The organism is Ruegeria spongiae, from assembly GCF_023502395.1.
Classification (GTDB): Bacteria; Pseudomonadota; Alphaproteobacteria; order Rhodobacterales; family Rhodobacteraceae; genus Ruegeria_C; species Ruegeria_C spongiae.
The window spans coordinates 1-55,725 of sequence record NZ_JAMFMB010000020.1 but is presented as its reverse complement, the minus strand read 5'-3'; the positions used below and the strand labels follow the sequence as shown (position 1 = coordinate 55,725).

The following is a 55,725-nucleotide window of genomic DNA, read 5'->3' as shown; positions in this document are numbered from 1 at the left end:
ATGGGCAAGACGATCAAGGGCAGCTGCGGCGGGCTGAACGCGATCTCGGGCGCTGACAAATGCGTTGTCTGCCAGAAGGATGTCGATCCCGACAGCCCCCTGCGCGACAAGCTGCAATGCAAACGCGCCCGCAAAATGATCGAAGAGATGGAGCGCGCGGGCTGATCCCTAGCGCTTGAACCGCGCCATACCGATCGCTTCGATCAAGGTTTGGCGCACCGGGTCGGGCTGCGCCTCGACCGCGCCCAGAACCTCGCGCAACTCGGCCCGCAACCCGTGCATCTGGTCGATGAGCGAGATCATCATCGACAGCGCATCCGCCTCCATCTCGTATTGGTCGTGCAACTCGCAGGCCAGTTCCAGCCGCGCCACATCAAGGCTCTGATAGATCAGCCCCTGATCGGACTGGGTCGGGATCACGATCTCGGCCGCGAGGTATTCGGTCAGACGGTCGGGCGTGAGCCGTGTAATCCTCGCCACAAGCTGGGTTTCGGTATAAATGCGGCTCATGACGGCATCCCCGCGCGTGGATCATAGCTGTGGGCGTCGCGCCACGTCTCCATGAACTGTTTCAGATCCTTGTCGATCTCTTTTGGCATCACCACGGTCAGTTCGATCAGTTGATCGCCGCGATCCGAGCTGCCGCGCTTCCTGACCCCCTTGCCCCGCAATCGCAGCGTGCGGCCACTGCTGGTGCCGGGTGGAACCGAAACATTCACCTTGCCGTCTATCGTGGGCGCGGGAACCTTGCCGCCCAGGATCGCCTCATCCAGCGAGATCGGCAAGCTGATGCGGATGTCATCCCCCTCGCGCTGAAACAAAGGATGGGGCGCGACGCTGACACTGACCAAGGCGTCACCCGGCGCGCCCTCGCCCATCCCCGGATCGCCCTTGCCGCGCAACCGGATGGTTTGGCCATCGGTGATCCCGGCGGGGATCTTCACCTCGACCCGGTCGCCATCGGGCAGGGTCAGCTTTTGACTGGCGCCATAGACCGCATCCAGAAACGATATCTGCAGGGTATACTGGCGATTGCGACCCGGCGCGTGAAACTCGTATGGCTCGCGCTGCCCGAACCCGCCCTGCCCGCGCCCGCGCATGAACTCCGAGAATATGTCGGACATATCCGACTGATCGCCGAAATTGGAACCCGAGCGATAGGGGTTGCCCGCCGCCTCGGCATAGTCGCGGTAATAGTGCTGCTGCGGCTTTTCCTGCCCCGAGGCATCGATCTCGCCCCGGTCAAACCGCGCCCGTGTCTCGGCATCCTTGAGCAGGTCATAAGCGGCAGCGGCGGATTTGAACCTCTCCTCCGCCTCGGCATCACCGGGTTTCAGATCCGGATGGCATTCCTTGGCGATGCGCCGATAGGCTTTCTTGATTTCGCCGTCAGAGGCGTCTTTTGAGACACCCAGCGCTGAATAGGGATCGTCGCTCATCCTCGCCTCGCTTTGTCATGGCCGTCAGCGGGTCACCGGACCGCCCTTAGCCAAGTTTTATCACGCGATTCCAACCGGTCAAATCGGAACTGCCCTCCCACGCGGCTATGCTGCGCCGCGTTCTGCAAGCACAGCTCGCCGATGTTATCAGGGCTTGAGCGCGGCAGTGACGATGATCTCAACCTTCAGAACGTCACGGGCCAACCGCGCCTCGCCACACGCGCGCGCGGGGGCGTGCCCTGCAGGTACCCAGGCATCCCAGACCGCGTTCATCTCGGCGAAATCGGCCATGTCACGCAGCCAGACAATGGCTTGCAGGATATGTTCACGGCCCGAGCCCGCCTCCTCCAGCAGCGCGTCGATCCGGGACAGGCAATCGCGTGTCTGTTCGGCCACCGTCTCGCCCGCGCCGACCTGACCACATAGATAGACAACGCTGTTATGGGTGACGATCTTGCTCATGCGGGCAGAGATATGTTTGCGGTCGATCATGTAAGAACCCCTCGCTGTCAGCAGGTATAGTTGAGGCCAAGCCGCCCGCCATCCACATAGATGGACTCACCCGTCACATAGCTGGCCTTTTTCGAGCACAGGAACGCGACGACATCGGCGATTTCGCGGGCGGTCCCTGCCCGTTTCAGCGGTGTGCGCGACAACACCGTCTTCATCGCGTCGGGATTGGCGTTCACGCCCGCCATCATCTCGGTGTCGATCGACCCGGGGCCGACCGCGTTCACCCGGATATTATGCTGCGCCAGCGCCAGCGCCGCCACTTTGGTCAATTGCATCACTCCACCCTTCGAGGCGCAATAGGCCGGGATTGCCGGGATCGCAACCTGCGCGTTGATCGAGGACATGTTGACAATGGCGCCTTCGATTCCCTTGTCGACCATGGTGTTCGCCGCCCGCTGCGTGGCCAGAAAGACGCCGCGCAGGTTGATATCGATCACGCGCTCGAAACTGTCGAGATCATAGTTCAGGAAATCACCCGGCGCAGCGATGCCCGCATTATTGACCAGGGCGGCCACCGGGCCATGGTTGACCTCGATCTGGTCGAACATGGCCGCAATCGCTGCCGCGTCGCCCATGTCGCAGATCATGCCCGCGCCGCCCAGCGTCCGGGCAGCGGCATGAACGCTGTCCTGAATGTCGGCCAGAATCACAAAATAGCCATCCTCGGTCAGCGCCTCGGCGCAGGCATAGCCTATGCCCTGGGCGGCACCGGTCACGAGCGCAATGGGTTTGTCTGTCATCGTCAATCTCAATCCTTGTCTTCGATGGCCGCACCGGCCTGTTCCTGAGAGATATCCTCCACCGCAGCGGGGAACGTGTCTCTTATGTGCTCATGTCGTGTCAGACGCTCCTGATCAACTGGTTTGCGGTGAAGGCCGCGTCATATACCCGCGAAAGAACCTGACCACCCTTCACCGGGTTCGGCGCGGTGACCGGCAGCGGCAGTTTCTTGCCCGGTTTGCCGGAGATCAGATCGGCCAGCGCCCGGCCAAAGAGCGTTCCGGTGGTGATGCCCCGCCCGTTATATCCGATCGGCGTGTAAAGGTTCTCGGCCAGTTCATGAATGCGCGGCAGGTGATCGGGGGTCATGGCGATCTGGCCCTGCCAGGCCTCTTCGAACATGACCTCGGCCAGCGCCGGGAACAGCCGCGCGAGGCGCTTGCGCGCCCAGCGGTGCGACAGGCCCTTGTCGGCGCGACCGATCACCCTGCCCATGCTGCCAATCTGCAGCCGACCCCCGGCGTCACGGCGCAGACTGGACATGATCCGCCCGGTATCCCACAAACCCTGTCTGCCCGGCAGGATATGCGCCGCCTCGGGTCCCAGCGGCGCAGTTGACAGCTGGAAATAGTTGATCCTGGTGAACACCCGCTTCAGGTCGGGCCACAACGCGTCGGTATAGGCATTGGTGCCCAGCACCACGTACCGCGCCCGCACAACACCCTTTTCGGTTTCGACGATCCAGTGCGCACCATCCCGGCGCAATGCAGTCGCGCGCGCGCCGGTTCCGATCCGCGCACCCGCCGCAACCGCAGCCCGTGCCAACCCCCGACAATAACCCATCGGGTTGATTGTGCCCGCGCGCCGGTCCAACAGCCCGCCATGAAACACATCCGTCCCTGTCAGCCCGGACATTTCGGCGCGCGACAGCAGCTCAACAGGTTCGCCCAGACGCTGCCAATCCGCGTGGCGTGCCTGCAGGTCCCGCAGCCCGCTCGGCGCATGGGCGGCGTGGATGGTGCCGGTCTGGGTAACCTCGCAACGGATCTGGTGCTTTTCGATCAGTGAAAAGACATAGGACGGGCCCCGGTTGAACAACTCCACGAAACCCGGCCCGTGACCCGGTCCAAGCGACTCGGCCACCTGGCGCGGCGGCAGCCACAGCCCCGCATTGACCAGCCCGACATTGCGCCCTGACCCGCCATAGCCGATCTGCTGCGCCTCAATCACCTGCGCCGACAGGCCCGCCTCGGCCGCGTGCAGCGCGGTCGAGAGCCCGGTATACCCGGCCCCGACAATCGCCACATCCACGGCGGCATCGCCGGCGAAAAGCTGATCCGTCTCCGGCTCCTGCGCAGAAGCCTCCCAAATCGAGATCGGTGAATCGACACTCATGCAGGTCACGCTCCATCCGGCACCCGGATTCACGTTGCAGGCCACCGTTGCCAGTGTCAATTTACGATATCGCTGTTCAGCTAATCGAGACACGGAGCCATCATGACCCAATTGAAACGTTCTTCCGCCCAGATGGTGGCCGAGGCCCGCGCCCGTATCGAGGAGGTCGAGACACCAGACCTGATCGCGATGGTCGACACCCCGGATGTGGTCATTGTCGATATTCGCGACCCGCGCGAACGCCAGCGCAGCGGGTTCATCCCCGGCAGCGTCCACGCCCCGCGCGGGATGATCGAGTTCTGGGTCGATCCCGACAGCCCCTATCACAAGGATGTCTTCGCCCAGCCCGGCAAAAAGTATGTGTTCCACTGCGCCTCGGGCTGGCGCTCGGCCCTCACAGTGGCAACGCTGCAGGATATGGGGTTCGAAGCTGCCCACCTGCGAGAGGGGTTCTCGACCTGGGAGAAGCAGGGCGGCCCAGTCGCATTCCCGGCCGAGCCGGACTGAGAGTTCAGCCCCGCTATGTCGCGCGCCAGCGATAATGCGGCGCCCGTTCGCCGCGCAGATAGCGCACCACATCCGCCGCGTCGATCACCAGCGACACCGTGTTGAAGCCAATCAGCACGACCACCCACCAATAGAGCGCCGGGTCGGTCTGCCGGTCGGGCAGTGACGCAGCGAACCAGATCAGCATCGGTATCCAGAACACATGCCCGATGCCCAGCAGTCTCACGAAGCCCAGCCTGCTATAGATCACCATCATCACCGCGATCCCCGTCAGCGCGGCCAGCAAGGCAACGAGGCCATAAGTGGTGTCGAGAAAAAACAGCGCGCCCAGATTGATCGCAATCAGACAAACCGCCCAGATCCGCGGCAGCGGCGCAAAGCGAAACAGCACGATCCACAGGATCTCCAGGACATACATGCCATGACCTCCCTGTTGTCCGCTCATTGGACGCGACCATGCGCAATCCGGCAAGAGTTTTGATGCGTGGTGGGACCCCGGATTGGACCGAAGACCCTGAAATCGCTTAGACTGGTTGCACAACCCTCGCAACAGGGCGCTGACAGGATGAGACGCAGACGCTTCATCGCCAATATACTCCGCACCGCCGCGCTGCTTGGCACGGTGCCCCGCGTGGTACTTGGCCAAAGCCAGGAAGGGGACAGACCCATGTCACTCACCGATCCCGAGGCCGAGACCCTGTCGAAATGGTGTGATCTGCTGGCCCCCGGCGCGGCGCGGGCCGGGGTGGCGCGCTATGTCGACCAGAACATCTCGGGGCGTTTTGGCGAGTCCATGCTGCTGCTGCGCTATCTCGACAGCGGCGCGATGCTGCCCTTCTATCGCGGTGGCATCGCCGGAATCGAACAGGAAAGCCAGCATCGCTTTGCAATGGGGTTCGCCCGGCTTGACCCGCAGCAAAGCGGAGAGATCGTGGCGGCGGCGGCCCGGTCGAAAACCGAAGCCTGGACAACCCCCGACCCCAATTTCTTCTACTTCATTTCCCGCAGCGACGCGGTGGATATGGTCTATGGAACCGAGGCAGGCTTTGCCCAGCTCGACATTCCCTATCTGGCCCATATCGACCCGCCCAAACCATGGTGAGCCCATGACCGATCACACCCATGATCCCGTCGACGTGGTCATCGCCGGTTCCGGCATCGCGGGCAGCACCATGGCCGCGGAACTGGCCGAAGCGGGGTTTTCGGTTCTGGTGCTGGAGGCGGGGCCAGAGCGCAAACTGTCCGAGATGGTCAGCTCGCAAATCTGGTCCCGACGGCTGCGGTGGGCGGGCCCTGAGGTGATCGAGACCGGCGATCTGGTGGGGGCTGCGAACTTCGCCATGGGCTGGGGTACGGGCGGGGCGGGGCTGCATTGGTATGCCAACTGGTACCGGCTGCACCCGGATGATTTCCGGGTCAACACGCTGCACGGCAAAAGCCTGGACTGGCCAATCACATATGACGACCTGCGCCCATGGTATGACCACGCGCAGACCTATTTCGGTGTCTCCGGCGATGCCAAAGCCGACCAATGGTCACCGCAGAGCGATCCCTATCCGATGCCGCCCCTGCCCCTCTCGCGCCAATCGCAGGCGCTGAAGAAAGGGTTCGATGCAGTGGGGCTGGCGCTGGTGCCGAACTCGCTGGCAGTCAACAGCCAGAGCTATGACGGCAGAGCGGGCTGCATTCTGGACGGCTGGTGCGATGCGGGTTGCCCGATCGGTGCGCTGGCCAACCCTCTGGTGCTGCAATGGCCCAAGGCGTTCAAGGCCGGGGCCAAGCTGCGCCATCATGCCTATGTCAGCAAGATCACCACCGATCCCTCGGGCAAACGCGCCACCGGAGTCGAATACCTCGACGAACAGGGCGCGCGGCATGTGCAGCCCGCCGCGATCGTGATCCCGGCCTGCCACACGATCTGGAACGCGCGCCTGTTGCTGCTCTCGGCCAATGACCAGCACCCGGACGGGCTGGGCAATGGCAGCGGGCTGCTGGGCCGGCATTTCACATCGCACGCGCTGACCACGATCCACGGGTTATTCCCCGACGAGACCGAGCCCTATCGGGGCGTGACCGGGGCCAATACGCTGTGTCTTGAGGGCTATGACGACAAGACGCCCGCCAAAGGCGCCTTTGGCAGCCGCGCCTGGCTGGCGGCGCAGGCCACAAAACCCAACGATCTGCTGGGGCTGGCGCTGGCCCGGCCCGAGCTTTATGGCGCGGCACTGGACGACTATATGCGCCGCGCCGCCCGGCATTACGGCAACATGACCGTGCTCTGCGAAGAAACCAGTATCCCGGAAAACCGGATAGAGCTGGACAGCCAGAAAGACCGCTTTGGTCTGCCTGCCGCTAAGGTCACCAATACCCTGCCCAAGGACAACGCCGCGCGCTCTGATCTGGCCAGGGCCGAGGGGTTGAAGATATTCAAGGCGGCGGGGGTCAGCGCACCCTGGGCCGGACAACGCGCGCCGATGCATATGATGGGCGGCACGATCATGGGCGACGATCCGGCGACATCGGTGACCAATTCCTTTGGCCAGACCCATGATGTCGAGAACCTGTTTCTGGCGGGCGCAAGCCTGTTCCCAACCCCCGGCGCCGTGAACCCCACCGCCACGCTCGCTGCTCTGGTGTTCCGCACCGCCAAACATATCAGCGACAACCGTGCCGCGTTGCTCAGATGAGCTTGGACTGACCAAATAGATTGAAACCTCCGGTTGCTATATTGATCCGTTTCGCCAACTGGATTGGTTTCGAACGATCTCGCTGCAAGCCGCTGCTTTGGGCGTGCACAGCAAAACCTTGATCAGAGCCCTAGCAAGCTAATACCGACGCTGAACAAGCGACCGATTTGAAGCGCAGGAACCACTATTGAAGAATTCTGAGACAACAGTCATTCTCCCCAAAGCAGAGCCAAATAGTTTGAGGATGAAGTTGGGCCTAAGATCGTGTGGAGTTCGCTGGTATCCTGCATTGCTAGTATTGTCGTGCCTCTCAACCGGTTTGAGCGCCGAGATAGAGCAATACTTGCCTGCCGAAGCACATGACCCGTCACAGGCATGGTGCGAGGGGGATCTGGGGCTATCTCCAAGTGCGGAACCATTTCTGCCAGACGGTGGCCTCATAAAAATCGGCGACATCATCATTCGCGTTTGCCAGCCACCGACAAGTGATCGCGGTCCTGACGAACGCGTCATGCGGTTGTTCGTGAACCCAAGGCGTGTTGAAGATCTGCGATATGATAAATCCGTATCCGGGGTGAGACTCGTGTATGTGGCACGCTCTGACCATAAATTAGATACAATTATTCAGCGAAAACAAAAAGTTGGAGACGCCCGTTTTGGCGGCTCAGCCTACGACATTTACAAATACTACAGCCCGGAAACCTCTGCCTTCGTTGATGCTCCGGCCTTCGTATACACGCACCAAGTCGATGGCTCCGATGCCCCCCCACCTCACGTCATAACATGCAGCAAGAGTTTTCCTCGCCATCCTGAAGCTCTGTCCTTTTGCCGTCTCTTTATTGATTACAAGGGAATAAGGGTGCGCTTGCTGTTCGCCGGCGGTGGTCCGGTTGCCCCGCCGCTTCCGCTCGAGTTGTTTCCCGAGTTCGCAAAAGATCTGGTCCGCGTGATGGAAGCCGTTGATGTCACCGCAGACGCAGAAGATTTGCGGAAAAACCTGCCTTATTGGGACCAACACGAGCAGTGAGCGATTAATTTCGTTTGGATTGCGTCTAGCCTATCTGGCAAGGCACGTCAGCGGCGGCAGGTCCCAATGGGCGCGTGGCGGCTGCGCCCGGCCCATGCCATCAAAGGCATCCAACAGCGCGTCGAACCAGCGCTCCAACGCCGAGCCTTGCGGCCAGAAGTGCCGCCGACTGACCACCCGCGCCCACTGAAACGTACCAAACAGGATATAGTCCCCATAATCAGGCGCATCACCCCCCAGATAAGGCGCAAGGGAAAGTGCATCCTCAACCGGGACCAGTGCGTTGCTGACCAGCGCGGCGGCGGGGTCGGGATCTGCACCGATCTGCTCGACGCTCTGGCCGAACTTCATCAGCGTTCGCTCCAGGTAATACGCCTTGTCGATCTCGGCGGTCAGCGGGAACTGCTCGGCGATCACCGCGCGGAACAGCGCCGGATGCAGCGTGCCATCCGCCCAGCTGTTCAGGAAACGGCATCGCGACAGGGCGGCGGGACCGGCCATAAGCGGGTGCGCAGGATAGGTCTCCTCAAGATAAAGCGCGATCTTCCAGCTGTCGCGCAACCACCGTCTACCGTCCACCAGCACCGGCGCGGTGATTCCACCCGATGCGGCGATGCGGTGTTTTTCGGTGATGCGCCAGGGCTGCGGCTCAAAACTCAACCCCTTATGGGCCAGTGCCATCCGTATTCGCCAGCAATAGGGGCTAAGGCGGCACGCGGGATCCTCTCCGATCACCTCGAAAAACCTGCGGGGTCCCGCTTGCCCGGACATCGCGCTGTCTCCTCCTGCCCCGCATGGCCCAATGCACATAGACCGACAACAGCTAAACCCGCAAAATAGCTGGTTTTTGGGTGAACTCCAAGCTTCCCCAAAGCGGCTGTGATGTGCATGGTTGTCACATGCAAGGTGATGTTCACGTCAGGAGATTCCGTGATGACACAGACCGGCCCCGCAAATCTGCACTATCTGGCCAACCCCCTGCTGAACAAAGGAACCGCCTTTTCGCAGGCCGAGCGTGACCAGCTTGGCCTCACGGGCCTGCTACCACCGCATATCGAAACACTCGACGAACAGATCATCCGCGCCCATGCCGCGTTCCGGTCCCAGGCCTCGCCCATCGAACAGCATATCTATCTGCGCAACTTGCAGGACGACAACGAGGTTCTGTTCTATGCCCTGCTGATCCGCCATCTGCCCGAGATGATGCCGATCATCTACACGCCCACCGTCGGCGATGCCTGCAAGCAGTTCAGCGAGATCTACCGCCACCCGCGCGGGCTGATCATCCCCTACCCCGAGCGGGACCAGATCGAACAGATCCTCGACAATGCCATCAACACGGATGTGCAGGCGATCGTGGTTACCGATGGCGAGCGCATTCTGGGCCTTGGCGATCAGGGCGCGGGCGGCATGGGCATCCCGATCGGCAAGCTGTCGCTCTATTCCGGGGCCGGTGGGGTCGACCCGGCGGTGACCCTGCCGATCCTGCTCGATCCCGGCACCAACAATCAGGAACGCTTGGACGATCCGATGTATATCGGCTGGCGGCATGAGCGCATCTCGGGAGAGGAGTATTTCGAGTTCGTCGATCTCTTCGTGCAGGCGGTGAAACGGAAATGGCCGCAGGTACTGCTGCAGTTCGAGGATTTCGCCCAGCAGCACGCCGCCCCTTTGCTTGAGAAATACCGCGATCAACTGTGTACCTTCAATGACGACATTCAGGGCACCGCCGCGGTCACCGCTGGCACGCTCCTGGCGGCGGCCAATGTGACTGGCGTGCCCCTCAAGGACTCGCGCATCGCCTTTCTGGGCGCGGGATCGGCAGGTGCGGGCATCGCCGAAGAGCTGATCCGGCTGATGGTCAAACAGGGACTGAGTGAGGCAGAGGCCCGCGACCGGGTTTACATGGTTGACCGCCACGGGCTGCTCACCGATGCCATGCAGGGCCTGTTGCCCTTCCAGCAACCGCTGGCGCATCCCGCCGCAAGCGTGAGAGACTGGGCCGCAGGCGACATCTCGCTGCTCGACGTGATCACCCATGCCAAACCGAACATTCTGGTTGGCGTCAGCGGTCAGGCCGGGCTGTTCACCGAAGAGATCATCCGTACCATGGCCGCAGACAGCGATCACCCGATCGTGCTACCGCTGTCGAACCCGACCTCGCGGATCGAGGCCACACCTGAACAGATCATCCACTGGTCCGATGGCAAAGCCATCGTCGCCACTGGCAGCCCCTTTGATCCGGTCAGCTACAAGGGTGACACCCACCACATCGCCCAATGCAACAACTCGTACATTTTTCCCGGCATGGGTCTGGGCGTGCTGGCTGCAAACGCGACACGGGTGACCGAGACGATGTTCATCGCCGCCGCCGAAGCGCTGGCCGCGCTCTCGCCCGCGCTGGCTGATCGTCGCGCCAGCCTATTGCCGGATGTGTCCGATATCCGCGACGTCAGCCGCCAGATCGCGCTGGCCGTTGGGCTGACCGCGCAGGCCGACAGTGTTGCCCCAAAGACCAGCAGAGACGCGCTTGAGGCTGCGATTGCCGCCAAATTCTGGACCCCGCATTACCAAGACTACGCAACCGGAGACGCATGATGACGTTCGACCTGAAAAGCTACCAGCCCCGTGGAGACAAGAAGAACTCGGACTTCTTTACCGAGTATCTGCCCCGCATCTACGAGCGTCGCCAATCCTCGGGCATTTCCGATCAGGTCGGAAATATGCGCGCCGTGGTCCAGCAGGTTGAACCGGACGCGATGCTGGACACCATTGTCGAGCTTTACGTGATGACCCCCTACCGGCACACGGCCAGCTATCTGGGCCGCACGCACCGGTTCTCGGTGCTGCATTCCCATCCCGACTACCCGGCGCTGATCCTGATGGCGCCGCTCAGCGACGGGTTCGAGGATTTCATCCCCCGCATCAACCGCATGTACCCGCTGGCGCGCAAGCTGCCGCAGACCCGTTATGTGGGCGAGATCTATGCCGCGACCGACCTGAAATTCCTGCGCGACACGCTGGAGGATCAGAACATGCGGTTCGAATATGCCGGTGACACGGAAAACCCGTTCTATACCGGCAACGGGTTTCTGTTCTCGACACCGTCGGATTTCACCGCCAATCGGGTGGGGTATTCCAATCTGGATTTCAACAATCCCAACTCGCTGGGCCTGGGCGATGTGATCGAACTCAGCACCGAGGAACGCACGCGTCTGGACAAGGCCGCCGCCTTTGGCGCTGACAGCAATATCTCGCCGCTGATGCTGGGGCTTGACCACATGGCGACGCGCATTCTGGCCGGTGAGCGCGAGGATGCGATCCTCGAATTCCTCACCATGGTGCCCTATTATTTCTGGGGCGCTTACAACATTTCGGACATGAACTCGTCCACCAATGTCAACCGCAACCCGCATGTGGATGACGACAAGAAATCGCCCGCCAAGGTCTTTACCGCCAACAACACGCCGTCTTTCGTGAACTCCTTTGACCAGCTACCGATGCCGACCGAGGATTTCGTGCGCAATTTCGGTCGCCGCCTGCATCACATGGCGGTCGAGATCAAGGATGGCGACCATACGGGCGGCGAAAAGAACGTCGATTTCGTGGTCAACACGTTGAAGGACGAAGGCGTGCCGTTCCTGGCCCATGTGGTTGGCGAATGCAAAGACGATCCGAACCTGAAACAGATCTTCTCGAAACACTCGCGCTACACGCTGCTGATCACCGAATATATCGAGCGCTGCCACAAATATGATGGCTTCTTCACCAAGGACAATGTCGCCGCCCTGACCGCTGCCGCCGGGCAGGATGAGCAGTATCAGCATGGCCATGTCTTCGACTGAGCGGCACAGGATTTAGACAGAACCGCGTTTGCTGCTATGATCTGGCGATGATCTACCGGTTCGGGGCGTTTTCACTGGATAAAGCGCGGCAGGAATTGCGCCGCGGCGATGCGCTTGTCGAGGCCGAACCTCTGGCGCTGGCGCTGATCCAGCACCTGATCGAACACCGCGACCGGCTGGTCGGCAAGGACGAGCTGTTCGATGTACTCTGGGACGGGCGGGCGGTGTCGGATGCCGCCCTGTCCACCTGTATCAAATCCGCCCGTCGCGCAGTGGACGATTCCGGCACCCTGCAGGCCGCTATCAAGACCGTGCATGGCAAAGGCTTGCGTTGGGTCGCCCAGCTCGAAACGCCCGGCCCCGCCACCACGCAGGAACGCCAGACCGATCTGGACCAGCCCGAGGAAGAGTGGATCGCAGCCTCGCGCCGCCCCTCTCTGGCGATCCTGCCTTTTGATATCCTCGGCGGTGACATGACCGCCGCCACCCTCAGCGAGGCGATCCCGCATGAGCTGATCGCCGCCATCTCGCGTCTGCGCTGGATCTCGGTGATCGCGCGCGGTTCATCCTTCCGGTTCCGCTCTGGCAACGGCAATCTGGTCGAAATCCGGCAGAAACTGGGCGTGCGCTATTGCCTGACCGGTAGCGTCGAGATGATCGGGCGGCAGGTCTGCATCAGCGTGGAACTGGCCGAGACCTCGGACGGTCAAGTGATCTGGGCCGAGCGGTTCCAGTCACCGCTGGAGGAGGTGCACCAAATCCGCGAAACCATCGTGGCGCAGGTGATCTTTGCGGTCGAAATGCAGATCCCGCTGAGCGAGGCCGCCAAGGCCCGGCTGCAATCACCCGAGAACATCGACGTCTGGGCGACCTATCACCTGGGCCTGCAATCGCTCTATCGCTTTGACCAAAGCGACAATGCCCGCGCGATTGCGATGTTCGAAAAGGCCATCGCGCTGGACCCCGGCTTTGCCCGCGCCCATGCGGCGCTGTCCTTCGCCCATTTCAAGACCGCCTTCATGCACTACGGCACCAACCGCGACGTAGCGGTCAACGCGGCGCGTGGCTCTGCCGAACGCGGGATCGAGCTGGACCCGATGGACCCGTTCACCAATTTCAACATGGGGCGCTCGCTGTGGCTGGTCGACGACCTGACCGGCGCGCAAAGCTGGCTGGGTCGCGCCACCTCGCTCAGCCCCAGCTTTGCGCAAGGTCTCTATGCCCGCGCGTGGACCGAAACCGTATCGGGCGCAAGCGATACGGGTCGCCGTCTGTCGGATGAGGCCCGCGCGCTCAGCCCGCTGGACCCGATGCTGTATGCCATGTTGGGCACCCGCGCGATCAGCCTGTCGCAACAGAACCGCGACTATGAGGCGGCGAAATGGATCGAACGGTCCGCCAACGCGCCCGGCTCGCATTACCTGATCAAGGCCATCGCCGTCGCACTCAACGACATGGCCGGCAAACCCGGTGAGGCCGCCAGCTGGGCCGAGCGGCTGCTGCAACAGCGACAGGACATCACTCAGGCGCAGTTCTTCCGCTCATTCCCGTTTCGCGACGACACCTATCGTGCGCGGATGGCCGAAGCGCTGCGCCGACATGGCATCGAGTGACCGGGCCAGAAAAGAACATTTTCCACCTTTCCTCAGGCTTTCCCCAGACAGCCCTCAAGACATTGCCGATATCTGCGCATAGCTTGGAGCGACAAACCGGGCTTCGGGAAGACAGACCCAGACCCATTTAGGAATTTATTGAATGCCAAAGAAGGGGCGCATTATGACCACCGAGACCGTCAGAACCACCAAGGGCCACGGCCACACCTATGACAGTGTGCTGGAAACGATCGGCAACACACCCGCCATTCGGGTGAACAATATCGCCCCTGACCATGTCGACATGTACGTGAAATTCGAAGCGTTCAATCCGGCAGGTTCGGTCAAGGACCGGCTGGCGATCAACATCATCGAGGCCGCCGAACGCAGCGGCGCGCTGAAACCCGGCCAGACTGTGGTCGAGGCGACCAGCGGCAATACCGGTATCGGGCTGGCGATGGTCTGCGCCCAGAAGGGGTACCCGTTGGTGGTCACCATGGCCGACAGCTTCTCGGTCGAGCGGCGCAAGCTGATGCGGATGCTGGGGGCAAAGGTGATCCTGACGCCACGCGCCGAAAAGGGCTTTGGCATGTATCGCAAGGCAGTGGAGCTGGCCGAGAAACACGGCTGGCTGCTGGCCCGCCAATTCGAAACCGAGGCCAATGCCGATATTCACGCCGCCACCACCGCACAGGAAATCCTGAGCGATTTCGAGGGCAAGCGGCTGGATTACTTCGTCACCGGTTATGGCACCGGCGGCACGGTCGCAGGCGTGGGGCGGGTGCTGCGCGAGGCGCGCCCCGAGACCAGGATCATTCTCTCCGAACCCGCCAACGCGCAACTGATCGGCAGCGGTCACGCGCAAGAGCGCGGCGCCGACAACGCCCCTGCCGCCAGCCATCCCGCCTTTGAACCGCACCCGATCCAGGGCTGGACCCCGGATTTCATCCCCGCGGTTCTGCAAGAGGCCATTGATGGTGGCTACTATCAGGACCTGCGCCCGGTCCCCGGCATGACCGGTGTGGAATGGGCCAAGAAACTGGCCGCACAAGAAGGCATCCTGACCGGCGTGTCGGGCGGGGCCAGCTATGCCATCGCCATGGAAGTGGCCGAGCAGGCCGAGCCGGGGTCGACCATCCTGTGCATGCTGCCCGATACCGGCGAGCGGTACCTGTCGACCCCGCTGTTCGAGGATATCGCGGAGGAGATGACCGAGGAAGAGATCGAGATTTCGGCCTCGACCCCCGGTTATCACATGCCCTGACATGACCGGGCCTCTCGCAGAACTGGAGTTGGCCTGTGCGCAGGCCCTGTCCTATCGGCAGGGTCTGACGGGCGCGCCCTGCACTGCGGCGCGCGACTATGCACAGATGCTGGCCCACTATGACACGCCCCTCCCCGAAACCGGGGACTCCGGCGCGGCCGTCATCCGTGATCTGGCCGAAACCGCGACGCAAGGCCTGATGCCGATGGCACATCCGCGCTTTTTCGGCTGGGTGCTTGGTGGGTCCGCCCCGGTGGGGGTGGCCGCCGACTGGCTGGTCAGCGCCTGGGGCCAGAACGCGGCCTTTCACACCAGTTCGCCCACGGTATCCGCACTGGAACACGTGGCCGAGCGCTGGCTGCTCGACATTCTGGACCTGCCGCGCGAGGCCGCTGTAGGCTTTGTCACCGGTGCGACAGTGGGCAATTTCACTGCACTTGCGGCAGCGCGCGGCGCGGTGCTGCGCCGCCACGGCTGGGACCCCGATCAGGACGGCCTGTTCGACGCGCCGCCAGTTAAGGTGTTTCTGGGCGACGACGCCCATACCTCGGTCTTTTCGGCACTGGGCTATCTCGGCTTTGGCCGTCGCCGGGTGCAGCGGATCGCCACTGATGCCCAGGGTCGGATGGACCCAAGCGATCTGGCAACCCAAACCGCGCAGCACCCCGGCCCGTCCGTGGTCATCGCGCAGGCCGGTCAGATCAACACCGGGGCGTTCGACCCCTTCGAGCCTATTGCCGATATTGCAGCCGCGCATGGTGCCTGGCTGCATGTGGATGGTGCCTTTGGCCTTTGGGCGCGGGCGCATCCGGACTACCGCGCGCTGACCCACGGCCTCGAGCGCGCCCAGTCCTGGGCCGTGGACGGGCATAAATGGCTGCAAACTCCCTTCGACAGCGGCTATGCCATCGTCCGCGACCGCGCTGCGCTTGAGACCGCGATGGGCATCGACGCCAGCTACCTGCCCGAACGTATCGAGCAGGACAGAATCCCCTCGTTTCTGGTGCCGGAACTGTCGCGACGGGCGCGTGGCGTGCCAACATATGCAATGCTGCGCAGCCTGGGCCGTAAGGGCGTCGCCGACATGGTGGCCCGCCATTGCGGGATCGCCCGCCAGATCGCCGACCGGCTGACCGGCCAACCCGGCATCGCGGTGTTGAACGACGTGGACCTCAACCAGATCATCCTGCGCTTTGGCGCAGGCGCAGGCTGCGACATGGCAACCGAGCAGGTCATTCAGACCCTGCGCGATCAAGGGGCCCTGTTTGCCGGCGGTGCCCGATGGCGCGAGAATTGGGTCATGCGCCTGTCGGTGATCTGCGACGCCAGCGCCGCCGAAGATGCCGACCCCGTCGCCGAGGCCATCCTTGCCGCCTGGACTCAGGTGCGGGCCGGGCTCTGACAGGTGGAAATCATCTTGCGCTACAATGTATGCAACAGTATACATTTTTGAGACCCAAAGGCCCGCCCGCCATGACCCTCTCCATCCTGCGCACGATCGCCATCGCCCTTACCGGCGTGCTCGTCTTTCTGATCATCGGCCTGCCCCTGCCCTGGTTGCTGGGGCCGATGTTCGCCTGTCTCGTCGCCGCGCTGCTGGGTCTTGATTTGCGCGCACCCGAGCGGCTCTGCGCCGGGATGCGCACGATCCTGGGTGTGGCGGTTGGCGCCTCAATCACACCCGCCGTCGTGGTGCGGCTGCCGGACATGGCGGCCTCGATCGCGCTGATCCCACCCTTCGTCCTGTTGATCGGGCTGATCGGCTATCCCTATTTCCGCAAGCTTTGGCGATTTGATCCGGCAACCAGCTACTATGCTGCCATGCCCGGGGGGTTGCAGGACATGCTGGTCTTCGGCGAAGAGGCGGGCGGCTCGGCCCGGGTGCTCAGCCTGGTCCACGCCACCCGCGTTCTGGTCATCGTCAGCCTGCTGCCGCTGTTTCTGACCGAGGTATTCGATCTCGACCTGTCCAACCCGCCCGGCAAACCGCTGGCCGATGTGCCCTACCGGCAACTGTTCCTGATGGTCGTGATTGCCGCCGCCGGGTGGCGTGCAGCCGCCGCTATGGGCATGTTCGGGGCCTCAATCCTCGGTCCGATGATCCTGGCCACCATTGCCAGCCTCACCGGCCTGATAGATCAGCGCCCGCCTGCCGAGGCGATCCTGGCGGCGCAGTTCTTCATCGGACTGGCCGTCGGCGTGCGCTATGTCGGCCTGACCCTTGGCGAGTTGCGCAGCATCGTGGTTGCCGGTCTGGGCTTTACCCTGATCCTCGCCGCGCTTTCGGTTGTGTTCATGGAAATCGTGATTTTGCTGGGCCTCTCGGACCCGGTCGATGCGATCCTCGCCTTCGCGCCGGGTGGACAAGGAGAGATGACGGTCATCGCGCTGATCGCGGGCGCGGATGTGGCCTATGTGGTCACCCACCACCTGACCCGGCTGGTCACGGTGATCATCGGCGCGCCGCTTGTCGGGCGCTGGTTGCGCTGAGCCGGGGCATACTGGTCGCCTGCGCCCCCTGCTGATATAGCCGGATGTGAACATGTTGGAGTGCCTCACCGGTGTCAAACCTGCTGATCTCGCGCAGCGCCGATATTCCGGACCCGTTGCGGGTAGCTCGGGCCAGAAGCCTGCCCAACCTGGGGCCGCGCCTGCTGTTTCTCAGCGGCGGCAGCGCGCTGAATGACATCGCGCGGCGGCTCAAGCTCTATTCCCATAACTCCATGCACCTGATCACACCCTTTGACAGCGGTGGCAGTTCACAAGTGCTGCGGCAGGCTTTCGACATGCCCGCCGTCGGCGACCTGCGCAGCCGGCTGATGGCATTGGCGGACGAGACTGAGCTGGGCCAGCCCGACATTTTCCGCCTGTTCAGCTACCGCTTTCCCAAGGACGCAGACGAAGCGGCGCAAGAAGAGGAATTTCGCGCGCTCCTGTCCGGCGAGCATCACCTGATGCGCGCCATCACCCAGCCCATGCGCCGTCTGATCCTGGCGCAACTGCGCGCCTTTGCCGAACATCGCCCGCACGGGTTCGATCTGGCTAGGGCCAGCACCGGCAATCTGATCCTTGCAGGCGGCTACCTGACCCATGACCGCGCGCTCGAGCCGGTGCTGTTCCTGATGTCCAAGATGGTCGACGTGCGCGGCACGGTACGGGCCATCGTCGACGACAATCTGGGTCTGGGCGCGGAGTTGCAGGATGGTCAGATCGTGCTAGGTCAGCGCGACCTGACCGGCAAAGAACTCGCGCCAATCACCGCGCCGATCCGCCAGCTTTTCCTGACCCGCAACGGCCAGCGCCTGCCTGCTGCCTCGGTACTGCTGCCCAAACGCAACCGGCGCCTGATCGAACGCGCCGATCTGATCTGCTATCCGCCCGGCAGCCTCTATACCAGTGTGCTAGCCAACCTGCTGCCCGCAGGAGCGGGCCGCGCCATCGCTGCACGAAACGTGCCCAAAATCTATCTGCCCAGCCTCGGCCACGACCCCGAATGCCTTGGAATGACGCTGCCCGATCAGGTTGCGGCCCTGCTTGCCTGCCTGCGCGCCGATGCGGGGGAGGATTGCCCGGCAGAGGCGCTGCTCAATGCGGTGATCTGCGATGCCGGAGCCATACCGCTGGAGCAGCGACAGGCGGTCGAGGCCCGGTTCTCCCTCCCCTGCCTGCCCCTCGCCCTGACCCGCAGTGAGCACCCGGACCGCTATGACCCGGACCCGCTCTGCGAAACGCTGATTTCGCTGATCTGAAAACCTGCCTTTCGCGGCAGTGCACGGGCTGAGCATCCAATCCTCAGGGCGAATAATAGTTCCAGTTCTGCCGCACCCGGCGATAGGCGCGATCCTTCCACAGGCGATCTTGCGGCACATCCTCGGCGGCCTCTTCGTTCCAGAATATCTTGAGAGCCGACCCCTCGGGCCGCGCTTCCAGCACGATAAGCTCTTCGCGGGCATCTCCGGCAACGTCGGCCGCGTAGGTCCGCGCCGCCTCGGTCGGCCAGACCCGCAGGAATTCGCCTGTCAGCGCATCCACCAACGCGATCTGGCCGTCGACATGGCGTTCGGTCACGAATAACAGCTGCTGCCCGTTCCCATCCCAATGCACCGGGCGCACGAGGTCGATTCCGTATTCGCCGCGGCGCGGGCTGCGCCCGCCGCGCAGATCCACCCGGATACGGTCGGCCAAGCGCTGGAGGAAACTCGCCTCCGGGTCAAAGCGGCAATCACCCACATGACACCAGCCTGGCGGAGCGGTGTCGCTTACCGACCATGACGCAATTACATTGCCGTCCCCGGCCATCACCCAAGGATGGTTGCCGCAGGATGAACGAGCAAAGACTTCCTGGCCGGGACGATCCGGATCGAATTCACCCACCGCCAGTTTATCGGGGTCTTCTCCGTAACGGCATTCACCTATGGCCCAAATGCCGCCCGGTTCGTGATACCGCCACCAGCCCGGCTCGGTAGCACCTATCACGATCGTCTCATCATTGCCATGCTGCTCGGCCAGTGCGACCTCAAGCCCCGGCACGGGCAATATGTCACCCACCGCCAGACTGTCAAAACTGTTCATCTTGGTGCCTTCACGCGCCGCCGAGCGCAGAAACTTCCCCTCCGGGTCCAGCATGATCGGCCCCAACACCTCGTCCCGACCATCCCCATCAAGATCCAGCGTGCGGACGATGCCATGTTCGACCCCCATCCAATCCGTCACATGCCAGAGCGTTTCCCCGTCCTCCAGATTTATGGCCTGCAATTCGTTCTGAGAATATTGCAGCACCGCGTCGCGGTCGCCCGTACCGCGAAAATCGGCAATCGCCAGCCCCTGTGCACCCGGAAAATCGTAGCTGCGTTCGATCTGACCGGTCCTGCCATCCCGGATCACCAGCGTGCCATCAGGCCGCAGATAGGCCACTTCTTGCGCACCGTCGCCATCCATGTCACCGGCGATCGCCCCCGGCCCATGCCTACCCGGAAAGTGCATCCGGCGGGCTTCCTGGCCCAGGTTGATATCGTCCCGCACATGCCAGAGACGCACACCCTTGGCCGAATAAGCGGCGACATGGCCCAGCGTCGTGATGACGAAATCCATATCCCCATCCCCGGTCAGGTCATGCGCAAACAGCCCGCCCCTCCAGGGCGCGGCGAGCGGAATGTCGAGGTCGAACACCATCGGGTTCTCGGGATAAGGTGACGCAACGGCGGGTGACAACCCGGCAAGCAAGACGATTAGGCAGCACGCAACGCTCAAACCCGTCTCGCGCCCGTCCATGACGCTACCGGCAGCGATTGGGACGGCCATTGTTGCGGGCCACCTGATTACCCCAGCGCAGCAGGTTCACATTGCAATCGTCACGGTCGATCGCCACCTCGATGAAGCACAAACCATCGCGACCCTGCGCCTCGGCGATGGCCGCGTCCAATTCACCCTCGGTGGTTGCGCGGGTGCCCCAGGCCTTGCCCTCGCCCGCGCCGAACACCTCGATCAGGCCTGCATAGTCCCAGTTCTTGATGGTGTTGTAGGGGCCGTCATGAATCTCCACCTCGATCGTGTAACCGCCATTGTTGATCAGGAAGATGATCGGGTTCGCGTCATAGCGGATCATGGTCGAGACCTCTTGCGCGGTCAGTTGGAACGATCCGTCACCGATGCAGGAAATCAACCGCCCGCCTTGCTTACCCAATGCATAGCCCAGCGTCGCGCCGACCGACCAGCCGATCGAGCCATATTGCATCTGGATCTCGAACCTTGCCCCGTCGGGCAGGTCGATATCCATCCCGTTGAACCAGGAATCTCCGGTCTCGACCAGCAAGGTGCTGTCCCCCTCCAGCATGGATTGAATGCGCGCAAAAAGCTGGCGCACGGTCAGCGGTGTGTCCGCTGCGCCGGGCGCGGGCAGATGCCGCGGCGTCCTGACCCGTTCAAAGGCTTTGACCGCGCCGTCATTCGGGGTCAACCGCCCGGTGAGCGCCTCCAGAAACTCGTCCATGCGGACATTGCTGTAATTGGTCTCGCCCAGCTGCGCCGAGGTGGGATGCGCGATCACCGCCCTGGATTTGTTGAATCCAAGCTGATGGCCGGTGGTCGTGTAGTCGGTAAAAACTGGCCCGGCGAACAGCAACGCATCAGCGGCATCGACGATCTCGCCACAACCCGGCGTGCTGACCGGGCCCCAGTAGATGCCCATGTAGTTTTGATGCGCCTCTGACAGGAAGCTCTTGGCGTTGGGCATCGCCGCTTGCGCATAACCGCAGGCCTTGGCCAGCTCCCGCAGCGCCGGTTCCGCCCGCGCCGCACGGGTCTTGCTGCCCGCGATCAGCACCGGTCGCGCGGCAGCGTTCAGAACCGTGGCCGCGTGATCGACAGCGGCAGCCAGCGAGTTCGGGTCGCTGGTGACCTGCCGGGCAAAGCTGCGGGCAATCGGTTCGGAGGTCGGCGCATTTGCGATATTCGAGGCGATCTCGATATAGACCGGCTTGCGGCGCAGCATGGCGGTGTCGATGGCCCGGTCGATCGCCACCGGCGCCAGCGAGGGATGATGGATGCGCACCGCCTCGGCGGTGACCCGGTCGAAAATCTCGCGCTGATAACCGTAATCGACCTCGCCCAACGTATGGTGCAGATATTCCCACTCGGCCTCGGAATTGGTGTTGGGGCCGCCGGAAATGGCGATCATCGGCACGTCCTCGGCAAAAGCTCCGGCCACCGCGTTCAGCAGGCTCAGCCCGCCCACCGAAAAGGTAACCACAACCGCTGACGGTCCACCGGTTGCACGTGCGTAACCATCCGCCGCATAGCCAGCGTTCAACTCGTTGCAGCAGCTGATCATCCGCAGATCCGGATTGCTCAGCAATTCATCAAGCAGCACCAGGTTGTAATCTCCGGGCACGGCGAAATAATCGCCTATCCCGGCCTCCTGCAGGCGCCGCGCCAGATATGATCCGACCGTCCAATGCTCTGATGCCATGGCAATACCTCTTGCGATTTTCTTCAATAAAATGGGGACACCCCATACCCTAGGGGCCGGAACGCGGCCTTGGCAAGTTTCCGAAGCCCGAAGCCGAGCCTTCCCTCATTCAGCAAATGGTCGGTCAAGCGTCCGCCTCCAGGCGATCGAGTCTGAATGCCCGCCCGCTTCAATGCACACAGTTCACGTGTCGCGGTGGCGCCGATGTTCCCTCGATCATGCGATTGAGCGTCGCGTTGATCTCCGGATCAACACTATGTCGGTAACCCGGATCTTCGACCTTGATCCCGAAGAACAAAAAATCGGTGCAGGTCAATTGCCGCTCGGCGGTCTACGGCGATAAGTCGGCTCAGGCCACTGGCACCAGGTGGTTGTCCCATTGGCACCCTGCCTGCGCCACCCCGGCAGGTCGCCCGCGCCCAAGCCGACCGGTCAGGCCGGTCCCGGCGGTAAAGAAGAACCCCGAAGGACCTGCGCCCAGTCCGCAGACATCCGCGATCTCATGCGCTGTGGCAAAGGCGTGACTGGCCACGTCAAAGAGATGCAGCACGCCGCCGCGCGGCGCGGTGAACCCGATGCGCGACCCGTCGTCCGAAAAAGCAACACTGCCCGCATAGCCCTGCAGCCGCGCCTGTTGCACCTCGGGCGCGGCCAGAAACACCGGGTCGGAGCCACGCCGGTGCAGGCCCAGCAACGGCGGATGGGTGGTTACATCGCCCTGCCATTGCATCGTAAAGCCCAGCAACCCGTCACCACGCAGCGCCAGATGGCGGATCGAATTCCTGTGCAGGCCCGGCGGCGGGGTGACCTGTTCCTCAATGCCGCCATCCAATTCCATATAGGTCAGGTTCGGTGCCATGAAGGGCAGGTTCAGCTGGGCGCGACCGGTCTCGGGATGGGTTTCGATCCCACCATTGGCCACGGCCAGTGTTTCGCCATCGGGCATCAGCACCATGTCATGCGGCCCGACCCCGCCCGAGAACATCTCTCCAATCCGTGCATAGCCGCGCGTGGCATCCCAGAGCCCGATCATCCCCTGTCCCGCGTCATAGTCGTTTTCAGTGGTGAACAGCATGCGGCCATCCCGCGAAAACACGCCATGACCGTAGAAATGCCGCCCTTCGGGCGCGTCGAGCGTGGCGATGGGTTGCCCGGTCCGGCAGTCGATCACCAGCGCAAACCGGCCCGGCCTTCGGGCAAACGCCACCGCCTCGGGCCGCGACGGATGGGCAGCGGCGGCATGGCCGCGACCGGGCAGAGGCAGGTCGAACACCATGTCGCCCGAGGCACGCAGACCGGCCAGCCGATAGGATCCGTCGGGGAACAGAGCGGCGGCCAGGTAGTCCGGCGCGCCCGCATCGGCCCAACCGGAGGTGGGTAGCGCGCCCGCTGCCACCAGACCGGCAAGAAACCCGCGCCGCGTGGTCATTTCAGTCCCCGTCCAGCGAATTGAACCCCGCCGCGACGCCCAGTTGCGGGCCAAGCCGGGTTGCGGTGATCGCGCGGATTTCATCAATGCTGTTCTTCAGCGCCTCGACCCGGAACCGACCCTGCGGCGTGGTGACGCCCGCGAAATCCGGGTCCTCCAGCCGTTCGGCAAGGGCAATACTGCGATCGAAAGCAGCATCAAGCTCTGCCGCGGTCCCCGGATGCCCCTCAGACAGCAGCGCCGCCAGATCGCGCAATGAGGCCAGCGACAGGAGCACATTGCGCAGGGACCGCGCCGACCGGCGCGCTTCGGCCCGGTTCGGGCGCGGCTTGTCGAATGTGCCCAACGGACGCCCCAACCGTGTGTCCGAGGTAAATTGCAGACCCGTGGACAGCGCCTTGAACAGCTCCTGCGCGGCCTCGTCACCAGTGCGATAGCGGCTGTCGCCCCCGGGCGTGGTCAGCTCGGACCCATAGCTCAAGGTCCAGTCGGCCAGGATATCGTCCGCGATCCGGTCCATGTCCGCCGCAATCGCGCGGATCAGGCCACAGCGATAGGTATCGCCGGAGGCGAACCGGTCATCATAGAGCAGGAACTCCAGCGCGAACAATCCACGCGCGGCGACCGAGACCTCGGCGAACAGCGCCGGGTCCCGCACCACCGGGTCCTGATCCGCGATCAGCGCCGACAGCGATTTCGGCGTGAAGCCTTTGGTGTCGGGCCAGAAGGCCATGGCAAAGGCGCGATCCTCCACCTCGGTCGGTCCAAAGCGCAGATGCGACACACCCATCCAGGCGTCGAAGGTCTGGTGATAGGGCGCTTCGAGATCCGTGCACCCCACTGCACTTGCCGCTTTCAGAGCGCCGGTCTGCTGCGCCAACGCCTGAAATCCCGGCAGGATATGAACATCAACCGCCCGTTGCACGGGCGTCTGGGCAAGGGTCACGCCGGGCAGGACCATCAGGCAAAGGGCAAACACACGCATCATTTACAGGCTCTCCAGAAATCGGATCAGGGCGTCACGGTCGCGTTTGGGCATCTCGATCACCGCATCCCGCTGAACCTGCGCCTCACCGCCATGCCACAGCACCGCCTCGAGCAGCGAGCGCGCCCGCCCATCATGCAAAAACCGCGTGTGGCCCGAGACCTGCTCGGTCAAACCAATGCCCCAAAGCGGCGGCGTGCGCCATTCGCGGCCCGTCGCGCGACCCTCGGGGCGGTAGTCGGCCAGCCCCTCGCCCATGTCATGCAGCAGCATGTCGGTATAGGGCCAGATCAGCTGGAAACTGTGCTCGGGGCGATCTTCAAGCCGGTGGGTGACAAAAGCGGGCGTATGACATGCAGTACAGCCGGTCTCGTTGAACACCTGCTTGCCGCGCAGAACCTTCGGAGCATCCACGTCACGCCGGGCGGGCACGCCCAGATTGCGGCTATAGAAACTGGTCAGGTCCAGCGCCACCTGATCCACCTCGTGGACGCGCACCGGGTCGTCGCCGTGCGGCGCGGCAAGGCAATCCACCTGCGCCTCGGTGCAATCCCCCGCAGGCGCCGGAAAAAGTGGGGACGAGATCCCGATATCACCGGAAAACGCCGCCGCCGATTGCTGGCTTACGGTGGGCTGGCCCGCCTTATGCCCGAACCGGCCCAGCATCGGGCGGCCCTGTTCCAGCGACCAGACGATATTGGCGCGCCCCGAAATGCCATCACCATCGCTATCCTCGGGATCGGCACCAGCCAGAATATCCGCCGTCGGAATGGCCTCAAGCAGACCAAGCCCGATCATTTGCGGTGCCACCCGAGGGCTAAGCATGGCCGCAGGGTGCAATGGCCCGTAGCCGAGATCGTCCAGATGATAGACGGGCTTGCGCAGCCGGGCATAATCTCCATCCGACAGCGGCAGATCGATCTCTTCATAAGTGATCCGCAGCGTGTATTCCGCCGGATGCCCCGCCAGCGCGAAATCCTGCAATTGTTCGCCATAAACCGGGTCCGGTTGCGTCGCCAGATAGCCCTCGATCGCCTCTTCCCCCGCCTCGCCGGGCACTGAAATTCGCATCAGGAACGACACCGGGCTGTCCTCTGCCGAGAGCGGCGGATGACCGCGCCCGTCCTTGATATGGCAACGCTGGCAAGAGCGCGCATTATAAAGCGGCCCCAAGCCGTCCGAGGCCATGGTCGAAGAGGGCGACGACACCCAGATCTTCTTGAACAGCCCGTTGCCGACCCGGAAATCCAGCTCCTGCTCAAAGCTCAGATTGGCCGAGGGTTGCGAAAACGCATCTGCGTCACTGCGCGCGCGCACCGTGGCAGCCCCGGCAGAGAGATGTTCGAATTGCTGGGGTTGCGAAAAATCTCTGGCGGGGGCGGTGATGGCGGCGACCCGCGCGGTCTCTTCCTCGGTCCGGGGCAGGCTGTTGAGGTGGCGGTCGCGCAATGGCGCGGTTTCCGTTTCTGCCGCAAAAGCAGCCGGGCCGATCAGCCCGGCCAGCAAGGCGAGGCTACTCAGCCTCATCCATTTTCGACGCGTTGAGCTGCGCATAATTTTCCGCACCGATCCTGTCATGCAGTTCCAGCTGGGTTTCGAGGAAATCAATATGACCCTCCTCATCCGCCAGCAGCCCCTCGAACAGCGCCATCGAGACGAAATCGCCCACCGACTGGCAATGTTTGCGCGCCTCGGCATAAAGCGCCTGCGCTTCCTTTTCGGCCTCCAGATCACATTCCATGGTTTCCTTTGGCGTCTGACCGATCCGCAGCGAGTTCAGCTTTTGCAGATTCGGGTGACCTTCAAGGAAAATGATCCGTTCGATCAGCTTGTCGGCATGTTCCATCTCTTCGATGGATTCCTCGCGGCTCTTCTTGGCCATATGGCCCAACCCCCAATCCTCCTGCAGCCGGTAGTGCAGCCAGTACTGGCTGACTGCGGTCAGCTCGTGACGGAGAGAATCGTTGAGGTATTCAATGACTTTGGCGTCGCCTTGCATGGCTCGGGTTCCTTTGTTGCCCCACCCCGGAGGGAGCGGAGTTGCATGGGTATTTCCAAGTTACCGTTTTTTCTCATCGTGTCCAAAAAAAGCGGCATACAGCCGCCGCAATCCGCAGCCTTGCCAAGGGCCCGATAGATTTTGCCCGGTGTGATCAGGGCCTGCGGGTCTGACGCCCGCATCCAGTCGATGGCGGCATCAATTTCGGTGTCCGAAATATTCTGACAATGGCAAACGATCATTTCTGCGTCCTGCATCAAGGTGGCCGGGCGTGCGAGAGCCGCCCGGCCAAAGAAGCCTTACTGGAACACCGCGTCGGGGTTATCCAGGCTGTCCGAGCCTTCGAAATCCACCTGATCCAGGCCGAGCGCGACAACTGCGCGTTCGATGCTCTTGGTCTGATCGATCAGACCGGCGACACCACCCATTACCAGCGCCTCACCGCCCAAATTGCCGCGTTCCAGCATCTGGTCATAGGCAAAACCCGCTTCGGCGGCGGTCTTGATGCGGCCAAGCGCCAGCATGGTGCGCGACAGTTTCTCTCTCATTTCGACATCCAGCACCGGGTCGGCCTGCCCCACCAGATCGCTCAGGCTGGGGCCCGCGACCAGCGTGCCATCGGCGCCCATATATTGACCCAGATAGACGTTCTGCACGCCCAGCCCGTCATAGTAGTGGTCGTTGTGAGTGTTGTCGGCAAAGCAGGAATGCTCTTCCTCGGGGTCGTTCAGCATCAGGCCCAGCCGCATCCGCTCACCCGCCGTTTCGCCATACGACAGCGAGCCCATGCCGGTCAGCATCGCCACGATGCCCGCATCCTCGTTTGCGGTCACCGTGCTGCGCGCGTCACCGCCTTCAGCCCATTGTGCGGCCATCCATTCCAGATCGCTGACCAGCAGGTCGGTGGCCGCCTTCAGGTAAGCCGCGCGGCGGTCGCAATTGCCGTGGGTACAGGCCTCGCCCTGCGCATAATCGGTCCAGGGCCGGTTGCCCGCACCGGTGCCGTGGCCGTTCAGGTCCTGACCCCAGAGCAGGAATTCGATGGCGTGATAGCCGGTGGCCACATTGGCCTCGACCCCATCCGCCTCATGCAGCGTATCCGACAGCAACTCGGGCGTGATCTGGCTGGCGTCGATCTCATTGCCCGAAAGGGTGAAGCTGGGGTTGGCCACCACGTTCAGAGCGGCAAACTCATTGTCATCGGTCGGCCCGCCATATGAGGCATCCACATAGTCGATCAGCCCCTCGTCCAGCGGCCAGGCGTTCACCTTGCCTTCCCAGTCATCGACGATGGCATTGCCAAAACGGAACACCTCGGTCTGTTGATAGGGCACCCGCGACATCAGCCACGCCGCCTTGGCCGACTGCAGCGTCTCGACCGAGGGGGTGGCGATCAGCGCCTCCACCGCCACCTGCAACGCTTTGGCGGTCGTAACGCTGTCGCCATAATTGGCCGCGGCAATATCCGAATAATTGGCCAGCACATCAGCCTTGCTGACCTCGGCGGTCGCAAGCGCAGGCGCGGTCAGCGCAAAGGCCGCAATGGCCGTCGATAGAAGCGCAGATTTCATGTGACATTTCCCTTGTTCAGCTTTGGCCCCGCCATTCCCCGGACGGGACTCGAAAAGACGGGATATAACTGATTAAAATAATCGGGATAGTCAACCCGAGTTTTTTACTCTGGATTGGAATTCCCTGTGTCCGAAAGACGCATCGGCACCGCGGAAAGGAAAAAACTGTCAAAAAACCGTCACGTTAGCGCTGGCGCGGGGGCCTTACTTGTGGTCAAGGCCGGAGAAACTGCCTATATGCACCCCGGACTCAACAAACCGGGGGCTGTTCCCTTGTTCGATCTGCCAACGCTTCGCGCCTCGCTTGCCGACAAATACGATCTCGCGCCCTCGGCCGAGATCGCGGCTGAGCTGAGCCATATCTATGACCGTATGCGCCGGGTGGTCACCCCCGCCGACTGGATGGTCTACGCGCCTTACGTCAAGGCGATCAACGCCCTGAAAAAAGAGCGGAACGCGGTGATTCTGGGCCATAACTACATGACGCCCGAAATCTATCACGGCATTTCCGATTTCGGCGGCGACAGCCTGCAACTGGCGATCAAGGCGACCGAGGTCGAGGCCGATGTGATCGTGCAATGCGGCGTGCATTTCATGGCCGAGACCTCGAAAATCCTCAGCCCCGACAAGACCGTGCTGATGCCCGATATGGAGGCCGGCTGCTCGCTGGCCGAATCCATCACCGCCGAGGGCGTCGAAGAGATGCGCCGCCGCTATCCCGGCGCGCCCGTGGTCACCTATGTGAACACCACCGCCGAGGTCAAAGCCGCCTCGGACATCTGCTGCACCTCGTCCAACGCCGCCCAGATCGTGGCCGCGCAAGAGAGCGATACGGTCATCATGACCCCGGACCAGTATCTGGCCCAGAACATCGCCCGCGAAGTCCCGCAGAAAAACGTGGTCTGGTGGGAGGGCTCCTGCATCGTGCACGAGCAATATTCGGCCTCCGACCTGCGCGAATTCCGCGAGTGGAACCCGGGCACACGGCTGATCGCCCATCCCGAATGCCCACCCGATGTGGTGGCCGAGGCCGATTTCTCGGGCTCGACCAGCGGCATCATCAAATATGTCACCGACGAGAAACCGGAAAAGGCGCTGCTGATCACCGAATGCTCGATGGCCTCGAATATTTCGGACGCGCTGCCCGAGGTCGATTTCGTCGGCCCCTGCAACATGTGCCCCTACATGAAGAAGATCACGCTGGAAAAGGTGCTCTATGCGCTCGACACCATGACCGGTCAGGTCGAGGTCGACCCCGCCGTGGCCGACAAGGCGCGCCTTGCGGTGCAGCGGATGATCGACCTCAGCCGTCAACTGGGCATCTGAGCCGGGTCCATGCAGCTCCACACCACCGAGAGGGTGGTTATTGTCGGCGCCGGGCTGGCCGCGATCTACGCGGCGCTCAAGCTTGCGCCGCGCCCGGTGGTGATGATCTCGCCCGACCCGCTTGGCATGGGGGCCAGTTCCGCTTGGGCCCAAGGTGGCGTGGCCGCCGCGATGAACGCCGAGGACAGCCCTGAAAAACACGCCGCCGACACGGTGCGCGCGGGCGCAGGCGCGGTGGATGCGGCGGTGGCCGAATTTGTCACCAGCGCCGCCCGCGAACATGTTCTCGACCTGACCGATCTGGGCACCGGTTTTGATCGCACAAGCGAGGGCGGCTATGTGCTGTCACGCGAAGCGGCGCATTCCATGGCACGTGTGGTGCGGGTCAAGGGCGATCAGGCCGGGGCCGAAATCATGCGCGCACTGATCGCCGAGCTGCGGGAAACCCCGTCGGTGCAGGTGCTCGAAGGCACACAGGCGGTGCGGCTTGAGACTGATGGCAATCGCGTGACCGGCGTGGTGCTCACCCGCTCGGACGCGGAAGGCTCGCAACCCATCCTGCTGCGCGGGTCCGCCATTCTGCTGGCGGGCGGCGGCTCGGGCGGTCTTTACGCGCTCACCACCAATCCGCCGCGCATTCGCGGTCAGGTGATCGGCATGGCCGCCCGCGCCGGGGCCACCATCGCGGATGCCGAGTTCGTGCAATTTCACCCCACCGCCATCGATGTGGGCGAAGACCCCGCCCCCCTCGCTACTGAGGCGCTGCGCGGCGATGGCGCGACACTGATCAACCGCGACGGCACCCGCTTCATGGTGGACCTCCACCCCGATGCCGAATTGGCCCCCCGCGACGTGGTGGCCCGCGCGATCTTTGCCCAGACGCAAGAAGGCAACCGCCCGATGCTGGACACCCGCGACACCATCGGCGCGCGCATCCTGACCGAATTTCCCATCGTGGCCGAGGCCTGCGCCCGAAACGGGCTTGACCCGGTGACCCAGCCGATCCCGGTGGCCGCCGCCGCCCACTACCACATGGGCGGGGTCGCGACCGATCTGGACGGGCGCAGCGCGCTTGCCGGGCTCTGGGCCTGTGGCGAGGCGGCCTCGACCGGGCTGCACGGGGCCAACCGGCTGGCCTCGAACGGGTTGCTCGAGGCGCTGGTGTTTGCCCGCGCCTGCGCCCAGGATATTGCAAAGAACATCTCGCAGACCACCTCCCTGCCCGATCCCGCGCCCTTGCTGGATCTTGCGTTCCAGCCCGGCGGAACCACACCCGATGCGCAGGCGGTCGCCAGATTGCGCCAGACCATGACCGACCATGTCGGCGTCATGCGCGATGCCGCTGGGCTGCGCGAAGCGCTGCGCAGCCTTGCCGAGCTGGAACAATCCCATGCGCCCTGCGACAGCTTCGCCAACATGGCCGCCACCGCCACGCTGATCGCCGGTGCCGCGCTGCTGCGCGAGGAAAGCCGGGGCGCCCATTGCCGCACCGATTTCCCCGACACTGATCCGGGACCCGGCCGCCGCCCGCCGGTCCTGCTGAGAGATGCCCTTGAACTGCGCGACCGGATCGCAAAGGACCCCACATGACCCAAGCCCCCCTGCCCGATCTGGTTCTGGAACCGATGGTGCGCGCCGCCCTGCTGGAGGACCTCGGCACCAATGGCGATATCACCACCCGCACGGTGATCCCTGCCGGAACCACCTACGCCGCCCGTCTGAACGCCCGCGAGGCGGCAGTGGTCTCGGGCATGCAGGTGGCCCGGCTGGCGTTTCGGCTGATGGATGCCGATCTGCAGCTCAACACCCGGATCGACGACGGGCAGCCCTGCCGGAAAGGCGACACGCTGATGGAGATCCGGGGCAGCGCCGCCTCGATCCTGTCTGCCGAACGGGTGGCGCTGAACTTCGCAGGCCGCCTGACCGGCGTGGCCACGCAAACCGCTGCGCTGGTGGCTGAGACCCGCGGCACCCGCGCCCGCATCACCTGCACCCGCAAGACCACGCCCGGCCTGCGCATCGTCGAGAAACAGGCGGTACTGCATGGCGGCGGCTTCAACCACCGCCATTCGCTGTCGGACGCGATCCTGATCAAGGACAACCACATCGCCGCCGCAGGCGGCATCGCGCCGGTGCTGGCGGCCACAAGGGCGCAGGCCTCGCATATGATAAAGGTCGAGATCGAGGTGGATACGCTGGATCAACTGACCGAAGTCCTGAAGGTCGGCGGCGCCGATGTCGTGCTGCTCGACAACATGGACCCCGCGATGCTGCGCGAGGCGGTGTCGATGATCGACGGGCGGATGCTGGCCGAAGCCTCGGGCAATGTCACCCGCGAGACCGTCGCCGCTATTTCTTCCACCGGGGTGGATTACATCTCGTCGGGCGCGCTGACCCATTCCTATCGCACGATCGATCTGGGCTTGGACTTCGGCTAGGCAAGGTTTCAAATCAGCCAGCCCCAGCTGCGACTGAACCAGCTCAGCGGATCAGGATCGCCCGGAAATCATTGACGTTGGTCCCAGTCGGCCCCGGCGCAAACAGATCGCCGACCGCCTCAAAGGCGCTATAGGCGTCATTATTGCCCAGATCACCCGCCGGGTCGCGCCCCGCTGAACGCAACCGCGCGCAGGTGGTGCCATCGGCGAAGGCCCCGGCATTGTCCTCGGACCCGTCGATCCCGTCCGTGTCAGCGGCCAGCGCCGTGATGCCCGCCACCCCGTCCAGCTCTGCGGCCAATGACAGCAGAAACTCGGAATTCCGACCACCGCGACCCTTGCCGCGCAGGGTCACCGTGGTTTCACCCCCCGACAGGATCACCACCGGTTTGGCAAAGGGGCGGTCCCGGTTCAGCACTTCACGGGCGATTGCGGCATGAACCCGCGCCACCTCACGCGCTTCGCCCTCGATCGCGTCCGACAGGATCACTGCCGGGATGCCCTGCGCCTCTGACCGCGCCGCCGCCGCTTCAAGAGAGATGGCCGCCGAGGCGACAACCCTCACTTCATGCCCCGCAAAGACCGGATCAGCAGGGTCAGGCGCATCCGCCTCGGGGCGCTGCATATGGGCCAGAACCGCCTCGGGCAACTCGATCCGGTGGCTATCAATCAGGCGCAGCGCATCCTGCCGCGACACCGCATCGGGCACAGTCGGCCCCGAGGCCACCTGAGCCGGATCATCGCCCGGCACATCCGAGACCACCAGCGACACCACCCGCGCCGGATGCGCTGCCGCCGCCAACCGCCCGCCCTTGATGCCGCTCACATGTTTGCGGATCGCGTTCATCACCGAGATCGGCGCGCCCGAAGCCAGCAGCGCGCGGTTCAGCGCCTGTTCATCCTCCAGCGTCAACTCCTCCGGAGGACACGGCAGCAGCGCCGAGCCACCGCCACAGATCAGCGCCACCACCAGGTCGTCGGACCCCATCCCTGAGACGGCCTGAAATAGCGCCTGCGTGGCCTGTTCTCCAGCAGAGTCCGGAACCGGGTGAGATGCTTCGAGCACGCAGATCCGCTTGCACTGCGTGCCATAGCCATAACGTGTGACTACCACGCCCGAAACCGGCCCGTCCCATAGCTGCTCGAAAGCCTGTGCAAGCTGCGCGGCCCCCTTGCCAGCGCCGATCACGACTGTCCGCCCCTTGGGGGCCTCAGGCAGATGCGGTGCCAGCGCCGCACCCGGATCGGCGGCCTCGACGGCGGCATCAAACAGCCCGGTCAGAAAGTCTTTTTCGTTCATTCGAAACCCGATATCGCAGGATACCCCGCCCCCACCGACCGACAGGCGCATTGATCGCCACTGTTACCTTTACGCTGCGGAAATCAAGCAGGAACATGCTCCGATACCACCGGCGTGCAACCGCCGATGTGGTGAACTGCCAAAATCTCCCCCTTGACCTTTTGTCACAGGCAGGGCGATCAGGACGATCAATATCGAAACCGGGCACGATCAGACCCGGAGGGGGACATGAATGACGCAACAGCACGCGACAGCCAAGCGCGATGCCGACGCCACACGCGCGCGAATCCTTGCCGCAGCCCGTGCCGAGTTCGCCCGGTCCGGGCTGAGCGGCGCGCGCATCGACGATATCGCCGAACGCGCCCAGGCGAACAAGCGGATGATCTACCACTATTTCGGCAACAAGGAAGCCCTGTTCACAGCCGTGCTCGAGGCCGCCTATCTGCATATCCGATCCGCCGAACAGCAGCTTGACCTGGACAGCCTGGACCCGCGCGACGCACTGGACAGACTGGTGCGGTTCACGTGGGACTATTATCTGGAACATCCCGAACTCATCGCGCTGGCCAATAGCGAGAACCTGCATCAAGGCCGTCACATCCGCCGCGTCGACAGCCTGCCGCAAAGCGCGCGGAGCCTTGTCGACCTGGTCGCCCGCATTCTCGACCGGGGCCAGCGCGCGGGCGTATTTCGCGATGGGGTCGACGCGGCGCAGCTGACCATCACCATCGCCGCGATCGGCTGTTATTACCTGGCAACCCGGTATACCGGGTCGCTGCTTTTTGGCCATGACATGATGGCGCCAGACGCACTGGACGCGCGCCTGGCCTTCAATCTGGACGCCGTTCACCGGATGGTCGCCCGCTAAGGCAACCTCAGGCTGCCAGCATGGGCGAGATCGCGCTGTGGCTCAGCTCTCCCTGCTCCTGCTTCAGGCATGCGTTGAACGCCATATGCAACTGCTTGAGCTGGTCCAGAGTCCAATCATAGGACGCGATCTGCTGGGTAATCGTGAACATCTGCGGAGCCAGATGATCGCGCGCGGCCTGATAGGCACCCGCCTCGCCCGGCACAGCCGACAGCGCGTTGGCCAGTCGCTGCGCGTCCAGAAACGCATCGGTGATGCCATGGGCCGTGGCCGGATCCTTGAAATATCCCGCATCTCCGACCAGCGCCCAACCCGGCCCGGCGCAGTCGCGCAAGTGACCCGGCGCACCGGTATACCGGCGCAACCGCTCGATGGGGCCGCGCGCCGCCAGTTCGGCAGCCAGTTCGGGATCCCATTGCGACAGCATCTGCACCATCCCTCCGAAAGCATCAAAATTGAACCAACGGCGCATGGCGCGCGGATCACATGCGGCAAAGAAGCAATGCGCACCATCGGTGGTGGGGATCAGCCCTGCTGAAACCCGATCGCCGAAATACCAGCGATAGCCCTCGTTCGCGAGGCCATCGACATAAGAGTAGATGCAGGCCGCGCGCGTGTCCGACGTCATGATCGATCGTGCGCCAACCATTCCCGCCAGACTCGACTGCCGACCATCCGCGCCGATCACGATCCCGGCGGAAACGGGCTCTATCGCGCCCGATTTCATCCGCAGCGAGACGCCGCAGACACGGCCGTTCAACTGCTTCTGCACGCCGGCCAGCGTAACGCCGGTATGCAACTCGACCCCGGCCTCCCAGGCCGCGTCGCGCAGAACCCGGTCGAGCAGCCAGCGGCGCGGTGCATAAAGCCCCGCAACCCCGCCACCCGGCTGCACCGGGACGTCCACCACGTCACCGCCGTATTGAAACCGGGTCTGCCGCACCATTGGCGTGCCCGCAGTGATCCGGCGCAGCAGCCCCCAGTCATTGAGCAGCGATACGGCAGGCCGCGTCAGCGCATGGGTGGACAGCGTGTCCTGGCTGCCATCCTCACGGTCGACCAGCAGCACCCGCGCACCGGCACGGGCCAGCAGCAATGCGGTGGCGGCACCTGCGCAGCGGGCACCGATAATGACGGCATCATATTGGGGGCGTGAAAAAACCCGGGTCATTGGAAATCTCCTACTCTGTGTGACTTGGAACATGCCCTCAGCCTGCCCGACGCGACGCGCGCAGGCTTGAGGAAGAGGTGGGGAAAGTCTGGAGATTTTCTGAAATCCAATGAGAACAGGCATCCGGGCCGCGTCCCGTCAGCAGTAACAACTCGCGGGTTTCCGCAGGATCAGAACCCAATAGTCCCAAAAAACCTGCACGGGTGGCGGTTGATAATGGCCGACCTCACGCATTTGCGGCGGCATCAGATTTTTGTGCGCCCCTGCCGCTCGATCCGAAAATTAAATCCCGGCGAAAATGATCTGGATCAAATTGCATCCCTTGCGGAATCGTTAGCGAGAACGGACCAGAAAAACCCTCGGGTCGCCAGCGAATGAGCCAATTGACCAGCAGACGCGCGTTTCTCAGCGCACGTACCCTCCGGGAAGACACCGACGCCATCAGGCCGCCGGGTGCGGCAGTGCTTGGCTTTGGTGCGCTTTGCACAAAATGCGGCGACTGTGTTCCGGCCTGCCCCGAGGGGATCATGACCGTCGACGCAGACGGTTTTCCCGTGGTAGAGTTGAATAGCGGTTCGTGCACGTTTTGCGGCGCTTGCGCCATGTCCTGCGCAACCGACGCGCTTGCCGTCGAGCGACTGCCGGACTGGCCCTGGCATGCGGCGATACAAGGCGCGGCCTGCCTGTCGATGCGCGGTGTCAGTTGCCGTCTTTGTCAGGACAGTTGCGATCACGGCGCCATCCGCTTCAGGCTGCAGCCGGGCGGGCGCGCCGACCCGTTACTCGACCTCGACACCTGTATCGGGTGCGGGGCCTGCGCCCATGTCTGCCCTGCCGGTGCCGTCACATTCGAACGCCACGCCAACCACCAGTCGGAAGAGATCCAATGAACATCTGCGGTTGCCTCATACATGTCATGCCCGACCGCGCCGACCCCGCGCGCGTGGCGATGACCGAAACGCCCGGCGTTGAAATTCACGCCACCGCCGAGGATGGCCGCTTTGTCGTCGTCGTCGAAGATACAGCCGACCGGCTGGCCTCGGAGACCATCATGGATCTGCATCAGATCCCCGGAGTGATCTCTCTCAGCCTGACTTACCACCACTTTGAAGATATCGCGGCAGCCCGTCCGTGACCCGATGCCCCAAGCCAACCGCCCAGCAGGAGGCCCATGCCATGACCATCTCTGAATCCCGCCGCACCTTTCTCAAGGCGTCAGCCGCCGCCGCGACCGCCTCGGCTGCAGGCATGCCGCTGGCCACGGGCCAGGCCAATGCCCAGGCCGCCGCACCCGATATCCGCTGGGACAAGGCACCTTGCCGGTTCTGCGGCACCGGTTGTTCGGTTCTGGTGGGCACCAAGGATGGCCGGGTTGTGGCCACGCAGGGTGATCCGGATGCGCCGGTCAACCGCGGGCTGAACTGCATCAAGGGCTATTTCCTGTCCAAGATCATGTATGGCCAGGACCGCCTGACCACACCGCTTCTGCGCAAGACCAACGGCGTTTACGACAAGAACGGCGAATTCGAACCGGTCAGCTGGGACGAAGCCTTCGACGTGATGGCGCAGAAATGGAAAGAGGCGCTGGCCAAGAAAGGGCCGACCAGCGTCGGCATGTTCGGGTCGGGCCAATGGACGGTCTGGGAAGGCTATGCGGCTGCCAAGCTGATGAAGGCAGGGTTCCGGTCCAACAACCTCGATCCCAACGCGCGCCATTGCATGGCCTCGGCGGTGGTCGGCTTCATGCGCACCTTTGGCATCGACGAGCCGATGGGCTGCTATGACGACCTGGAACATGCCGACACCTTCGTGCTCTGGGGCTCGAACATGGCCGAGATGCACCCGATCCTGTGGTCGCGCCTGACCGACACGCGACTGACCAAGCCGGGATGCGAAGTGCATGTGCTGTCGACCTTCGAGCACCGTTCGTTCGAACTGGCCGACAATGGCCTCGTCTTCAACCCGCAGACCGATCTGGCGATTCTGAACTACATCGCCAATTACATCATCCAGAACGATGCGGTGAACGAGGATTTTGTCAAGAACCACGTGAACATCACCAAAACCGCAACAGATATCGGTTATGGGCTGCGCGATACCAACGCGTTGCAGCAAGAGGCCGAAAATCCCAACTCGGGCAAGCTGGAAACGATCAGCTTTGAAGAATACGCCGAAGCCGTCGCGCCCTATACGCTGGAATACACCGCTGAACTGTCGGGCGTGCCGGCCGACAAGCTGGAAAAGCTTGCCCAGCAATATGCCGACCCGAACCGCAAGGTGATGAGCCTGTGGACCATGGGCTTCAACCAGCACACCCGCGGGTCCTGGGTGAACTCGCTGATGTACAACGTACACCTGCTGGTCGGCAAAATCTCGGAACCCGGCAACTCGCCCTTCTCGCTCACCGGTCAGCCCTCGGCCTGCGGCACCGCGCGCGAGGTCGGCACATTCGCCCACCGTCTGCCCGCCGACATGGTGGTCATGAACGACGAACACCGCCAGATCTGCGAAACCGCCTGGAAGATTCCCGAAGGCACCATCCCGCCCAAGCCCGGTTTCCACGCCGTGTTGCAGAACCGCAAACTGAAGGATGGCGAGCTGAACGCCTATTGGGTGCAGTGCAACAACAACATGCAGGCCGCGCCCAATATCAACGAGGAAGGCTATCCCGGCTATCGCAACCCGGAGAACTTCATCGCCGTTTCGGACCCCTATCCGACGGTCACCGCCGTGTCCGCCGACCTGATTCTGCCCACCGCTATGTGGGTCGAAAAGGAAGGTGCCTATGGCAACGCCGAGCGCCGCACCCAGTTCTGGCGTCAGCAGGTGAAAGCACCCGGTGAGGCAAAGTCGGACCTGTGGCAGCTGATGGAGTTCTCCAAGCGCTTCACCATCGAAGAGGTCTGGGACGAAGAGCTGCTGGCCAAGATGCCCGAACATCGCGGCAAGACCATGTATGACGTTCTCTATGCCAACGGCACCGTGGATCAGTTCCCGCTGTCCGAGACCGCCGAAGGCTTCGACAATGACGAGGCCGAGCATTTCGGCTTCTACATCCAGAAAGGCCTGTTCGAGGAATATGCCGGGTTCGGGCGCGGCCACGGGCATGACCTCGCGCCGTTCGACACCTACCACAAGGCACGCGGGCTGCGCTGGCCTGTCGTTGACGGAGAAGAGACGCTCTATCGCTTCCGCGAAGGCTATGACTCCTATGTACCCGAAGGCGCTGACGTGAAATTCTACGGCCACAAGGACGGCAAGGCCAAGATCATCTTTGCCCCCTACGAACCCGCCGCCGAGGAACCTGACGAGGAGTTCAACCTCTGGCTCTGCACCGGTCGTGTGCTGGAACACTGGCATTCCGGTTCGATGACCCGCCGGGTGCCGGAACTGCATCGCGCCTTTCCCGCTGCCGTGGTCTTCATGCACCCCGAGGACGCGCGCGACCGTGGTCTGAGGCGCGGGCAGGAAATCATCCTGTCCACGCGCAGGGGCGAAGTGACCAGCCGGGTCGAAACACGGGGGCGCAACAAGGTACCGCGCGGTCTGGTCTTCATGCCATGGTTCGACGAAGGCCAGCTGACCAACAAGCTGACGCTTGATGCGACCTGCCCGCTGTCAAAGGAAACCGACTACAAGAAATGCGCCTGCAAGGTCGAGCGCGCGTAACCGGCACGGATCACACAGGTAATCCCCATGCCCCTTGCCGGAACCCCTCTTTCGCCGCAGCGGCGCCGCTTCCTTCAGGAAACGGCACGGGCGGCGGGCGGCTGCGTGGTGGCCGGATCGCTGCTGGCCTATCTGGCCCGCAGCGCCCGCGCCCTACCGGCGGAGGCCCTGCGCCCGCCCGGCGCATTGCCCGAGGAGGATTTCCTATCGGCCTGCATCCGCTGCGGGCTCTGCGTGCGCGACTGCCCTTATGACACGCTGAAGCTGGCGGAACTGGGCGCAGGGTCCGGGGCCACCGGCACGCCCTATTTCACCGCCCGCGACGTGCCCTGCGAAATGTGTGACGACATCCCGTGTGTCGCCGCCTGCCCGACCGGCGCGCTGAATCCCGCGCTGGATGTTATCGACGACGCAAAAATGGGCGTTGCGGTTCTGGTCGATCAGGAGAACTGCCTGAACTATCTCGGCCTGCGCTGCGATGTCTGCTACCGGGTCTGCCCCGTCATTGACGAGGCAATCACGCTGGAGCCGTCGCACAACACGCGCTCGGGGCACCATGCGATCTTTGCACCCACAGTGCATGCCGACCGCTGCACCGGCTGCGGCATGTGCGAGAAAAGCTGCGTTCTGCCCGAAGCGGCCATCAAGGTTCTGCCCGCCCGTCTGGCACGCGGCAGATCAGCGACGCACTACCGCAAAGGCTGGGAAGAAAAGGCCGCCAAGGGCGGGCCATTGGTCGAGGACGTGATCGACCTGCCCGACCGTCTGCCCGGACCGGGCACCGACAATCTGGCCGCGCCCGGCGGGTATGAACCGGGCTACAACCTGCCGGGGCTGGGCCAATGAGCGCCCGCGCCCATATGCCCGTGGGGCAAGAGGCGGCTGCGGCCAAAGGCTGGATCGGTGCGCATCGTTTCCTGCTGCTGCGCCGCGCCAGCCAGTTGTTTTTTCTGCTGCTGTTCCTGCTCGGGCCGTGGCTGGGCATCTGGATCGTCGAGGGGACGCTGGCCGGATCGCGAACATTGGGCGTTCTGCCTTTGACCGATCCGTTCATCCTGTCCCAAAGCCTCATCGCCGGGCACTGGCCCGAACTCACAGCGCTGATCGGCGGCCTGATTGTTCTGGTAAGCTATGCGCTGATCGGCGGTCGGGTTTATTGTTCCTGGGTTTGCCCGATCAATCCCGTGACCGATGCCGCAAACTGGCTGCATCGCCGCCTGAACCTGCCAAAAGGCTGGCAACCCAAACGGGGGACGCGGCTGTGGATACTGGCGAGCGTGCTGATTGTCTCAGGCCTGACAGGTGTCATCGCGTGGGAGGTGATCAATCCGATCACCATGCTGCACCGGGGGCTGATCTTTGGCATGGGGTTCGTCTGGGCAATGATCGCCGCAATCTTTGTCTTTGACCTCTTTGTCGCGCGCCACGGCTGGTGCGGGCACCTCTGCCCGGTCGGCGCGTTTTATGGCCTGATCGGCGCAAAGAGCCTGCTGCGGATCAGCGCCGCCAACCGCATGGCCTGCGACGACTGCATGGATTGTTACGCGGTCTGCCCGGAAAACCAGGTGATCTCACCCGCGCTGAAAGGCAAGCCGGGCAGCAGCCCTCTGATCCTGTCGCCGGACTGCACCAATTGTGGCCGCTGCATCGATGTCTGCGCGGTAGACGTTTTCCAGTTTACGCACCGGTTGGACGACCGCGTCGTCACACCATCCGAACCAGCAACCGCGCCCGAGCCGCGCACCGCCAGACTTATCTAAGGGAGTGCCAAAATGAGAAAATCAATCGTGACGGGGGGAATTGCCCTGATCCCAGTTTTGCTCCTGAGTGGGTTCGCCCTTGCGCAATCGGCCCAGGTGGACAGCTTGCGCGGTGGCGAGGTGGATGAACTTGTTCCCCTCGATCAGGTCCACAAGAATGTCGAGGGACGGATGCAGCGCAACTACCGGCAACAACCGCCGCTGATCCCCCATTCGGTCGCGCAATACCAGATCGACACGCGCACCAATCAGTGCCTGTCCTGCCACGACTGGACCAAGGCGGGCGAGCGCAACGCGCCAACCCTGTCGATGACCCACTACTTGGACCGCGACGGTAATGAACTGGACCGGATCGCGGGCACGCGGTATTTCTGCAACCAGTGCCACGTCCCGCAGGCCGATACGCCGCCGCTGATCGAGAATGTCTTTCAGCCTTCTTCCGGCAATTAATCCAACCCATGTCAGAAAGGAGCACCGAAATGGCAGCCTCCCCCGAAAACCGCGGTTGGATCCGCCGCCTCTGGAGCTGGATCTGGACTCCGGCCGTCGCGTTCAGTTCCGGTTTCCTCATTATCGCGGGCTTTCTGGCCGGTATCCTGTTCTGGGGCGGGTTTCACTGGACACTGGAACTGACAAATACCGAGGAATTCTGCACCTCGTGCCACACGATGGAAACCAATCTGGGCGAGTATCGCGAGACCATCCACTACAACAACCATTCCGGCGTCCGCGCGATCTGTTCCGATTGCCACGTGCCGCACGAATGGAACCACAAGATCAAGGCCAAGATCATGGCGGTCAAGGATGTCTATCACGAGCTTGCCGGTACCATCAGCACCCCCGAGAAATACGAGGCGCACCGCCTGAGCATGGCCTCCGCTGTGTGGAAAAAGATGAAGGCGTCGAACAGCCGGGAATGCCGCAACTGCCACAATTTCGACTACATGGATTTCACGCTGCAGGAAACGCGGGCCGCGTCCGAACACCAGCGCGCGATCGACAACAACATGACCTGCATCGACTGCCACCAGGGCATCGCCCACAGCCTGCCATCCGACTATCTGGAGACATACCAGAAAGTCACCGAAGCACTGGATTCAAAGACCCCGGGGGCAGCGCATCAGCAGGTCGCCGAAAACGGCGAACAAATCCGGTCATTCCTGACCACGCGCACGGACCAATAGGGGGCAAAACATGCTTGAACTACTTGGAACAATCGGCGGAAATGCCCTTGGTCTGCCGGGCATTCTGGGCTTGGCACTTGGCATGATGACCCGCCGCCTGTGGCTGGGCGCGGCCATGGGCGCGCTGATCGGCGTGATCGAGACGCTGCTCTTTGCCGGATGGCAAATCGCACATGTTGAAGCGCTGGAACTGATGATCGCCGTTGTCGTGGGCATCTGCGCCGGCAGCCTGGGCTGCCTGATCCGTCGGATTGGCGCAACCGCATAAGACGGGTCCGAATTTGGGTGTCCTGCCGTTGTCGTGGGACACCCAGAGCGGGCCCGGACGTAGTTCATCCCAAAAAGGCGATGCGTTCAAATGCACATAGATCGCTTCACTGCACACGCGCGCCGTTGTCGTCGAAATAATACAGACGCTCTGGCGAAAACCCGAGTGTGACCGTTTCGCCCTGATTTATCGAATGTTGTCCGAACAGCCGCGCCGTGATCTGAGTATCCTTCACCCGGGCGATGACATTGGTGTCGCCGCCCAGATGCTCGACATGCTGTACCGCAGCGCTCAAGGCGCCATCGTCGGCCAGACGCAGGTCTTCCGGGCGCACGCCCATGGTCCGGCCATCCCCGTCATTCACATAGCCGGCGGGCATGAAGTTCATCGCCGGAGAGCCCAGGAACCCCGCGACGAACTGGTTGGCGGGGTTGTTGTAAAGCTCCATCGGGCTGCCGATCTGCTCGACCCTTCCATCGCGCAGGACAACGATCTTGTCGGCCAATGTCATCGCTTCGGTCTGGTCATGGGTGACATAGATCATCGACGCGGCCAGCGCGTCATGCAGGTTTGCGATCTCAAGCCGTGTGTTCATCCGCAACGCCGCGTCGAGGTTCGACAGGGGTTCGTCAAACAGAAACAGCTTCGGCTCGCGCACAATCGCGCGGCCGATGGCGACCCGCTGGCGCTGGCCGCCTGACAGTTCGGACGGATAGCGATCCAGATAATCTTCGAGGTTGAGCATCTTGCTGGCCTTGCCCACGCGTTCCTCGATCACCGCCTTGCTCTGCTTTTCCTGCTTCAGGGCCAGCGACATGTTCTTGCGCACATTCAGATGCGGATAAAGTGCGTAGGATTGAAACACCATCGCGATACCGCGTCTCGACGGCGGTGTGGCGTTGACCATTTCACCCCCGATCCGCACCTCGCCCGAGGTCGCATCCTCGAGCCCGGCGATGACCCGCAGCAGCGTGGATTTTCCGCAACCCGAGGGGCCAACAAAAACAACGAACTCGCCGTCTTCCACCTCGATGTTGATATCCTTGAGCACGTGAACATCGCCAAATGACTTGTTCACATTGGTCAGTGTCAAAGCAGTCATTGTTGCGGCTCCTTCAGGGATACGGGCTGGCCGCTGCGGATACTTTCATCGGCGGCCAGACAAATGGCGAGGGATTGCACGGCATCGTTCATATGCCGTGTCAGGTCGATATCTTCGGTGATTGCGCGGATCATATAGGTCTGCTCGGCATCACACAGTTCCTGGTGACCGGGCTCGTCCGGCATCTCGATGGTTGTGTCGCCTTCGGGGCGATGCACAAGGATACCGCCAACCCGAGTGTGGCCGTCGATATCCGCCGATGCGCCTTTATTGCCATCGGTGATCGAGACCGAGCCATTGGGGGACACGATGTCTTTCACAAAAAACGCGGTTTCCGACATCATCGGGCCCCACCCTGCCTCGTACCAGCCGACAGAGCCATCCTCGAACACCACCTGAAACTGGCCGTAATTATACATGTCTTCGGCAATCTCGTCGGACAGGCGCAGGCCCATGCCATGCACGCGGACCGGGTCAGCATCGGTGATCTGGCACATCACATCGACATAATGCACACCGCAATCGACAATCGGCGAGGTGGTCTGCATCAGCGCCTTGTGGGTCTCCCACTCAGCCCCCGAGGATTGCTGGTTCAGGTTCAGGCGAAAGACATACGGCCCGCCCAGATCGCGCGCCTCGTCGATCAGGCGCATCCAGGACGGGTGATGGCGCAGGATGTAGCCAACCACCAGCTTGCGGCCTGTCTCCAGCGCTGTGGTGACCACACGGCGCGCATCAGCGACCGTGGTCGCGAGCGGCTTCTCGACGAACACATGTGCCCCCGCCTCCATCGCGGCGCAGGCGTAATCGGCGTGACTGTCCGAATAGGTCGCAATGACCACGAGGTCGGGCAGTGTTTCCAACCCCTCTTCAATGGTCGCATAACGCTTGTAGCCTGTCAGCTCGTCGGGCAGCGGAACCGGCGACCGGTTGACCAGCCCGACGATCTCTGAGCCGGGATGGTAGTGATGGGCCAGCGCATGCGACAGCCCCATATTGCCCAGCCCCGCGATGAGAACCCGGATCATTTGACTGCCCCCGATGTGATGCCGCGGATCAGTTGCCGCGAGAAGATGACATACAGGATCAGCACCGGCAGGATCGCCATCGACAGCGCCGAAAGGACCGCGTTCCAGTCGGTGACGAACTGACCGATAAAGACCTGCGAGCCAAGCGTGAGCGTCTTGGTTTCCTCGGCAGGCGCAAGGATCAGCGGGAACCACAGGTCGTTCCAGATCGGGATCATGTTGAATACCGCAACAGTGGCCATGGCAGGCCGCACCAGCGGCAGCACAAGACGAAAGAAAATCGCATATTCGCTCAGCCCATCGACGCGGGCAGCATTCTTAAGGTCATCCGAAACCTGCCGCATGAATTCGCTGAGAATAAAGACCGCAAGCGGCAGGCCCTGCGCCGTATAGACAAGGATCAGCGCCCACAGCGTGTTCACCAAACCGCCTGCCACCATCATCTCAAGGATCGCCACCGTGCCGATCCGGATCGGGATCATGATGCCCAGAGCCAGATAGAGCCCCATCAAAGTGTTGCCCTTGAACCGGTACTCGGCCAGCGCAAAGGCAGCCATGGCGCCAAACAGCAGCACAAAGAACAGCGAGGCCACAGTGACGATGAGCGAGTTCTGGAAGTAGAGAAAGAAGTCGCCCTGTTTCATCACCGTCTGGTAACCGATCATCGAAAAGGTCTCGGCATCGGGCAGGGCCAGCGGTTCGCGAAAGATCGCTTTGCGGTCCTTGAAACTGTTGATCAGGATCACGAAGACCGGAAACAGGGCGATCAGGGTGTAGAGGATCAACGCGCCGTGCATGGCCAGCGTGTTGAACGGGTTTTTGCGTGCTTTGTTCATGTCTGATCCCTCACATCTGATACCGGCGCATCCGGGTCTGGATGCCGAACAGGTAGATGCAGACACCGATCAGGATGATCGCGAACATGCCGCTTGCGATGGCTGACCCCATATGCGGATCGCCCAGTTGCAACTGGAAGCCAAAGAATGTGCGGTACAGGAACGTGCCAAGAATGTCGGTTGAAAAATCAGGCCCGGCCAGCGCGCCCTGCGAGGCGTAGATCAGATCGAACGCGTTGAAATTGCCAACAAATGTCAGGATCGAGATGATCCCGATCGACGGCAGGATCAGCGGCAGCTTGATCTTCCAGAAGGCCGATATGCCGGTGATGCCGTCGACCTCGCCCGCCTCCAGAATTTCCTCGGGGATGGACAGAAGGGCCGCATAGATCAGCATCATCGGGATGCCGACGAACTGCCAGACCGAGATCAGCGCCAGCGTCGTTAACGCGTATTCTTCCTTGCCCAGCCAGGGCACGAACAGAGACTTCAGCCCGACGAAATCCAGCATCGAAGGTGCGATGCCCCAGATTGGCGACAGGATCAGTTTCCAGGCGAAGCCGACGATCACAAAACTCAGGATCGTCGGAATGAAAATGGCCGACCGGTAAAGCGCGGCAAAACGCAGACGCGGATGGCTCAGGATCGCGGCCAGGGCGACCCCGATCGGGTTTTGCACCAGCATATGCACGATGAAGAACCAGAAGTTGTTTCCAAGCGCGTTCCAGAACTGCTCGGACCAGATCGGATCAAAGAACAGGGTCCGGAAATTATCGAGGCCAACAAAGATCCTCTCCTGATCAACTTTGCTGTAAAGCGCAAGGCGCAGCGTGTTGAACAGCGGAAAGATCATGATGGCGGTGTAGACCAGCACGGCGGGTGCCAGGAACACAGGGATGTGCCAGCGAATACGAGCGCGTTGCATTGGAAATCTCCTGAGGGGTCCGGGCAGTCAACGCCGCCCGGACAGGGCAGTAAGGGGAGGGTTTACTGCTGTGGTTCGTACCAGCTTGCCAGGCCTTCCTGCAGTTCGGCACCCAGGTCCGCTGGTGCCGAGGCGCCTTTGATGGCCGCAACGGACGCACCCCAGGTCTCGTTTTCAAGGTTCGGTGTGCCACGTGACAGGATCTGGTAGGTCGAACGGATCGTGCTCTCGCATTCACCGCGCCAGCCGACGATTTCCTTGGCCAGCGGGTCTGCCAGATCGACCGGTTCCTTGGACAGCGGGAAGAAACCCGGCAGCGCATTGCCAAAGATCGCGGCAAATTCGGGGCTGCCGACCCAAGCCAGGAAGGTTTTCGCGGCCTCGGGATGTTCGGTCGCCGCATTCATGCCGATGCCGATATCGGTGTGATCCGAGATATAGCAGGTGTCACCGGCATTCTGGACCGGCGGCTTGAAGGCACCCATCTCGAAATCGGCCTGTGTATTGAAACCCGAGATTTCCCAGGAACCCGCCGGATAGATCGCCGCGCGGCCCAGTGTGAACAGGTTCTGGCTGTCGGGATAGGTCTGCGCCTCATACCCGTCGCCCAGATAGGCCCCCCATTTCGCAAGCGTCGCATACGGCGCCACCCACTGCTCGTCGGTCAGCTTCTGCTCCCCGGCAATCAGGGCAAGCCGGCCTTCTTCGCCTTTCCAGTAGTTCGGGCCAATGTTGTTGTAGCCCATCGTGGCCGCTTCCCACTGGTCATTGGTGCCCATCGCCATCGGGATGTAGGTGCCATCTTCCTTGAACTTGTCGAGGGCCGCGAAGAACTCCGCCTCTGTGGTGGGAACGTCGACCCCAACCTCGGCAAAGGCGTCTTTGTTGTAGATGAAGCCGTGGATCACCGACGCCATCGGCACGCAGAAACTCACCGCGCCATCATCGGTCTGCCATGCGGATTTCGCGACGTCCGAGAAGTTGCTCATCGAGTCCATGTCATCCAGACCCGACAGATGCCCCGCCTCATACAGCGCCAGAGAAGCGTCAAACGGGCGACAGGTGATCAGGTCACCGGCAGAGCCCGCATCCAGCTTCGAGTTCAGCACTGCATTGTATTCCGCAGGGGCGGAGGGGGTGAAATTCACCTTGATGCCGGGGTGTTTCGCCTCGAAGGCGGGAATGATCTGTTCCTGCCAAAGCACCAGATCGTCGTTTCGCCAGCTTTCGATATTCAGCGTCACGTCTTGTGCCATGGCGCTTGTGGCCGTAAGCGCGGTGCTCAGCAAAGCCAGCTTCAAAAAGTTGCGTTTCATTGTTGGATCCTCCCAGTTGCAACAGTGGTTCTTGTTCTAATCCGAGCGCCCCAACGCAGGGCGCAGATGTCCGTGTGTGTCTTTCAGCACTGCGCGGGCCACGTCGCGGCTCGCGCCCCGCGCGGCCATCACAATGGCGGCTTTCACGTCTCCCCCGGCGCTGTCGAGCGCGGTCCGCGCCGCCTCTTCCGATACGGCCGCGACTTTTGCGACGATCCCGCAGGCGCGCGCGCGCAGCTTGATATTGTCGGCGTGCACATTGACCATCATGCCGTCATGCACATGGCCCAGATGCACCGCCATCAGCGTGGACAGCATGTTGAGCGCGATCTTCTGCGCCGTCGCCGCCCCCATCCGGGTTGACCCGGACAGAATTTCAGGCGGGGTTTCCAGCAGAACCGCGTGGGTCGCCAATTCCAGCAGCTCAGAACCGCGATTGTTGGCGATGCCGATCAGCGCGGCCCCGCGCGCCGTGGCGAAACGCCCCGCCGCAACGGTGTAAGGCGTTGACCCGCTGGCCGAAACCGCGATGATCGTGTCCTTGGCGGTCAGCTCCGCGAGGGCCGCCTCCAGGCCCTCGGTATTATCCTCGGTCCCGCCCGGCATTTCGACACCTGTCGGCAGCCCACCCGCCATATGGATGCGAATCTGAGCCGGCGCGATCGAAAAGGTTCCGCCAAGCTCTTGCGCATCCGCGGCAGCCATCAGGCCCGACGACCCGGCCCCGACATAGTGCAGACAGCCGCCAGATTCTATCGTGCGCGCCATCGCGTCGGCGCCCACACAGATAGCGGGAACCGCCCCCTGAACCGAGGCCGCCGCCGCGATTTGCCCATCCGCAAGCAGCGAGGCAATCTGGGCGGGCGGGCGTTGATCCAGCCCGACGGCGCCTTCATGCAGATGTTCAGTGGTTCTGGCGATCACGCGAATCTCCCTTGGGTTTCTACAAAAATACCTATTAGATACCATTTGTCTACCATTATATTATTTGCCCTGAATTCGCCGTATTGCGCAGCGTACACACGCCATATGACCAGCTTTGGTACCATTTAGGCCTTTGAAATCCTCCAAAGGTATTATAAAGGTTTCTATATGACGGATTCGCCCGACACCCCGGTTCTGGCCATTGATGGCGGTGGCACGCGCTGCCGCATTGCGTTTGTTCGCGGCCATGATCGCCACATCATTGAAACGGGGTCGGCCAATGTCTCGACCGATTTCGACAGCGCGGTGCGCCACCTGCTCGACGGCATCCAGACCCTCGCACAACGCAGTGGTACCGACGCAGAAACGCTGCACGCCCTGCCCGCCTTTGTCGGATTGGCCGGGGTCACGGGTCAGGCGCTTGTCGACCGGCTGAGCGCGGCGCTGCCGTTGCAAAACGCGCGCTATGGCGATGATCGCCTTGCCGCACTGCGTGGCGCGCTGGGGCGCGGCGACGGGCTTGTCGCCCATTGCGGCACCGGGTCGTTCTTCGCCGCCCAAATCGCCGGGACACACCGGCTTGCAGGCGGTTGGGGCTCTGTCCTGGGGGATGAGGCCTCGGCCCAATGGGTCGGTCGTACAGCCCTGTCGCACCTCCTGCATCAGGTCGACGGGTTTCTTCCGATGTCGCCGATGATCGCAGATTTTCGGACCCGGTTCAGCACCGCCGCCGAAATCGTGGAGTTTGCCCGCGACGCCGACCCGGCGGCCTTCGGGGCACTGGCCCCCCAAGTGACGGAACATGCGGCAGGCGGCGACCCCGTTGCCCTCAAGATCATGCAGGCCGCCACGGATCACATTGCCGCCAACCTTAAACAGATGGGCTGGAGATCGGGCATGCCCATTTGCCTGACCGGTGGGATAGGCCCGCATTACGCCGCTTATTTTCCTGACGCGATCGCACCCGATCTGGCCGAACCCAAGGGCGAGCCGCTAGAGGGCGCAATTGCGCTGGCGCAGGAACGAGACAAGGAGATCGCACATGGATATTGCTGAATTTCTGCGTCCCGAAAGCTGGCTCAGCAGGACCGCCGGACCGCGCTATGTACAATTGCGCAGACGGCTCGAGGCCGGGATCGAGGACGGCATTCTGGCGCCCAATTCCTCTTTGCCGCCCGAGCGCGAAATCGCAGAGATCACCGACCTGTCGCGCGTGACCGTCCGCAAGGCCATCCAGGAACTGGTGCGCGAAGGCACGGTGGAACAGCGGCAAGGCTCGGGCTCGTTCGTGCGCGAACCGGTGACCCGCGTGGAACAATCGCTGTCGCACCTGACCTCTTTCACCGAGGACATGCAACGCCGCGGGCTTGAAACCACCTCGAAATGGCTGGAGCGCGGCCTCTTCATGCCCTCCCCCGAAGAAGTGATTGGCCTCGGCCTTGCCGCCGGGGAACAGGTCGCCCGCATTTACCGCCTGCGCGAGGCAGGCGGGCGACCAATGGCCCTGGAACGCGCGGCACTGCCGCTCGACATTCTGCCGAATCCGACGGCGGTGACGACCTCTCTCTATGAATTGCTGGAACAGTCCGGCACCCGCCCGATCCGCGCGGTGCAGAAAATCTCTGCGATCAACCTCGAAGCGGAAGAGGCCGGCCTGCTGGGCGTCGCGGAAGGCACCGCCGGATTGCGCATTCAGCGGACGTCCTATCTGCAAAGCGGACGCGTCGCGGAACTCACCCGATCGATCTATCGCGGCGACGCCTATGATTTTGTGGCGGAGCTGCGCCTCACTCATTGAAAAGGCCCTGCAAATGACCAATGGCACCACCCTCATGCGCCGTGAAATCGACGAGATTCCCGATGCCGTCGAGCGTCTTCTGTCACAAGGCGGGGACGACGTTAACAACACCGCTGAAGCCGCCCGGCAAATGGACCCGAGATTTCTGCTGTCGGTCGCAAGAGGATCGTCCGATCACGCCTGCACCTACCTCAAATATGCCAGTGAACTGGTTCTGCGCCGCCCCATGGCCTCTGTCGGGCCATCGGTGAAGTCGATCTATGATGTCGACCTGGTCGCAGAGGGCGCGCTTTGCCTTTCAGTGTCGCAATCCGGCATGAGCCCCGACATCGTGCGGATGACCAAAGCCATCACTGCATCGAAGGGCCTGTCCGTTGCGATCACGAACAACCCCGCATCCGACCTCGCCAAGGCAGCGTCCGCCACCTTGCCGATCCATGCAGGCCCCGAGCTGAGCGTTGCGGCCACAAAAACCTTCGTCACTTCGCTGGTTGTCGGCCTGTGGCTGATCGCTGAAATCAAGCAGGACGCCGACCTGATCAGCGCCATTCGGGCCCTGCCCAGCCAACTGGCAGCCGCTACGGCCTGCGATTGGTCCGACGCCGCCGCCGCGCTGGACGGTCGCTCGCTGTTCACGCTTGGTCGGGGGCCGTCCTGGGCCATCGCCAACGAAGCGGCGCTGAAGTTCAAGGAAACCTGCCTTATCCATGCGGAAAGCTATTCCTCGGCAGAGGTGCTGCACGGGCCGGTTTCGATCGTCGATCAGGGCTTCCCGGTGATCGGCTTCGTCGCCGGTGATGCGGCCGAAAGCAGTCTGGCCCAGGTGGCCGACGCGCTGTCCGACAAGGGTGCAACCGTTTTTGCGACAACCCCCAAGCTCGACAAGGCGATCACACTGCCGCACGTACGAACCGATCACTGGCTGACCGATCCGATTGCCGCAATCGTGTCCTTCTACGGCATGGTCGAGCAGGTCGCGCGCAGTCGCGGGATCGATCCCGACACCCCCAGGCATCTGAAAAAAGTGACGGAAACCGTATGACACGCGAATCCGTGATATTCATTGGCGGGCGCTTTTTTGACGGAAACCGCCTGCATGACGGCAAGGCCGCAAGTTTCAGGGACGGGATTTTCACAGGGCTGGTGCCCGAAACGGAAACCACGCGCGACTGCGAGACCGTCGATCTGGACGGCGGCATCCTGTCGCCCGGATATGTCGATCTGCAGGTCAATGGCGGCGACGGGGTGATGTTCAACGATGATCCCTCGGTCGCCACCCTGACACGCATCGCAAGCGCCCATCGCAGCCTTGGGACGACGGCCATCCTTCCGACGCTGATAACGGACACCCCAGAGAAGACCAAAGCGGCCATCGACGCAGCGCGATACGCCATCAACGGCAAGGTTCCGGGCATCGCTGGGCTGCATCTGGAGGGCCCCCATCTCAGCGTTGCCCGCAAGGGTGCCCATGATGCGGACCTGATCCGCCCGATGGAGGACACGGACCTCCGGCTTCTGCTTGCGGCAAAAGCAGATATTCCCGTCCTTAAAGTCACCGTCGCCCCCGAGAGCACCACGCCCGATCAGATTGCCACTCTGGCCGCGGCGGGCATTCTGGTGTCGCTTGGACATACGGATGCCGGTTTCGAGACCTGCAAATCCTACGCCGAGGCCGGTGCCCGCTGTGTCACCCATCTGTTCAACGCGATGAGCCAGCTTGGTAACCGTGAACCTGGCCTTGTGGGGGCAACCCTGGCCACCGGCACCCTGTCGGCGGGCTTGATCGCGGATGGCATCCACGTCCACCCCGCCGCCATGCGCACAGCATGGGACAGCAAGGCGGGGCCCGGTCAAATCTTCCTTGTCAGCGATGCTATGGCGGTGGCCGGGACGGCCCTGACCGAGTTCTTTCTGGAAGGTCGCCGAATTTCGCGCAACGATGGGCGGCTTACGCTTGAGGACGGAACACTCGCCGGAGCTGATCTGGATCTGACCACCGCAATCCGGGTGCTGGTCAATGATGTGGGCGTTGCTCTGGAACAGGCACTGCAGGCCACTACAACAACGCCTGGAGCCCTGATTGACCAGCCAACGACGCCAAGGCCCGGTTCAACCCATTTGTCCGATCTGATCCACATCTCCTCCTGCCTGCGTCACCTCACGCCCCTGGATCGGTTCGCGTCGTCGGTGCCGTCGAAATCTGCGCGCGCTGAATAACCCTGCCTCCTATTCCGTCGCTTCGATCCGAACCGTCCGGATCGACGGGTCGATGCGCCCATAGGCCGCCAGTACCCGCCCGGTCCATTTCTGTGCAATATAGTCCGCCATGAAACGCGAGGGGGCAATCAGGGTCGCCACCCCCCCTGCCCTCTCCGCCTCGGTCAGATGTTGGAACCAGCTGGACCAGAGTTCGGGGTCCCGCCCGTGCAACATGGTCTGCACCTGCCCCCACACGTCTTCGCCGTCGGGCGGGGCCAGATCTTGCTTCTCCTTGAACGGTACAACATTGGTCGAGGGTTCTTTCGCATCCCCCATACGCTCCTGAAAGTCCGAGCCGATGACAGGCCATATTTCGGCGGTATCCAGCATCATCTGTTTCAGGTCCAGCTCGTAAACCGCCACCCTGCCCCGCGCTGCCGGGCGTTTGACGGCGATCCATCCCTGGCTGCGAAATCTGGCCATCTCTCGCTTCACGGTTCTTTCGTTCACGGACCAGAGCCGCGCGATCTCTTCCCGCCCGATCGACAATTCGTTGGATCGCCAGTTGTAGCGGGTTGTGATCAGCGTCAGAACCCGAAGAATACTGCGTTGCCGATGCTTGTCAGCTGCCAGAGCATGAACTGCCAGGGCAGAGAGTATGTCGTATTTCAGGGCCGGCGCATTTCGCCCGACCGGTTGTGCAACCTGCATTTTATGCTCGCCGCCTTGTAAGCCTCATGCGTCTTATCCGCAGTCTTGTCGCCGCTTCACAACGCTATTCCTGATCTTGTCCCGATTAGCGTCCAAAGCTTCGATTCTGTCAAGAGGAGTCTGAATACAGGTCGGCAATCCAACCCTTTGAGCTCAAATAAATTAAAAAATTTGGTGAAGTATTGGTGATGGGGGACACTCTGTATGCCCCCTTAATCGACTATGCTGTCCCCCTATATGGGGCGATGGTATCCAAGGCGTCCCCCTATATCTGTGCCGTCAGCCCAGATCGACTCGTTGTTTGACAGCGGCACGCCCCCGAATCAGTTCAGTGGCCCCAACCCCTTGTTTTCTTACCCGCGGGTAAGATCGCATTGGTATGATATTTTCTTTTGCCAAAAACGCAAACAGGGCGTAAAAAAGAACTACAAAACAAATAGCGTCCGAAAGAGCAGAGACCCGAGGCATGTATACGCACGAAGACCTGAGCGCCTTGCGCAACCAGTCCCTTAAGTTGCAGGGATGGATACGGCAGCAAACCTTTAGCCCCGAGATGGAGAAGACGTTGCGCCGCTTCTCAAGCTGGGAAGTGTCCGAGCTGATCTTCAGGGTCAATCAATCGACATTCCGCGGCAAGCTGGCGGCGGACCCAACCTTGCCAAGCGGCGAGGTAGAGCCGGATGGGCGGCAACGCTGGTTCAGCCTGGAAGAGGTCAATGAGCTGCGCAGGCGGCTCAAGGTCAACCGCAAATCCCTGATGCCGCCCCGCCCCGCCGGCAAGCGGGCGATCCGGGCTGCCGTGGCGAATTTCAAGGGCGGCGCTGGTAAATCCACCGTCGCCCTGCATCTGGCCCATGCTTCTGCCTTGGACGGCTATCGCGTGCTTGTGGTCGATTTCGACCCGCAGGCGACGCTGAGCCACTCCATGGGGCTGACCGATGTGGCCGAGGATTTCACGGTCTGGGGCATTATGGCCCGGGACCTCATTCGTGAGACCGAGCGGATGAACAGTCGGCCTGCCGCCGCCGAATCCGGAACCGCCCTGCCCCGCCGCGAGCTGCCCCCCTCGATCACCGAAATGGGTTTGGGTGATCTGCGGATCTCCGACTTCATCAAGAAGACTTCCTGGTCGACAATCGATGCGATCCCGTCCTGTGCCAACGCCGCCTTTGTTGAGTTTGCCTCAGCCCAATACCGGCACCTGAATCCCGAATGGTCGTTCTTTGCGGCGGTGTCGCGCTATCTGGATCAGATCCCCGACGACGCTTATGACCTGATCCTGTTCGACTGCCCTCCGGCGATCGGCTACCAGTCGATGAACGCGGTGTTTGCGGCTGATATGCTCTACGTTCCATCCGGGCCCGGATATTGGGAGTATGACTCGACCACGTCCTTTATCGGGCAATTGGCCGAAGCGCTGGAGGATCTGGCCTACGGGTTTGATAAGACCTTACCCACGGGTAAGATCAGCCTGCCCAAGACCTTTTGCGAGTTGCGGTTCCTGCTCACGCGTTATGAGCCCGGCAATGCCTTGCATCTGGCCATGTTCGACGCGTTTCGCAAGGTTTTCGGAGAGCATGTCGCGCAGCACCCGGTAGAGATGACGCGCGCCGTCGAGCAATCCGGCCGGTTTCTGAGTTCGGTCTACGAGATGGACTATCGCGAGATGACGCGCGAAACATGGCGCCGGGCGCGTTCGACTTTTGACAATGTCTACGAGGAATTCCGGGACGTCATGATATCTGCCTGGGACAAGCTGGAGGATGACGCATGAGCCGCAAACGCAGAGTTTTTGATATCGAGATGCCAGCCATGGCGGATATTCAGACAGGCAAAGTGTCGGACGAGGTCCTTGAAAAACGGCGCGGCCCGATGGCCGCCGCAATCTCTGAGAACGCTGATGCTTTGCGAGACAAGCAGTCGACCGAGGATATCATCCGTGCTGAAAATGACCGTTTGGCGCATGAGTTGGTCCGCCTCCGGGCCGAGGGCTTGGTGACGGAGCATATCGCACTGGAAGATGTCGTATCCGAAAAACTGACGCGGGATCGCAAGTCGGGCCCAGACCCCGAACTGGAAGAACTGAAGGCGTCAATCAGAGAGATCGGATTGTCTAACCCCATTCGTGTCGAACGTCGCCCCGACGGGCGGTATGATCTGATTCAGGGCATGCGCCGTCTGTCGGCCTATCGGGCGCTGCGTGAAGAAACGGGTGACGAGACCTATAAGGTGATTCCGGCCGGGATAGCGGAAGCTGCGAAACTGGATCACAGCTATCGGCGCATGGTGGATGAGAACCTGATCCGCAAAGATATCTCGTTTGCAGAGATGGGTGCGCTGGCCCGCGCCTATGCAGAGGATCCGGCGAATGATTGCGGGGATGTGGACAAGGCGGTGTCGACCTTGTTCAAGTCGGCCAGCTACACCAAACGCAGTTATATCCGAGCATTTGCCAGTCTGCTGATGAAGATGGAAAAGCTGTTGATGCATCCCAATGAAATTCCACGCAATGTTGGTGTGGAACTCAAGCGCAAGCTCGACTCCGATCCCGGGCTGATCCGACGGGTTGGATCTGCATTGATGAGCGAGCCAGACCGAGACAGCGCGCGCGAAATCGCAATTCTCAGGGGGTTCGCGTCGCAAGAGGCCGTCGCTCCGGCGAAACCGAAATCCGAGGGCAGCACCAAAACTCGCCGGGCGAAAACGACTTTTCAAGTTCCAGGGCGGGCAGGGGTTGCCAAATGTTCCGCCTCTGTCGGGCGGATTGAGGTGCGATATAATCTGGATTTCACGCGGGTTGACCGCGCACGTTTGGAACAAGCCATCTCGGCGCTGGTCGAGGATCTTCAAGAAGAAGATGATCTTACCCACGGGTAAGGCGCATATTCTGCGAGTTTCAATGACAAGGTGGCGCCAGATACGATCTGGCGCCATTTCCTTTTTTTACCCCAACAAATCCGCT

The 55,725-nt window shown here is 62.4% G+C and carries 55 protein-coding genes (1 of these 55 only partly in view); 31 read left to right on the top strand and 24 right to left on the bottom strand.

From position 1 onward, the window contains the following. Positions 1-165 carry the 3' portion of a (Na+)-NQR maturation NqrM gene (gene nqrM, locus M3P21_RS15610; RefSeq protein ID WP_249711304.1) on the top strand. The gene continues 72 nt to the left of window position 1, outside the view, so 165 of the gene's 237 nt are visible here — the last part of the coding sequence; the start codon falls outside the window, past its left edge; its stop codon occupies positions 163-165. 3 nt (positions 166-168) lie between these two features. On the opposite strand, the gene M3P21_RS15605 is transcribed toward nqrM, so the two are convergent. The 5 genes from M3P21_RS15605 to M3P21_RS15585 all read right to left on the bottom strand — a co-directional run bounded on the left by M3P21_RS15605 (position 169) and on the right by M3P21_RS15585 (position 4,067). After that, a complete protein-coding gene (locus M3P21_RS15605; RefSeq protein WP_249711303.1) occupies positions 169-510 on the bottom strand; it encodes a hypothetical protein in 342 nt (113 codons plus the stop codon). After that, positions 507-1,439, bottom strand: coding sequence for a DnaJ C-terminal domain-containing protein (locus tag M3P21_RS15600; RefSeq protein ID WP_249711301.1), 933 nt, complete (start codon positions 1,437-1,439; stop codon positions 507-509). The genes M3P21_RS15605 and M3P21_RS15600 overlap by 4 nt, the downstream gene beginning before the upstream one ends. Before the next feature lie 147 nt (positions 1,440-1,586). Next, a complete protein-coding gene (locus M3P21_RS15595; RefSeq protein WP_249711300.1) occupies positions 1,587-1,931 on the bottom strand; it encodes a RidA family protein in 345 nt (114 codons plus the stop codon). Positions 1,932-1,948: 17 nt separating this feature from the next. Next, the gene (locus tag M3P21_RS15590; RefSeq protein WP_249711298.1) at positions 1,949-2,692 is read right to left on the bottom strand and encodes an SDR family NAD(P)-dependent oxidoreductase; all 744 of its coding nucleotides are present in this window, start codon (positions 2,690-2,692) and stop codon (positions 1,949-1,951) included. 100 nt (positions 2,693-2,792) lie between these two features. After that, positions 2,793-4,067, bottom strand: coding sequence for an NAD(P)/FAD-dependent oxidoreductase (locus tag M3P21_RS15585; RefSeq protein WP_249711296.1), 1,275 nt, complete (start codon positions 4,065-4,067; stop codon positions 2,793-2,795). 102 nt (positions 4,068-4,169) lie between these two features. Here M3P21_RS15585 and M3P21_RS15580 point away from each other — a divergent pair, with 102 nt between their 5' ends. After that, entirely contained in the window at positions 4,170-4,574 is a 405-nt protein-coding gene (locus tag M3P21_RS15580; protein ID WP_249711294.1) for a rhodanese-like domain-containing protein, read from the top strand. Between the two features lie 13 nt (positions 4,575-4,587). Here M3P21_RS15580 and M3P21_RS15575 read toward each other — a convergent pair whose 3' ends face one another. Next, positions 4,588-4,992, bottom strand: coding sequence for a hypothetical protein (locus M3P21_RS15575; RefSeq protein WP_249711293.1), 405 nt, complete (start codon positions 4,990-4,992; stop codon positions 4,588-4,590). Positions 4,993-5,139: 147 nt separating this feature from the next. On the opposite strand from M3P21_RS15575, the gene M3P21_RS15570 reads away from it, so the two are divergent. The 3 genes from M3P21_RS15570 (at position 5,140) to M3P21_RS15560 (ending at position 8,288) form a co-directional block, all read left to right on the top strand. After that, positions 5,140-5,676, top strand: a complete 537-nt coding sequence (locus tag M3P21_RS15570; RefSeq protein WP_249711291.1) for a gluconate 2-dehydrogenase subunit 3 family protein — start codon at positions 5,140-5,142, stop codon at positions 5,674-5,676. A gap of 4 nt (positions 5,677-5,680) precedes the next feature. Beyond that, positions 5,681-7,261: a GMC family oxidoreductase gene (locus M3P21_RS15565; protein ID WP_249711289.1), complete on the top strand. Its 1,581-nt coding sequence runs from the start codon at positions 5,681-5,683 to the stop codon at positions 7,259-7,261. Positions 7,262-7,604: 343 nt separating this feature from the next. Then, positions 7,605-8,288: a hypothetical protein gene (locus M3P21_RS15560; protein WP_249711287.1), complete on the top strand. Its 684-nt coding sequence runs from the start codon at positions 7,605-7,607 to the stop codon at positions 8,286-8,288. A 30-nt stretch (positions 8,289-8,318) separates the two neighbouring features. On the opposite strand, the gene M3P21_RS15555 is transcribed toward M3P21_RS15560, so the two are convergent. Next, on the bottom strand, positions 8,319-9,059 hold the full coding sequence (locus tag M3P21_RS15555; RefSeq protein ID WP_283781001.1) for a glutathione S-transferase N-terminal domain-containing protein: 741 nt from the start codon (positions 9,057-9,059) through the stop codon (positions 8,319-8,321). A gap of 162 nt (positions 9,060-9,221) precedes the next feature. On the opposite strand from M3P21_RS15555, the gene M3P21_RS15550 reads away from it, so the two are divergent. From M3P21_RS15550 to M3P21_RS15520, 7 genes are all read left to right on the top strand, one after another. Next, positions 9,222-10,886, top strand: a complete 1,665-nt coding sequence (locus tag M3P21_RS15550) for an NAD-dependent malic enzyme (protein ID WP_249711284.1) — start codon at positions 9,222-9,224, stop codon at positions 10,884-10,886. Next, positions 10,886-12,133 carry a hypothetical protein gene (locus tag M3P21_RS15545; RefSeq protein WP_249711282.1) on the top strand — a complete coding sequence of 416 codons (1,248 nt, stop codon included), beginning with the start codon at positions 10,886-10,888 and terminating at the stop codon, positions 12,131-12,133. Before M3P21_RS15550 ends, M3P21_RS15545 begins: the two co-directional genes overlap by 1 nt. A gap of 47 nt (positions 12,134-12,180) precedes the next feature. Continuing rightward, positions 12,181-13,746, top strand: a complete 1,566-nt coding sequence (locus M3P21_RS15540) for a winged helix-turn-helix domain-containing tetratricopeptide repeat protein (protein WP_249711280.1) — start codon at positions 12,181-12,183, stop codon at positions 13,744-13,746. 163 nt (positions 13,747-13,909) lie between these two features. Next, the gene (locus M3P21_RS15535; protein WP_249711278.1) at positions 13,910-14,989 is read left to right on the top strand and encodes a PLP-dependent cysteine synthase family protein; all 1,080 of its coding nucleotides are present in this window, start codon (positions 13,910-13,912) and stop codon (positions 14,987-14,989) included. Position 14,990: 1 nt separating this feature from the next. Continuing rightward, positions 14,991-16,391, top strand: coding sequence for a pyridoxal phosphate-dependent decarboxylase family protein (locus M3P21_RS15530; RefSeq protein ID WP_249711277.1), 1,401 nt, complete (start codon positions 14,991-14,993; stop codon positions 16,389-16,391). 71 nt (positions 16,392-16,462) lie between these two features. Beyond that, positions 16,463-17,479 carry an AbrB family transcriptional regulator gene (locus M3P21_RS15525; protein WP_249711275.1) on the top strand — a complete coding sequence of 339 codons (1,017 nt, stop codon included), beginning with the start codon at positions 16,463-16,465 and terminating at the stop codon, positions 17,477-17,479. Positions 17,480-17,550: 71 nt separating this feature from the next. Further along, entirely contained in the window at positions 17,551-18,738 is a 1,188-nt protein-coding gene (locus M3P21_RS15520) for a GAK system CofD-like protein (RefSeq protein ID WP_249711273.1), read from the top strand. 43 nt (positions 18,739-18,781) lie between these two features. On the opposite strand, the gene M3P21_RS15515 is transcribed toward M3P21_RS15520, so the two are convergent. From M3P21_RS15515 to M3P21_RS15480, 8 genes are all read right to left on the bottom strand, one after another. Next, positions 18,782-20,290 carry a hypothetical protein gene (locus M3P21_RS15515; protein ID WP_249711272.1) on the bottom strand — a complete coding sequence of 503 codons (1,509 nt, stop codon included), beginning with the start codon at positions 20,288-20,290 and terminating at the stop codon, positions 18,782-18,784. After that, complete coding sequence (locus M3P21_RS15510; protein WP_249711270.1) at positions 20,265-21,956, bottom strand: thiamine pyrophosphate-binding protein; 1,692 nt, start codon at positions 21,954-21,956, stop codon at positions 20,265-20,267. Before M3P21_RS15510 ends, M3P21_RS15515 begins: the two co-directional genes overlap by 26 nt. Positions 21,957-22,305: 349 nt before the next feature. Beyond that, positions 22,306-23,385 carry a DUF1513 domain-containing protein gene (locus tag M3P21_RS15505; protein WP_249711268.1) on the bottom strand — a complete coding sequence of 360 codons (1,080 nt, stop codon included), beginning with the start codon at positions 23,383-23,385 and terminating at the stop codon, positions 22,306-22,308. Position 23,386: 1 nt separating this feature from the next. Then, entirely contained in the window at positions 23,387-24,373 is a 987-nt protein-coding gene (locus tag M3P21_RS15500) for an imelysin family protein (protein ID WP_308445965.1), read from the bottom strand. Next, complete coding sequence (locus M3P21_RS15495; RefSeq protein ID WP_249711266.1) at positions 24,374-25,897, bottom strand: di-heme oxidoreductase family protein; 1,524 nt, start codon at positions 25,895-25,897, stop codon at positions 24,374-24,376. Further along, positions 25,884-26,369, bottom strand: coding sequence for a bacterioferritin (gene bfr / locus M3P21_RS15490; RefSeq protein WP_249711263.1), 486 nt, complete (start codon positions 26,367-26,369; stop codon positions 25,884-25,886). The genes M3P21_RS15495 and bfr overlap by 14 nt, the downstream gene beginning before the upstream one ends. Further along, a complete protein-coding gene (locus M3P21_RS15485; protein WP_308445964.1) occupies positions 26,312-26,626 on the bottom strand; it encodes a (2Fe-2S)-binding protein in 315 nt (104 codons plus the stop codon). Before M3P21_RS15485 ends, bfr begins: the two co-directional genes overlap by 58 nt. A gap of 42 nt (positions 26,627-26,668) precedes the next feature. After that, positions 26,669-27,940 carry an imelysin family protein gene (locus tag M3P21_RS15480; RefSeq protein WP_249711262.1) on the bottom strand — a complete coding sequence of 424 codons (1,272 nt, stop codon included), beginning with the start codon at positions 27,938-27,940 and terminating at the stop codon, positions 26,669-26,671. Between the two features lie 273 nt (positions 27,941-28,213). On the opposite strand from M3P21_RS15480, the gene nadA reads away from it, so the two are divergent. The 3 genes from nadA to nadC are packed head-to-tail and all read left to right on the top strand — an operon-like array spanning position 28,214 to position 31,704. Then, the gene (gene nadA, locus M3P21_RS15475; RefSeq protein WP_249711260.1) at positions 28,214-29,266 is read left to right on the top strand and encodes a quinolinate synthase NadA; all 1,053 of its coding nucleotides are present in this window, start codon (positions 28,214-28,216) and stop codon (positions 29,264-29,266) included. Positions 29,267-29,275: 9 nt separating this feature from the next. Then, positions 29,276-30,856 carry an L-aspartate oxidase gene (locus tag M3P21_RS15470; protein ID WP_249711258.1) on the top strand — a complete coding sequence of 527 codons (1,581 nt, stop codon included), beginning with the start codon at positions 29,276-29,278 and terminating at the stop codon, positions 30,854-30,856. Beyond that, complete coding sequence (gene nadC / locus M3P21_RS15465; protein ID WP_249711256.1) at positions 30,853-31,704, top strand: carboxylating nicotinate-nucleotide diphosphorylase; 852 nt, start codon at positions 30,853-30,855, stop codon at positions 31,702-31,704. The genes M3P21_RS15470 and nadC overlap by 4 nt, the downstream gene beginning before the upstream one ends. A 43-nt stretch (positions 31,705-31,747) precedes the next feature. On the opposite strand, the gene M3P21_RS15460 is transcribed toward nadC, so the two are convergent. Then, positions 31,748-33,004, bottom strand: coding sequence for a glycerate kinase type-2 family protein (locus tag M3P21_RS15460; RefSeq protein WP_249711254.1), 1,257 nt, complete (start codon positions 33,002-33,004; stop codon positions 31,748-31,750). Positions 33,005-33,236: 232 nt separating this feature from the next. On the opposite strand from M3P21_RS15460, the gene M3P21_RS15455 reads away from it, so the two are divergent. Then, positions 33,237-33,872: a TetR family transcriptional regulator gene (locus M3P21_RS15455; RefSeq protein ID WP_249711252.1), complete on the top strand. Its 636-nt coding sequence runs from the start codon at positions 33,237-33,239 to the stop codon at positions 33,870-33,872. Positions 33,873-33,879: 7 nt separating this feature from the next. Here the strand turns inward: M3P21_RS15455 and M3P21_RS15450 are convergent, their stop codons facing one another. Then, entirely contained in the window at positions 33,880-35,043 is a 1,164-nt protein-coding gene (locus M3P21_RS15450; RefSeq protein ID WP_249711250.1) for an NAD(P)/FAD-dependent oxidoreductase, read from the bottom strand. A 216-nt stretch (positions 35,044-35,259) separates the two neighbouring features. Here M3P21_RS15450 and M3P21_RS15445 point away from each other — a divergent pair, with 216 nt between their 5' ends. The 9 genes from M3P21_RS15445 to M3P21_RS15405 are packed head-to-tail and all read left to right on the top strand — an operon-like array spanning position 35,260 to position 41,924. Beyond that, on the top strand, positions 35,260-35,421 hold the full coding sequence (locus tag M3P21_RS15445; RefSeq protein ID WP_249711249.1) for a hypothetical protein: 162 nt from the start codon (positions 35,260-35,262) through the stop codon (positions 35,419-35,421). Then, positions 35,418-35,933 carry a ferredoxin-type protein NapF gene (napF, locus tag M3P21_RS15440; RefSeq protein WP_249711247.1) on the top strand — a complete coding sequence of 172 codons (516 nt, stop codon included), beginning with the start codon at positions 35,418-35,420 and terminating at the stop codon, positions 35,931-35,933. Before M3P21_RS15445 ends, napF begins: the two co-directional genes overlap by 4 nt. Next, positions 35,930-36,178: a chaperone NapD gene (locus tag M3P21_RS15435; RefSeq protein ID WP_249711245.1), complete on the top strand. Its 249-nt coding sequence runs from the start codon at positions 35,930-35,932 to the stop codon at positions 36,176-36,178. The genes napF and M3P21_RS15435 overlap by 4 nt, the downstream gene beginning before the upstream one ends. 41 nt (positions 36,179-36,219) lie before the next feature. After that, on the top strand, positions 36,220-38,712 hold the full coding sequence (gene napA / locus M3P21_RS15430; RefSeq protein ID WP_249711243.1) for a nitrate reductase catalytic subunit NapA: 2,493 nt from the start codon (positions 36,220-36,222) through the stop codon (positions 38,710-38,712). 27 nt (positions 38,713-38,739) lie between these two features. After that, on the top strand, positions 38,740-39,558 hold the full coding sequence (gene napG, locus M3P21_RS15425; RefSeq protein ID WP_249711241.1) for a ferredoxin-type protein NapG: 819 nt from the start codon (positions 38,740-38,742) through the stop codon (positions 39,556-39,558). After that, positions 39,555-40,472 (top strand): quinol dehydrogenase ferredoxin subunit NapH, encoded by a 918-nt coding sequence (gene napH / locus M3P21_RS15420; protein WP_249711239.1) that lies wholly within the window; start codon positions 39,555-39,557, stop codon positions 40,470-40,472. Before napG ends, napH begins: the two co-directional genes overlap by 4 nt. A 12-nt stretch (positions 40,473-40,484) precedes the next feature. Further along, a complete protein-coding gene (locus M3P21_RS15415; RefSeq protein ID WP_249711237.1) occupies positions 40,485-40,922 on the top strand; it encodes a nitrate reductase cytochrome c-type subunit in 438 nt (145 codons plus the stop codon). A 29-nt stretch (positions 40,923-40,951) separates the two neighbouring features. Next, positions 40,952-41,656 carry a NapC/NirT family cytochrome c gene (locus M3P21_RS15410; RefSeq protein ID WP_249711235.1) on the top strand — a complete coding sequence of 235 codons (705 nt, stop codon included), beginning with the start codon at positions 40,952-40,954 and terminating at the stop codon, positions 41,654-41,656. Between the two features lie 10 nt (positions 41,657-41,666). Beyond that, the gene (locus M3P21_RS15405; protein WP_249711233.1) at positions 41,667-41,924 is read left to right on the top strand and encodes a hypothetical protein; all 258 of its coding nucleotides are present in this window, start codon (positions 41,667-41,669) and stop codon (positions 41,922-41,924) included. Positions 41,925-42,030: 106 nt separating this feature from the next. On the opposite strand, the gene M3P21_RS15400 is transcribed toward M3P21_RS15405, so the two are convergent. The 6 genes from M3P21_RS15400 to M3P21_RS15375 form a co-directional block, all read right to left on the bottom strand. Beyond that, positions 42,031-43,026 (bottom strand): ABC transporter ATP-binding protein, encoded by a 996-nt coding sequence (locus M3P21_RS15400; protein WP_249711232.1) that lies wholly within the window; start codon positions 43,024-43,026, stop codon positions 42,031-42,033. Then, positions 43,023-44,054 (bottom strand): Gfo/Idh/MocA family protein, encoded by a 1,032-nt coding sequence (locus M3P21_RS15395; RefSeq protein WP_249711230.1) that lies wholly within the window; start codon positions 44,052-44,054, stop codon positions 43,023-43,025. The genes M3P21_RS15400 and M3P21_RS15395 overlap by 4 nt, the downstream gene beginning before the upstream one ends. Continuing rightward, positions 44,051-44,890: a carbohydrate ABC transporter permease gene (locus M3P21_RS15390; RefSeq protein ID WP_249711227.1), complete on the bottom strand. Its 840-nt coding sequence runs from the start codon at positions 44,888-44,890 to the stop codon at positions 44,051-44,053. Before M3P21_RS15390 ends, M3P21_RS15395 begins: the two co-directional genes overlap by 4 nt. Before the next feature lie 10 nt (positions 44,891-44,900). Beyond that, on the bottom strand, positions 44,901-45,815 hold the full coding sequence (locus M3P21_RS15385) for a carbohydrate ABC transporter permease (RefSeq protein WP_249711225.1): 915 nt from the start codon (positions 45,813-45,815) through the stop codon (positions 44,901-44,903). Between the two features lie 62 nt (positions 45,816-45,877). Continuing rightward, positions 45,878-47,131 (bottom strand): ABC transporter substrate-binding protein, encoded by a 1,254-nt coding sequence (locus tag M3P21_RS15380; RefSeq protein ID WP_249711223.1) that lies wholly within the window; start codon positions 47,129-47,131, stop codon positions 45,878-45,880. A 36-nt stretch (positions 47,132-47,167) separates the two neighbouring features. Then, positions 47,168-48,055 carry an N-acetylmuramic acid 6-phosphate etherase gene (locus tag M3P21_RS15375; protein ID WP_249711221.1) on the bottom strand — a complete coding sequence of 296 codons (888 nt, stop codon included), beginning with the start codon at positions 48,053-48,055 and terminating at the stop codon, positions 47,168-47,170. Positions 48,056-48,223: 168 nt separating this feature from the next. Here M3P21_RS15375 and M3P21_RS15370 point away from each other — a divergent pair, with 168 nt between their 5' ends. The 4 genes from M3P21_RS15370 to nagA are packed head-to-tail and all read left to right on the top strand — an operon-like array spanning position 48,224 to position 52,070. Beyond that, the gene (locus tag M3P21_RS15370) at positions 48,224-49,111 is read left to right on the top strand and encodes a glucosamine kinase nucleotide-binding domain-containing protein (RefSeq protein WP_249711219.1); all 888 of its coding nucleotides are present in this window, start codon (positions 48,224-48,226) and stop codon (positions 49,109-49,111) included. Next, positions 49,098-49,853 carry a GntR family transcriptional regulator gene (locus M3P21_RS15365; protein ID WP_249711217.1) on the top strand — a complete coding sequence of 252 codons (756 nt, stop codon included), beginning with the start codon at positions 49,098-49,100 and terminating at the stop codon, positions 49,851-49,853. Before M3P21_RS15370 ends, M3P21_RS15365 begins: the two co-directional genes overlap by 14 nt. Positions 49,854-49,866: 13 nt before the next feature. Next, the gene (locus M3P21_RS15360; protein ID WP_249711215.1) at positions 49,867-50,895 is read left to right on the top strand and encodes an SIS domain-containing protein; all 1,029 of its coding nucleotides are present in this window, start codon (positions 49,867-49,869) and stop codon (positions 50,893-50,895) included. Beyond that, positions 50,892-52,070: an N-acetylglucosamine-6-phosphate deacetylase gene (gene nagA / locus M3P21_RS15355; protein ID WP_249711214.1), complete on the top strand. Its 1,179-nt coding sequence runs from the start codon at positions 50,892-50,894 to the stop codon at positions 52,068-52,070. Before M3P21_RS15360 ends, nagA begins: the two co-directional genes overlap by 4 nt. A gap of 9 nt (positions 52,071-52,079) precedes the next feature. Here the strand turns inward: nagA and M3P21_RS15350 are convergent, their stop codons facing one another. Continuing rightward, positions 52,080-52,763, bottom strand: a complete 684-nt coding sequence (locus M3P21_RS15350; RefSeq protein ID WP_249711212.1) for a DnaA N-terminal domain-containing protein — start codon at positions 52,761-52,763, stop codon at positions 52,080-52,082. 466 nt (positions 52,764-53,229) lie between these two features. On the opposite strand from M3P21_RS15350, the gene M3P21_RS15345 reads away from it, so the two are divergent. Continuing rightward, on the top strand, positions 53,230-54,537 hold the full coding sequence (locus tag M3P21_RS15345; protein ID WP_249711211.1) for an AAA family ATPase: 1,308 nt from the start codon (positions 53,230-53,232) through the stop codon (positions 54,535-54,537). After that, positions 54,534-55,640, top strand: a complete 1,107-nt coding sequence (locus tag M3P21_RS15340; protein WP_249711209.1) for a ParB/RepB/Spo0J family partition protein — start codon at positions 54,534-54,536, stop codon at positions 55,638-55,640. Before M3P21_RS15345 ends, M3P21_RS15340 begins: the two co-directional genes overlap by 4 nt. Positions 55,641-55,725 lie beyond the last annotated feature (85 nt).

Excerpts from the sequence above, each read along its gene's own strand:
- M3P21_RS15510 (WP_249711270.1), bottom strand. The coding sequence starts at position 21,956 with ATGGCATCAGAGCATTGGACGGTCGGATCATATCTGGCGCGGCGCCTG.
- M3P21_RS15515 (WP_249711272.1), bottom strand. The coding sequence starts at position 20,290 with ATGGCCGTCCCAATCGCTGCCGGTAGCGTCATGGACGGGCGCGAGACG.
- napF (WP_249711247.1), top strand. The coding sequence starts at position 35,418 with ATGAGCCAATTGACCAGCAGACGCGCGTTTCTCAGCGCACGTACCCTC.
- M3P21_RS15410 (WP_249711235.1), top strand. The coding sequence starts at position 40,952 with ATGGCAGCCTCCCCCGAAAACCGCGGTTGGATCCGCCGCCTCTGGAGC.
- M3P21_RS15530 (WP_249711277.1), top strand. The coding sequence starts at position 14,991 with ATGACCGGGCCTCTCGCAGAACTGGAGTTGGCCTGTGCGCAGGCCCTG.
- M3P21_RS15455 (WP_249711252.1), top strand. The coding sequence starts at position 33,237 with ATGACGCAACAGCACGCGACAGCCAAGCGCGATGCCGACGCCACACGC.
- M3P21_RS15500 (WP_308445965.1), bottom strand. The coding sequence starts at position 24,373 with ATGATGCGTGTGTTTGCCCTTTGCCTGATGGTCCTGCCCGGCGTGACC.
- M3P21_RS15460 (WP_249711254.1), bottom strand. The coding sequence starts at position 33,004 with ATGAACGAAAAAGACTTTCTGACCGGGCTGTTTGATGCCGCCGTCGAG.
- M3P21_RS15540 (WP_249711280.1), top strand. The coding sequence starts at position 12,181 with ATGATCTACCGGTTCGGGGCGTTTTCACTGGATAAAGCGCGGCAGGAA.
- M3P21_RS15495 (WP_249711266.1), bottom strand. The coding sequence starts at position 25,897 with ATGAGGCTGAGTAGCCTCGCCTTGCTGGCCGGGCTGATCGGCCCGGCT.
- M3P21_RS15590 (WP_249711298.1), bottom strand. The coding sequence starts at position 2,692 with ATGACAGACAAACCCATTGCGCTCGTGACCGGTGCCGCCCAGGGCATA.
- M3P21_RS15435 (WP_249711245.1), top strand. The coding sequence starts at position 35,930 with ATGAACATCTGCGGTTGCCTCATACATGTCATGCCCGACCGCGCCGAC.
- M3P21_RS15360 (WP_249711215.1), top strand. The coding sequence starts at position 49,867 with ATGACCAATGGCACCACCCTCATGCGCCGTGAAATCGACGAGATTCCC.
- nadC (WP_249711256.1), top strand. The coding sequence starts at position 30,853 with ATGACCCAAGCCCCCCTGCCCGATCTGGTTCTGGAACCGATGGTGCGC.
- M3P21_RS15550 (WP_249711284.1), top strand. The coding sequence starts at position 9,222 with ATGACACAGACCGGCCCCGCAAATCTGCACTATCTGGCCAACCCCCTG.
- M3P21_RS15340 (WP_249711209.1), top strand. The coding sequence starts at position 54,534 with ATGAGCCGCAAACGCAGAGTTTTTGATATCGAGATGCCAGCCATGGCG.
- M3P21_RS15565 (WP_249711289.1), top strand. The coding sequence starts at position 5,681 with ATGACCGATCACACCCATGATCCCGTCGACGTGGTCATCGCCGGTTCC.
- M3P21_RS15415 (WP_249711237.1), top strand. The coding sequence starts at position 40,485 with ATGAGAAAATCAATCGTGACGGGGGGAATTGCCCTGATCCCAGTTTTG.
- M3P21_RS15600 (WP_249711301.1), bottom strand. The coding sequence starts at position 1,439 with ATGAGCGACGATCCCTATTCAGCGCTGGGTGTCTCAAAAGACGCCTCT.
- M3P21_RS15350 (WP_249711212.1), bottom strand. The coding sequence starts at position 52,763 with ATGCAGGTTGCACAACCGGTCGGGCGAAATGCGCCGGCCCTGAAATAC.
- M3P21_RS15545 (WP_249711282.1), top strand. The coding sequence starts at position 10,886 with ATGACGTTCGACCTGAAAAGCTACCAGCCCCGTGGAGACAAGAAGAAC.
- napH (WP_249711239.1), top strand. The coding sequence starts at position 39,555 with ATGAGCGCCCGCGCCCATATGCCCGTGGGGCAAGAGGCGGCTGCGGCC.
- M3P21_RS15485 (WP_308445964.1), bottom strand. The coding sequence starts at position 26,626 with ATGCAGGACGCAGAAATGATCGTTTGCCATTGTCAGAATATTTCGGAC.
- M3P21_RS15405 (WP_249711233.1), top strand. The coding sequence starts at position 41,667 with ATGCTTGAACTACTTGGAACAATCGGCGGAAATGCCCTTGGTCTGCCG.
- napG (WP_249711241.1), top strand. The coding sequence starts at position 38,740 with ATGCCCCTTGCCGGAACCCCTCTTTCGCCGCAGCGGCGCCGCTTCCTT.
- M3P21_RS15555 (WP_283781001.1), bottom strand. The coding sequence starts at position 9,059 with ATGTCCGGGCAAGCGGGACCCCGCAGGTTTTTCGAGGTGATCGGAGAG.
- M3P21_RS15535 (WP_249711278.1), top strand. The coding sequence starts at position 13,910 with ATGACCACCGAGACCGTCAGAACCACCAAGGGCCACGGCCACACCTAT.
- M3P21_RS15450 (WP_249711250.1), bottom strand. The coding sequence starts at position 35,043 with ATGACCCGGGTTTTTTCACGCCCCCAATATGATGCCGTCATTATCGGT.
- M3P21_RS15445 (WP_249711249.1), top strand. The coding sequence starts at position 35,260 with ATGGCCGACCTCACGCATTTGCGGCGGCATCAGATTTTTGTGCGCCCC.
- napA (WP_249711243.1), top strand. The coding sequence starts at position 36,220 with ATGACCATCTCTGAATCCCGCCGCACCTTTCTCAAGGCGTCAGCCGCC.
- M3P21_RS15605 (WP_249711303.1), bottom strand. The coding sequence starts at position 510 with ATGAGCCGCATTTATACCGAAACCCAGCTTGTGGCGAGGATTACACGG.
- M3P21_RS15400 (WP_249711232.1), bottom strand. The coding sequence starts at position 43,026 with ATGACTGCTTTGACACTGACCAATGTGAACAAGTCATTTGGCGATGTT.
- M3P21_RS15505 (WP_249711268.1), bottom strand. The coding sequence starts at position 23,385 with ATGACCACGCGGCGCGGGTTTCTTGCCGGTCTGGTGGCAGCGGGCGCG.
- M3P21_RS15480 (WP_249711262.1), bottom strand. The coding sequence starts at position 27,940 with ATGAAATCTGCGCTTCTATCGACGGCCATTGCGGCCTTTGCGCTGACC.
- M3P21_RS15595 (WP_249711300.1), bottom strand. The coding sequence starts at position 1,931 with ATGATCGACCGCAAACATATCTCTGCCCGCATGAGCAAGATCGTCACC.
- nagA (WP_249711214.1), top strand. The coding sequence starts at position 50,892 with ATGACACGCGAATCCGTGATATTCATTGGCGGGCGCTTTTTTGACGGA.
- M3P21_RS15585 (WP_249711296.1), bottom strand. The coding sequence starts at position 4,067 with ATGAGTGTCGATTCACCGATCTCGATTTGGGAGGCTTCTGCGCAGGAG.
- M3P21_RS15570 (WP_249711291.1), top strand. The coding sequence starts at position 5,140 with ATGAGACGCAGACGCTTCATCGCCAATATACTCCGCACCGCCGCGCTG.
- M3P21_RS15365 (WP_249711217.1), top strand. The coding sequence starts at position 49,098 with ATGGATATTGCTGAATTTCTGCGTCCCGAAAGCTGGCTCAGCAGGACC.
- M3P21_RS15370 (WP_249711219.1), top strand. The coding sequence starts at position 48,224 with ATGACGGATTCGCCCGACACCCCGGTTCTGGCCATTGATGGCGGTGGC.
- M3P21_RS15525 (WP_249711275.1), top strand. The coding sequence starts at position 16,463 with ATGACCCTCTCCATCCTGCGCACGATCGCCATCGCCCTTACCGGCGTG.
- M3P21_RS15345 (WP_249711211.1), top strand. The coding sequence starts at position 53,230 with ATGTATACGCACGAAGACCTGAGCGCCTTGCGCAACCAGTCCCTTAAG.
- M3P21_RS15580 (WP_249711294.1), top strand. The coding sequence starts at position 4,170 with ATGACCCAATTGAAACGTTCTTCCGCCCAGATGGTGGCCGAGGCCCGC.
- bfr (WP_249711263.1), bottom strand. The coding sequence starts at position 26,369 with ATGCAAGGCGACGCCAAAGTCATTGAATACCTCAACGATTCTCTCCGT.
- M3P21_RS15385 (WP_249711225.1), bottom strand. The coding sequence starts at position 45,815 with ATGCAACGCGCTCGTATTCGCTGGCACATCCCTGTGTTCCTGGCACCC.
- M3P21_RS15395 (WP_249711230.1), bottom strand. The coding sequence starts at position 44,054 with ATGATCCGGGTTCTCATCGCGGGGCTGGGCAATATGGGGCTGTCGCAT.
- M3P21_RS15575 (WP_249711293.1), bottom strand. The coding sequence starts at position 4,992 with ATGTATGTCCTGGAGATCCTGTGGATCGTGCTGTTTCGCTTTGCGCCG.
- M3P21_RS15380 (WP_249711223.1), bottom strand. The coding sequence starts at position 47,131 with ATGAAACGCAACTTTTTGAAGCTGGCTTTGCTGAGCACCGCGCTTACG.
- M3P21_RS15390 (WP_249711227.1), bottom strand. The coding sequence starts at position 44,890 with ATGAACAAAGCACGCAAAAACCCGTTCAACACGCTGGCCATGCACGGC.
- M3P21_RS15470 (WP_249711258.1), top strand. The coding sequence starts at position 29,276 with ATGCAGCTCCACACCACCGAGAGGGTGGTTATTGTCGGCGCCGGGCTG.